This is a genomic window from Paenibacillus sp. MAHUQ-63 (assembly GCF_028765165.1).
GTDB lineage: Bacteria > Bacillota > Bacilli > Paenibacillales > NBRC-103111 > Paenibacillus_E.
Window position 1 is genome coordinate 940,582 of sequence record NZ_JARADB010000003.1, and the last position, 57,671, is coordinate 998,252.

At 48.9% G+C, this 57,671-nt stretch carries 46 protein-coding genes (2 of these 46 only partly in view); 7 read left to right on the plus strand and 39 right to left on the minus strand.

Going from position 1 to position 57,671, the window contains the following annotated elements:
- Together PUT07_RS20190 and PUT07_RS20195 are read right to left on the minus strand one after the other, a co-directional pair.
- Nucleotides 1-561, minus strand: the 5' portion of a protein-coding gene (locus PUT07_RS20190) for a sensor histidine kinase (protein ID WP_274470189.1). 519 nt of this gene lie to the left of the window's left edge; 561 of the gene's 1,080 nt are visible here — the first part of the coding sequence; it begins with the start codon at nt 559-561; the stop codon falls past the left edge of the window.
- A gap of 225 nt (nt 562-786) precedes the next feature.
- The gene (locus PUT07_RS20195; protein WP_274470190.1) at nt 787-1,332 is read right to left on the minus strand and encodes a pyridoxamine 5'-phosphate oxidase family protein; all 546 of its coding nucleotides are present in this window, start codon (nt 1,330-1,332) and stop codon (nt 787-789) included.
- A gap of 108 nt (nt 1,333-1,440) precedes the next feature.
- Between PUT07_RS20195 and pdxR the strand changes: the two genes are divergently transcribed.
- Nucleotides 1,441-2,850, plus strand: a complete 1,410-nt coding sequence (pdxR, locus tag PUT07_RS20200) for a MocR-like pyridoxine biosynthesis transcription factor PdxR (RefSeq protein ID WP_274470191.1) — start codon at nt 1,441-1,443, stop codon at nt 2,848-2,850.
- Here pdxR and PUT07_RS20205 read toward each other — a convergent pair.
- The 10 genes from PUT07_RS20205 to PUT07_RS20250 form a co-directional block, all read right to left on the minus strand.
- The gene (locus tag PUT07_RS20205) at nt 2,819-3,016 is read right to left on the minus strand and encodes a hypothetical protein (protein WP_274470192.1); all 198 of its coding nucleotides are present in this window, start codon (nt 3,014-3,016) and stop codon (nt 2,819-2,821) included. The genes pdxR and PUT07_RS20205 overlap by 32 nt on opposite strands.
- A gap of 286 nt (nt 3,017-3,302) precedes the next feature.
- A complete protein-coding gene (locus PUT07_RS20210) occupies nt 3,303-4,214 on the minus strand; it encodes an acetamidase/formamidase family protein (protein ID WP_274470193.1) in 912 nt (303 codons plus the stop codon).
- A gap of 142 nt (nt 4,215-4,356) precedes the next feature.
- A complete protein-coding gene (locus PUT07_RS20215) occupies nt 4,357-5,403 on the minus strand; it encodes an LLM class flavin-dependent oxidoreductase (RefSeq protein ID WP_274470194.1) in 1,047 nt (348 codons plus the stop codon).
- Nucleotides 5,404-5,591: 188 nt separating this feature from the next.
- Complete coding sequence (locus PUT07_RS20220) at nt 5,592-6,056, minus strand: hypothetical protein (RefSeq protein WP_274470195.1); 465 nt, start codon at nt 6,054-6,056, stop codon at nt 5,592-5,594.
- A gap of 23 nt (nt 6,057-6,079) precedes the next feature.
- Nucleotides 6,080-7,087, minus strand: coding sequence for a DUF3231 family protein (locus tag PUT07_RS20225; protein WP_274470196.1), 1,008 nt, complete (start codon nt 7,085-7,087; stop codon nt 6,080-6,082).
- Nucleotides 7,088-7,258: 171 nt separating this feature from the next.
- Entirely contained in the window at nt 7,259-8,713 is a 1,455-nt protein-coding gene (locus PUT07_RS20230; protein WP_274470197.1) for an NAD-dependent malic enzyme, read from the minus strand.
- 56 nt (nt 8,714-8,769) lie between these two features.
- Nucleotides 8,770-9,693, minus strand: a complete 924-nt coding sequence (locus tag PUT07_RS20235; RefSeq protein WP_274470198.1) for an AEC family transporter — start codon at nt 9,691-9,693, stop codon at nt 8,770-8,772.
- Between the two features lie 73 nt (nt 9,694-9,766).
- Nucleotides 9,767-11,293, minus strand: coding sequence for a tripartite tricarboxylate transporter permease (locus tag PUT07_RS20240; protein WP_274470200.1), 1,527 nt, complete (start codon nt 11,291-11,293; stop codon nt 9,767-9,769).
- Between the two features lies 1 nt (nt 11,294).
- On the minus strand, nt 11,295-11,756 hold the full coding sequence (locus PUT07_RS20245; RefSeq protein WP_274470201.1) for a tripartite tricarboxylate transporter TctB family protein: 462 nt from the start codon (nt 11,754-11,756) through the stop codon (nt 11,295-11,297).
- A gap of 56 nt (nt 11,757-11,812) precedes the next feature.
- Nucleotides 11,813-12,886 (minus strand): Bug family tripartite tricarboxylate transporter substrate binding protein, encoded by a 1,074-nt coding sequence (locus PUT07_RS20250; RefSeq protein WP_274470202.1) that lies wholly within the window; start codon nt 12,884-12,886, stop codon nt 11,813-11,815.
- Nucleotides 12,887-13,105: 219 nt separating this feature from the next.
- On the opposite strand from PUT07_RS20250, the gene PUT07_RS20255 reads away from it, so the two are divergent.
- A complete protein-coding gene (locus tag PUT07_RS20255) occupies nt 13,106-14,743 on the plus strand; it encodes an ATP-binding protein (protein WP_274470203.1) in 1,638 nt (545 codons plus the stop codon).
- Nucleotides 14,712-15,431 (plus strand): response regulator, encoded by a 720-nt coding sequence (locus PUT07_RS20260; RefSeq protein ID WP_274470204.1) that lies wholly within the window; start codon nt 14,712-14,714, stop codon nt 15,429-15,431. Before PUT07_RS20255 ends, PUT07_RS20260 begins: the two co-directional genes overlap by 32 nt.
- Before the next feature lie 49 nt (nt 15,432-15,480).
- Here the strand turns inward: PUT07_RS20260 and PUT07_RS20265 are convergent, their stop codons facing one another.
- From PUT07_RS20265 to PUT07_RS20315, 11 genes are all read right to left on the minus strand, one after another.
- Nucleotides 15,481-16,488 (minus strand): ABC transporter substrate-binding protein, encoded by a 1,008-nt coding sequence (locus PUT07_RS20265; RefSeq protein ID WP_274470205.1) that lies wholly within the window; start codon nt 16,486-16,488, stop codon nt 15,481-15,483.
- A gap of 227 nt (nt 16,489-16,715) precedes the next feature.
- Nucleotides 16,716-16,922, minus strand: a complete 207-nt coding sequence (locus PUT07_RS20270) for a hypothetical protein (protein WP_274470206.1) — start codon at nt 16,920-16,922, stop codon at nt 16,716-16,718.
- A gap of 117 nt (nt 16,923-17,039) precedes the next feature.
- A complete protein-coding gene (locus PUT07_RS20275; RefSeq protein ID WP_274470207.1) occupies nt 17,040-18,719 on the minus strand; it encodes a ribulokinase in 1,680 nt (559 codons plus the stop codon).
- Between the two features lie 20 nt (nt 18,720-18,739).
- Nucleotides 18,740-20,329 carry an extracellular solute-binding protein gene (locus PUT07_RS20280; RefSeq protein ID WP_274470209.1) on the minus strand — a complete coding sequence of 530 codons (1,590 nt, stop codon included), beginning with the start codon at nt 20,327-20,329 and terminating at the stop codon, nt 18,740-18,742.
- A 60-nt stretch (nt 20,330-20,389) separates the two neighbouring features.
- The gene (locus PUT07_RS20285) at nt 20,390-22,729 is read right to left on the minus strand and encodes a helix-turn-helix transcriptional regulator (RefSeq protein ID WP_274470210.1); all 2,340 of its coding nucleotides are present in this window, start codon (nt 22,727-22,729) and stop codon (nt 20,390-20,392) included.
- A 236-nt stretch (nt 22,730-22,965) separates the two neighbouring features.
- Entirely contained in the window at nt 22,966-23,913 is a 948-nt protein-coding gene (locus PUT07_RS20290) for a dihydrodipicolinate synthase family protein (RefSeq protein WP_274470211.1), read from the minus strand.
- Nucleotides 23,914-23,977: 64 nt separating this feature from the next.
- A complete protein-coding gene (locus tag PUT07_RS20295) occupies nt 23,978-24,853 on the minus strand; it encodes a carbohydrate ABC transporter permease (RefSeq protein ID WP_274470213.1) in 876 nt (291 codons plus the stop codon).
- A gap of 14 nt (nt 24,854-24,867) precedes the next feature.
- A complete protein-coding gene (locus PUT07_RS20300) occupies nt 24,868-25,779 on the minus strand; it encodes an ABC transporter permease (protein WP_274470215.1) in 912 nt (303 codons plus the stop codon).
- 92 nt (nt 25,780-25,871) lie between these two features.
- Complete coding sequence (locus PUT07_RS20305; protein WP_274470216.1) at nt 25,872-27,494, minus strand: extracellular solute-binding protein; 1,623 nt, start codon at nt 27,492-27,494, stop codon at nt 25,872-25,874.
- A 365-nt stretch (nt 27,495-27,859) separates the two neighbouring features.
- Entirely contained in the window at nt 27,860-30,970 is a 3,111-nt protein-coding gene (locus PUT07_RS20310; protein WP_274470217.1) for an exo-alpha-sialidase, read from the minus strand.
- A gap of 14 nt (nt 30,971-30,984) precedes the next feature.
- On the minus strand, nt 30,985-32,841 hold the full coding sequence (locus PUT07_RS20315) for an exo-alpha-sialidase (protein WP_274470902.1): 1,857 nt from the start codon (nt 32,839-32,841) through the stop codon (nt 30,985-30,987).
- Nucleotides 32,842-33,235: 394 nt separating this feature from the next.
- Between PUT07_RS20315 and PUT07_RS20320 the strand changes: the two genes are divergently transcribed.
- Nucleotides 33,236-34,588 (plus strand): S-layer homology domain-containing protein, encoded by a 1,353-nt coding sequence (locus tag PUT07_RS20320; RefSeq protein WP_274470218.1) that lies wholly within the window; start codon nt 33,236-33,238, stop codon nt 34,586-34,588.
- A 72-nt stretch (nt 34,589-34,660) separates the two neighbouring features.
- Here PUT07_RS20320 and PUT07_RS20325 read toward each other — a convergent pair whose 3' ends face one another.
- The 12 genes from PUT07_RS20325 to PUT07_RS20380 all read right to left on the minus strand — a co-directional run bounded on the left by PUT07_RS20325 (nt 34,661) and on the right by PUT07_RS20380 (nt 51,456).
- Nucleotides 34,661-36,157, minus strand: a complete 1,497-nt coding sequence (locus PUT07_RS20325) for a sulfatase family protein (protein WP_274470219.1) — start codon at nt 36,155-36,157, stop codon at nt 34,661-34,663.
- A complete protein-coding gene (locus PUT07_RS20330) occupies nt 36,154-37,599 on the minus strand; it encodes an ABC transporter substrate-binding protein (protein ID WP_274470221.1) in 1,446 nt (481 codons plus the stop codon). The genes PUT07_RS20325 and PUT07_RS20330 overlap by 4 nt, the downstream gene beginning before the upstream one ends.
- A 77-nt stretch (nt 37,600-37,676) precedes the next feature.
- On the minus strand, nt 37,677-38,489 hold the full coding sequence (locus tag PUT07_RS20335; protein ID WP_274470222.1) for a carbohydrate ABC transporter permease: 813 nt from the start codon (nt 38,487-38,489) through the stop codon (nt 37,677-37,679).
- Nucleotides 38,490-38,499: 10 nt separating this feature from the next.
- Entirely contained in the window at nt 38,500-39,432 is a 933-nt protein-coding gene (locus tag PUT07_RS20340) for a carbohydrate ABC transporter permease (RefSeq protein WP_274470223.1), read from the minus strand.
- 102 nt (nt 39,433-39,534) lie between these two features.
- Nucleotides 39,535-41,349, minus strand: coding sequence for a cache domain-containing sensor histidine kinase (locus PUT07_RS20345; protein ID WP_274470224.1), 1,815 nt, complete (start codon nt 41,347-41,349; stop codon nt 39,535-39,537).
- Nucleotides 41,346-42,923 (minus strand): response regulator transcription factor, encoded by a 1,578-nt coding sequence (locus PUT07_RS20350; RefSeq protein WP_274470226.1) that lies wholly within the window; start codon nt 42,921-42,923, stop codon nt 41,346-41,348. The genes PUT07_RS20345 and PUT07_RS20350 overlap by 4 nt, the downstream gene beginning before the upstream one ends.
- Nucleotides 42,924-43,069: 146 nt before the next feature.
- Nucleotides 43,070-43,867: a polysaccharide deacetylase family protein gene (locus PUT07_RS20355; protein ID WP_274470227.1), complete on the minus strand. Its 798-nt coding sequence runs from the start codon at nt 43,865-43,867 to the stop codon at nt 43,070-43,072.
- A gap of 1,666 nt (nt 43,868-45,533) precedes the next feature.
- Nucleotides 45,534-46,319, minus strand: a complete 786-nt coding sequence (locus PUT07_RS20360; RefSeq protein WP_274470228.1) for a copper amine oxidase N-terminal domain-containing protein — start codon at nt 46,317-46,319, stop codon at nt 45,534-45,536.
- Nucleotides 46,320-46,473: 154 nt separating this feature from the next.
- Nucleotides 46,474-47,709 (minus strand): serine hydrolase domain-containing protein, encoded by a 1,236-nt coding sequence (locus PUT07_RS20365; protein WP_379240376.1) that lies wholly within the window; start codon nt 47,707-47,709, stop codon nt 46,474-46,476.
- Between the two features lie 272 nt (nt 47,710-47,981).
- Nucleotides 47,982-48,329 (minus strand): VOC family protein, encoded by a 348-nt coding sequence (locus PUT07_RS20370; RefSeq protein WP_274470230.1) that lies wholly within the window; start codon nt 48,327-48,329, stop codon nt 47,982-47,984.
- A 42-nt stretch (nt 48,330-48,371) separates the two neighbouring features.
- Complete coding sequence (locus tag PUT07_RS20375; protein ID WP_274470231.1) at nt 48,372-50,609, minus strand: rhamnogalacturonan lyase; 2,238 nt, start codon at nt 50,607-50,609, stop codon at nt 48,372-48,374.
- Between the two features lie 4 nt (nt 50,610-50,613).
- Nucleotides 50,614-51,456 carry a helix-turn-helix transcriptional regulator gene (locus PUT07_RS20380; protein WP_274470232.1) on the minus strand — a complete coding sequence of 281 codons (843 nt, stop codon included), beginning with the start codon at nt 51,454-51,456 and terminating at the stop codon, nt 50,614-50,616.
- Nucleotides 51,457-51,900: 444 nt separating this feature from the next.
- Here PUT07_RS20380 and PUT07_RS20385 point away from each other — a divergent pair, with 444 nt between their 5' ends.
- Nucleotides 51,901-53,070 (plus strand): murein hydrolase activator EnvC family protein, encoded by a 1,170-nt coding sequence (locus tag PUT07_RS20385; protein ID WP_274470234.1) that lies wholly within the window; start codon nt 51,901-51,903, stop codon nt 53,068-53,070.
- 84 nt (nt 53,071-53,154) lie between these two features.
- On the opposite strand, the gene PUT07_RS20390 is transcribed toward PUT07_RS20385, so the two are convergent.
- Nucleotides 53,155-54,249 carry a GGDEF domain-containing protein gene (locus tag PUT07_RS20390; RefSeq protein ID WP_274470235.1) on the minus strand — a complete coding sequence of 365 codons (1,095 nt, stop codon included), beginning with the start codon at nt 54,247-54,249 and terminating at the stop codon, nt 53,155-53,157.
- Nucleotides 54,250-54,483: 234 nt separating this feature from the next.
- Here PUT07_RS20390 and PUT07_RS20395 point away from each other — a divergent pair, with 234 nt between their 5' ends.
- The gene (locus PUT07_RS20395; RefSeq protein WP_274470236.1) at nt 54,484-54,951 is read left to right on the plus strand and encodes a CBO0543 family protein; all 468 of its coding nucleotides are present in this window, start codon (nt 54,484-54,486) and stop codon (nt 54,949-54,951) included.
- A 286-nt stretch (nt 54,952-55,237) separates the two neighbouring features.
- On the opposite strand, the gene PUT07_RS20400 is transcribed toward PUT07_RS20395, so the two are convergent.
- From PUT07_RS20400 to PUT07_RS20410, 3 genes are all read right to left on the minus strand, one after another.
- Nucleotides 55,238-55,954: a PIG-L family deacetylase gene (locus PUT07_RS20400; RefSeq protein WP_274470237.1), complete on the minus strand. Its 717-nt coding sequence runs from the start codon at nt 55,952-55,954 to the stop codon at nt 55,238-55,240.
- The gene (locus PUT07_RS20405) at nt 55,951-56,262 is read right to left on the minus strand and encodes a DUF1806 family protein (RefSeq protein ID WP_274470238.1); all 312 of its coding nucleotides are present in this window, start codon (nt 56,260-56,262) and stop codon (nt 55,951-55,953) included. Before PUT07_RS20405 ends, PUT07_RS20400 begins: the two co-directional genes overlap by 4 nt.
- A gap of 100 nt (nt 56,263-56,362) precedes the next feature.
- Nucleotides 56,363-56,869 (minus strand): DUF421 domain-containing protein, encoded by a 507-nt coding sequence (locus tag PUT07_RS20410; RefSeq protein WP_274470239.1) that lies wholly within the window; start codon nt 56,867-56,869, stop codon nt 56,363-56,365.
- A 177-nt stretch (nt 56,870-57,046) separates the two neighbouring features.
- On the opposite strand from PUT07_RS20410, the gene PUT07_RS20415 reads away from it, so the two are divergent.
- Nucleotides 57,047-57,671: the 5' portion of a CBO0543 family protein gene (locus PUT07_RS20415; RefSeq protein ID WP_274470240.1), read on the plus strand. 2 nt of this gene lie beyond the right edge of the window; the window shows 625 of its 627 coding nt (coding positions 1-625); its start codon is at nt 57,047-57,049; the stop codon is cut by the window's right edge — 1 of its three bases falls inside, at nt 57,671.

Sequence of the window (57,671 nt, forward strand, 5' to 3'; positions counted from 1 at the left end):
GCTGCGCGGAGGGTCCGCTTGGTTGAGCTTGCGAGCCACTTGCATTTGAACCAGCAATGCCGTTAATTTATGCCCCACCGTATCGTGAATATCGCGTGCAATTCTTACTCTTTCTCTCGCCGCCGCCAACTCTTCCGCCTTGAGGGCGTATATCTGCAGCCGCTCATGGGATTGCTTCAATTGTTCATACAACTGCACCGTTTCCTTGCGCGCACCTTGATAGAAATTAATCAAAGAGCTCACGATCCCGGCGAAAACAATAAAGGAACACGTAATAAAATAGCTGTTTTTATCCAGATGCTGATACAAGTACCAATCAATACTGCCCATTGTAACAAGATAGACGATAAGCAACAAGATACACGCTGCGATGAGGATGCGGATCTTCTTCAGAAACATCAGAATGGCCAGTGCCGTAATGCCGACAAACAAGTGATTGGGGAGATCTCCGCTCACATAGACATAGCCATAAGAAGCTGATACTAAGAAATCGATGATGAGCAGGTGAAAAAGCCAATTTCTCCGCTTGTTCATTTTGGTGTAGAACAAACTAACTGCCAAGAATACCCCCAAAGAAAAGACTAAAAAACTGAATCGCCAAAAAATCGCAATCGAATTCTCATAATAATAAACACTTGTCAGGACCAATTCGAAGACAAGCTTTAATCCAAAAAACAATCGCAATGAGAGCGGCGCCTTTTGCATAAGATCCGTTCCTTGGAGCATGATCGCCTCTCCTCTCGTCTGGTGGATACATACGTTATCAAAGCACGGTCATTTATAAGATTAGATATCCATCTCTACCTTCCTGCCTGGGTAGTAAGACAAATTCGGATCCATTTGATTTTCTTTGGCGGTTCGTGCGCTGGGAATAAGCTTGTATACTGCGGTATAGCTTCCCAGCGATGAGCGGTACCTCTCGACATGGGACTGTGCAAGGTTTTGCTCGTAATACCCCGGAACGTACTTATCCAACATGCCTTGCATGGCCGCGGTAGCTTCTTGGAGATCCGTCACCTTCTCGAGTGCCCCGAATAGCATCACGCTCATGTAAGCTGTATCCGTTTTGGCGGGGATAGGACTTACCATGGTTCCGTAATCTTCAGATACGGTGAAACAGCAGTTGGGATTGGCATGAATCATCTCCACTTTTCTTCCTTGCGCTGCTCCATGAATATATACGGCTCCATTCATCCAGACATAATTTAAAGGCACCACATAGGGCGTAACCCCATCCGTTAATCCAAGATACCCTGTCCGTGCGCTGCTTAGGAATTGCTCAATGCGCATTTCATCTGTACACACCAATTTTTCTAGGCGAACTTTCTGCATGTTTCCATCCCATCCTTCTAAATAAATGATAAAATCATTGTAGAAAAGTTCTGTACATGAGAAAAGATCCAGAATCAGAAAAATGAATAGGGACAGATGGAGGTTACCGTGGAATTCACCCCGTTCTTGCATAAAGAATTGCCAGAGCCGCTATACAGCCAATTATATCATTGGATTAAGAAAGAAATCGAAGAAAGCCGATTCGTGCCAGGTATGAAAATGCCGTCCATTCGCCAGCTCACCGTCCATCTCAAGGTTAGCCGGAACACCATTGAAGCGGCTTATCAACAATTGCAATCAGAGGGATACCTCGAAAGTATCCCCAAAAGCGGCATCTGGGTTGCAAGCATCGAGCAACCCCTCCTGCATCCGAGTGCGGCCGAACGCCCCGCGATCGCGGCATGTCAGCCGCCCAGCGGCACCATGGTGGATTTCGAATACGGGAATGTCGATGTTGAGAAATTCCCCATGAAGCAGTGGAAGAAATGTTTGTCGGATGTGCTCGATCAAGAGAATGACTGGATGTTTCAGTATACGGAGAATCAAGGCGAGTTGGTTTTGCGGAGGGAAATTGCCAACTATTTGCTGCAATCCCGAGGTGTCCGCTCTACGCCGGAACAGATCATTATAACGGCCGGAACACAGGCCTCTATCGCGTTGATCTGTCAGCTTCTAGCGCTAAGGGAACTAACCGTGGCCATGGAGGAACCGGGATACAGCGGGGTTCGATCCGTCTTTGAGGATCAGGGATGCCATATTGAGCCAATTGCGCTCGAGAAGGATGGATTGTCCGTGGAGCAGCTGCAATCGAGTGTGGCGCAAGCCGTATATGTAACGCCTTCCCACCAGTTTCCGGTCGGTATGGTTCTGAGCATTTCGAAAAGGTTGAAATTGCTAAAGTGGGCCTATCAAACGGGGGGATACATCATCGAGGATGATTATGACGGCGAATTTCGTTACCAGGGTCAACCCATTCCTTCGTTAAAATCCCTGGACGAAGAGGAGCGTGTTATTTATTTGGGTACGTTCTCCAAATCATTCCTGCCTTCATGCCGGTTAAGTTATATCGTGCTTCCCCCTTCGCTCTTGGTCGAATATTCAAGCAAGTTCGCGGCGTATTCCCAATCTGCCTCTCCTATCATTCAGCGGGCTATGGCCCGCTTCATGCAGACCGGTGAATTCGAGAGACACATTCGGCGAATGCGCAAGATGTATCAAAGAAAGCATCAAGCTCTGCTTAGATGTATTCAACACGTTATGGGTACCGGCGTCACTATTGTGGGGGAGCGATCGGGTTTGCATATCCTATTGCGACTTAGTGGCATAACAGCTTCCGAACTCATCGAGAAAGCCGGGCAGAAGGGGGTCAAAGTTTATGCTCCGGTCAGGTTTTGGCATAGTCCCCCGCCCGAGAGCAACTCCTATATCATGCTAGGATTCGGTGGATTAACGGTTGAAGCCATTGAGACAGGCATCCGGATGCTCGCTAGCTGCCTTCCTTCCCCCTATCGGCAATGAGCTGCTTGATCTCATTCAGTTGTCGTGTAAATTTCCGGTAAGTCAGGTAGCCAAGCAGCGATTTGCAAGCAAAGAAAATAATGGCCGCAACAATAATTAAAATATAATTATGGCTAATGACGCCGATCCATTGGTTGAGCTCGTTCAAGTGATCTGTTTTATCCATGCCGCGCTCCTTGTCATATAAACTTCGAACCGTTTACTGGATTGATCGACACATCTACTTCTCATTCCTATATGACTAATAATTAATATGTAAAATTCGCCCAATATGTATGCATGAATTTCCCAGATCCCGATAGCGACATACATGATATAGGCCAATGACAGCAGTAAGAGCAAATACAATAGAGCATCTCTTTTAACGCGCTGTACGAAATAATTTGGTATATAAAAAAACGGAGTCCGCTTCATTGGCGGAGCTCCGTTTGCATAAAAAGTTAACGTATGACTTAGTTCGGTACGGGTATGACGGATTTCGGCACCTTGCAGACGACGCTGTAAGCGGGGTTGAACATATTGGCGATTTCATATTCAACGGCCTGGCCCAGCAGCAGACTGGCTTCCGAAGGCGTTAAGCCGCAATCTGCCTGCAGCAGCCGGAACATCTCGGTCGTCGCATGTTGAAGCGCCTGGTCGAGCGGCCGGGCATTGCCGATACAGAACCAATGCGTGTCGGTTTCCCCCCGCGGCCAACTGATCGGCGTACCTTTCCGTACGCTGAGTGTGAACTGGACATTCATGGAGATTTCGAGACCTGTCCCGATGATCTCGCCGTCACCTTGCAAGGCATGTCCGTCACCCAAATAAAACAAGCCGCCTTCAACCGATACCGGTAAATAGACTGTCGTGCCTGCCACCAGGCCTTTGTAGTCCATGTTCCCCCCGTACATACCGCTCGTCGCCGTTGTGATGAACTGCCCGTTGGCAGGCGCCACACCGAAGCAACCTAGAAAAGGCCGCAAAGGCAGCTTCCATTCAGCCAGTCCCGGCGTCGGATCCTCCAGATAAGCAACGCCCTGCTGCACATCCACCGTCCAGCGTACGATATCCGATGCCGGCAGCGCAGCGGCAAACGAGGGGTCGACGACTCCGGGAGCAAGCATGTTCGTTGTCCAAGCCCAATCGCGGTTCGGTGTGATGGAATCGAATCGAACCGCCAGCGTATCGCCGGGCATCGCTCCTTCTACATAGAAAGGCCCGGTCATCGGATTTCCGCGGGCTGCCGCACTTTCCCCCTTGTCGTCCCAGCCTCTCGCATCGACGGTCGTCGTAATGACCGTATCCCCGTCGCGAATTGTCATGATTGGCGGATGACTGCCTAACGTGTTGAAATAATGCTGAGGTATGAACGAATGAATCACGGTTACTCCTCCTCATGTGCATGATTTAACAGTTCCTGCATGCCACCCCATATATTCCATAACGCCCCCGGATTATCCTGCCCGTTGGACAGCAGCACACAACGGCCGTCGATCGTGTTTATCCTTATCCTCTCGGCATACCTTACTCAGCTTTCAATCTTGCCACCTCTTCGCGGACTCGCGGGGCGACTTCCGTTCCCAGCAGCTCAATGGCCCTCATCACTTCCTCATGCGGCATCGTGCCGACGGGAAGATGCAGGAAGAATCGCGAGAACCCTAACTGTTCGCGCATATAGAGGATTTTGTTGGCGACGGTTTCCGGGTCGCCTACATAGAGCGCGCCGTCTAAACTGCGCGAGGCGTCGAAGCCTGACCGGGTATAGGGTCTCCAACCGCGTTCTTTGCCAAAATAATTAAACGATGCCTGCGTCGGAGGGAAATACTTGTCCACCGCAAGCGAAGTGCTCTCTGCAACGAAGCCCAGGGAGTGTACGGCTATTGGTAATTTGGATACATCATGACCTGCTTGAGCAGCCGCCTTCTTGTAAAGCGGCACTAATGGGGCGAATTGCAGGGGACTCCCGCCAATGATCGCCAGAACAAGAGGCAGTCCAAGTAAACCAGCTCGTATGACGGATTCCGCATTCCCTCCGCTGCCAAGCCAAATCGGTAATGAGGGCTGTACCGGACGCGGATACACACCGAGGTTGGTAAAAGCCGGCCGATGTCCCCCTCTCCAAGTCACTTTCTCCGAATCCCTTAATTGCAATAATAATTCCAGCTTCTCCTCGAACAGTTCTTCATAATCTTGGAGATCGTAGCCAAACAAAGGGAACGCATCGACCATAGAGCCTCTACCCGCGATAATTTCCGCACGTCCGTTGGAAATGCCGTCTAGTGTGGCGAATTGCTGGAATAAACGTACGGGATCGACAGCAGAGAGCACCGTTACCGAGCTCGTTAAACGTATCCTTTGGGTCATGGCCGCCCCAGCCGCTAGAATAACCGCAGTCGCCGAATCCCCAAATTCCTTGCGGTGATGCTCGCCGACACCGAATACATCCAACCCCACCTGATCGGCGAGGACCATCTCCTCAACGACCTCACGAATTCGCTGCGCATGACTGATCGTCTCACCCGTATGAACATCGGGCGTTGTTTCGACAAATGTATCGACTCCAATTTCCATGGTTATATCCCCCTATCATATACGCTAATATTATTTATTCTAAAATTATTTAATTCAATAATTTAAACTATATGACGATGATTTATTTCTGTCAACAGGATAAAAAATCAAAAAAATAAAATGACAAAAAAGCCAGGTCAATGGGATCTGAACCTGGCTTTCAGCTATAATCGTCTGGTCTGGCGTAGTTATCCATTCTTGATCAAACGCTCAAATACTTTCATAAGAATAAGTCCCGAGCATATCCCCAGCGGAACGCAAAGTATCGGGAGCCATATTGGACCAAGCAGCACATTCTTGATACGAAACGTTGAAGAGTACATCAATCCGACCGTAACAAAGTATGCGCAGAAAGCGAACGGCAAAAATATGAACGGTCTTTTTTCGCCTAGAGCCTCTCTGTAAGCATCCCACATAGCAAAAAAGTACAGACAAGGATAAAACATTAACCATTGATAATTAGTTTGCTGGGTTGCTTGCTCCATCTTCCCTTGAAAACTTAACATGATAGCGGTATTGAAATTGGATTGAACATTGATTAATATTTCTAATCCAATGAATAGAACCCCTTTTGCAAATTTGCCATCCAAAAGTTGAGGGAAACCCGGCAAAGCGATACTCCACAACATCTTCTCAAGTTCGTCTTTTGTCATAGTGATCTCTTCTTTGCTTAATATTACTGCTTAATCAACTGTCTGCGGTCCTCCATTTGCGGCGGTTCCTCCAGCCAACCGTGTTTAATCATCAACTTAATTCCTTCACGGGTATATACATAGACATCTTTGGTGATTAATCCTGATTTCAAGCTCAAGTCATTTCGTAATGTAAAAATGGTTCCGAAGCTGCAGCTCACCATCCCGAACGTATTCAGCAGGTGAATACAAAACATCATGAGCTTCTCTGAAAAGGGGGCCAAGGTTGAAGTTGTTACCGTGCTCCCGGAAGTGGCCGAGAACTGAATGTCGCTCTCAAGGAGAATATCTTCAAAGGTTTTTATTTGCTTCTTGGCAAGTTCCATTCCTTTTGCGAAATATTCCCTTATTTCGGCGGTATTCGCACATTGGGCAAAGCCTGAAATGAGCTGTAAGCCAATATTGTTTGTCTCGATCCCATGATGAAGAATGCCTACTTCAATGGTATTCAAGGCTCTTTTGCTGCCAAAGAGATGAAAGCCGCTCAGATAGTCTTCACTCTCAACAAACCCATTGGCATGAGGCAGCGTTACTTTGGGCGGCGTAGTGAGAATCCCCTTTTTAAGCAAATACTCCGTTGATCGTTTATAGACATTCTGAGTAACAGCAGTTAATCCCTCATAAATATCCATCACGACCCCCTGATAAGCCATATTTAAATTCAGTGTGTACATCCCCATGCTTATTTCTTTTAAGACCCGAAGAAGCATAATATCGAATCCATTATCAAACAGTTTCGGTGCTTCTAAATTGACATCCCCCTTGGAAAAGCCTACGGGCACGACGATCCCTTGCGTGTCAAATAAATCAACAATTTTGTCCACATAATGACTCAGATCCTGCCATAAGCCTCCCATAATATTTCTTGCTTCGGGATCATCTGTTTTCTCCATGAAATATTCCAGGATCCTAAGAATGAGCGTTTTTTGCTGATAAGTCAGCCAAAGTGTCCCTAACTCTGATGCGCTGATTGATTCCGCTTTCGATGCCATTGTTATGAGTACCTCCAAGAGCCTTTACCTTAGTATTATCAGAATTGTCAGCCCTATACTAACCCGCTTGGTGAATTGTAATGAAATGCAACCTGAGCAAAATCGGACGGTCCGAATGGTACAATAAAAAAGCTGCCACAGAAAACCTGTGACAGCAGCGCTTTAGGATGTTTAGCGGAAAGCCATGTTCGTACCCGACGGTTCCGTCTGCCGGAACTCTCGCGGGATACGCCGTGCCACCCCCGTCTGAATGGCGGCTTGAATGACAGCTTCTCGAATTCGTCTCACAACCTCCTGATTAAATACGCTCGGGATAATATAAAGCTTGTTCAATTCCTGCTGCGTGACGACGGAAGCGATCGCTGCGGAAGCCGCAAGCTTCATCTCCTCGTTGATCGCGGCAGCCTGACAGTCCAGTGCCGCACGGAAAATGCCCGGAAAACAAAGTACGTTATTAATTTGGTTAGGGAAGTCCGAACGGCCCGTAGCAATAACGCCGGCTATATCTTCGATTTCGTCCGGTTGAATCTCAGGCGTAGGGTTCGCCATCACGAATACGATCGGGTTCTCCGACATCCGCTCCACATCCCGCCGCTTCAGCACGCCCCCGGCAGATAAGCCGATGAACACATCAGCCCCATCGATCACTTCATGCAGGGAACCTTCGCGCAAGTTTGGGTTTGTCCGTTCCGCGTACCCATTCCACATCGGATTCGTGTAATCCGCAGTACGAACCAATGCACCTTCCCGGTCAACCCCGATCAGCTCTTTCACGCCTGCAGCAAGCAAAATGTTGGAGCAGGCAATACCTGCTGCACCGATCCCGCAGATGACGACCTTGGCGTCCTGAATCCGTTTGCCGACAACCTTCAAGGCGTTGATAAGCCCGGCGTATAAGACAACGGCCGTACCGTGCTGGTCGTCGTGAAACACAGGGATGTCCAATTCATTGCGCAGCCGCTCTTCAATCTCAAAGCACCGCGGTGAGGAAATATCCTCCAGGTTGATGCCGCCGAAGCCCGGCGACAGATGCTTGATTGTCGCGACGATTTCATCGGTGCTCTGAGTGCTCAAGCAAATAGGGATCGCGTCAACGTCCGCAAACTGCTTGAACAGCATGGCTTTGCCCTCCATAACCGGCATCGCGGCGTAAGGCCCGATATTGCCGAGCCCGAGGACGGCGCTGCCGTCGGAAACGACGGCGACCGTATTGCGTTTAATCGTAAGCTTATAGGCATTATCGGCATTTTCATGGATGGCCATGCAAACTCTGGCAACATCCGGTGTGTACACCCGGGAGAGATCGTCCCTGTTCTGAATGGGCGCCTTGGGCTTCATCTCGATTTTACCGCCGAGGTGGAGCAGAAAGGTGCGATCCGACACATGAACGAGCCGCACGCCGGCCAGATCTTTCATCCTGGCTGTTATTTTGTCCAGCTGGGCTTGCTCCGTTGCGGATACCGTAATGTCGCGAACCGTCCAATTCGGACCGGTTTGGATGACGTCAATCGCGATAACGTCCCCGCCGTTTTCCGTAATGACCGTAATCAATTGCCCGAAGTGGATCTGCTCCGTCTGCAGTTCCACGCGTAAAATAATGTTTTTACCACCCATTGTCCGATTCATAGCAAGCCTCCAGTGTTTCGTACGATTACGCAGCAGTCCGCTGCACGTTGTTGATGTTAGAATAAGATTTTAGCCATAAAGACAACTCCGGTTACCGTCACGCTGCTCAGCAAGGTGGATAGCAAGACGGCTTGCGCCGCGTACTCCGGATGATTCCCGTACTCCAAGGCGAATGCGGCGCTATTCCTGGACGTTGGAAAGCTGCTGGCAATGAACAAGGCTTGCGCCGCCGGACCTTCCAATTGGAGAAGCCATATAAATCCTAGTGCAATTACCGGTGAAACGATGAGTCTGCCCAGCAAGCTGAAGAGAAGTGCCGGACTGAAGTGCTTGAATTGCATGTATGCGGATTGTGCCCCCAATGTCACCAGTGCAATCGCAAGAAACGCATTAGCGACGTTCTGCAAGGGATTCCAGATAAATCCGGGTATGGGAACCGCGAGAGCATGCATAACCATGCCCAGAATGAATGCATAGATCATCGGATTTCTCATCAGCTCTTTGAGCAGCTTCTGCCCCTGGCTTTGCGCCGATGCCGCGTTCATTAGACCGTACGTATTCGTCAGCATGTTCTGATAAATCGATACGACAATTTGCACGGATAGCCCAAGAGGACTATTGTGAAAAACAAGCTGCGAGACGGGAAGTCCAAAATTGCCGGAATTGCTAAGGACAACGCTGTTGGCAAAGCTCGAAGACAGCCCTTTATCAAAATTGGCTAATTTGGCCGTCATCTTGCTCATCAAGATAAGCATCGCGCTTTGCAGCAACAGGAAGCCCACGATCTGAAATAGAAGAGCCGCTTCAAATTTACTTTCATAAATGTTGGTAAAGCTAACAGCCGGCAGCAGGAAATAAGCATTGAGCTTGGAGAGCGTGTTCATCTCAAAGTGAAAGACACGGTGCATCAGCACGCCGGCACCAATAAGTAAAAAAACGGGGACGATTACATTCAGTAAGATTAAGAACAGAATATCCATGGCCGTTTACTCTCCAATGCCAACCCCTGATCGTTGGAGCGTAACTGACTTGATCAGAGGCTGACGGGAGCTTTTATCCTTCCTCGTTCACAAGAACATTTTTGCCTCTCCATTTCATGATCAGCGGAATGCAGATCCACAGAAGTCCGATGATCAGGAAAACGAGCGAAACCGGCTTTTGCAGGAAGATCATGAAATCGCCGTTGGAGATGGTCAGCGCTCTTCGCATATTGTTTTCCATCATTGGACCGAGAATAAGACCGAGGACTAGCGGCGCCAGCGGGTAATCATTCTTAGCCAGGAAGTAACCGACAAGACCGCAGCCCATGATGAGCATCAGATCGAACGTCGAATACTGAACGGCGTATACGCCAAATACGGAGAAAACGATAATCAACGGAATTAAATATTTCGTTGGAGTTTCAATAACCTTGGCAAACACTTTGACCAAAGGCATATTAAGAATCAACAGCATCAGATTGCCGACGAACATGCTGGCGATGACGCCCCACGCAAGCTGCGGGTGATCCTGGAATAATAAAGGACCTGGCTGTACATTGTACATAATGAAAGCCCCCATCAGAATCGCCGTGGTGCCGGAGGATGGAATGCCCAGCGTTAACAGCGGAATCATCGCGCCACCGGAGGCGGCATTGTTCGCAGATTCCGGCGAGGCTACGCCTTCGATGGCTCCTTTGCCGAATTTCTCAGGATTTTTACTAATCTTCTTCTCCACAATATAGGCGAAGAACGAAGCCAGAATAGCGCCTGCGCCAGGAAGCAAACCGATGAAGAAGCCGAGCACGGAACCGCGTGCGATCGGTGCCGCGCTATCTTTCAAATCCTGCTTCGTCGGCAGAATGCGATTGATTTTGGCCAACTCGCCGTCATTGCCTTCGCGCTGGAGAATCGTCTTGAATACTTCTCCGACGGCGAAGGTACCCACGGCCACGGTTAGGAACTCCAGGCCCTGATACAGCTCGGGAACGCCGAAGGTGAATCGTTCCACGCCCGAAACGCTGTCGATGCCGATCGTCGCCAGCAATAGCCCGAAAGCCGTCATCATGAGCGCTTTCACCATGGATTTGCCGGCTAGTCCGCTAATGGCAAGCAGGCCGAGCACCATGAGGGAGAAATATTCGGCCGGTCCGAATTTGATGGCTACTGCCGATAAGGGACGCGCCAAGAAGATCAACCCGATTAACGAAATAATCCCGGCTGCGAAGGAACCGATTGCCGATATCGCAAGCGCTGCTCCGGCTCTGCCTTGCTTCGCCATTTGGTAACCGTCCAGCGTTGTGACGACAGACGATGACTCCCCCGGCGTGTTCAGAAGGATCGAAGTCGTCGAACCCCCGTACATCGCTCCGTAATACACGCCTGCCAACAAAATGATGGAACTCGTGGCCGCTTCCTCCGGGCTTAAGCCCGCCGTCATCGTTGCCGTGATCGGGATCAACAGGGCAACGCCGCTCATCGGACCGATGCCGGGAAGCACCCCGACGACGGTGCCAATCAAAACACCAAGGAAGACGAACATGACATTATGCCACTGCATGGCCGTACTTAGTCCGTGTAATACATAATCAACCGTACTCATATTAAGCGCCCCCTAACCATGTCGGAAACCCGGGGAGCGATCCATCGAGCACATGGACGTATAAATAATAAACGCCATAAGAGAAACAGGCGGCAATGACGAAGGAAATTCCAACTCTCCCCTTTTGCATCGTTTGGAACCCGATCATCAGGAACAGGAATGTGGAAATGACGAAGCCGATATCTTCAAGGAATAAGGCATATAAGACAGCCGCGATAAAAATGATACCGAATCTTTTGTAATCCAAACTTTCTTCACGTTTCTCAGCACGCTGCTTGCGGAAAGTCTCATAAATGAGACGAATGCTCATCAATGACAAGAATGATCCTAGAATCATAGGAAAAATATTGGCCCCTACATGACTGCCGTAAGCGCTAGTGGAAATGCCTAAAGATCCAATAACAAATGCCAAGCCGATGGCGAAAAAAGCAATGCCGGCATAACGGTCAAACGTCGTACTCATCTCGCTGCCTCCAATCCTAAGGGCAAGGGAGAAGAGGCCTCTTCTCCCTTGTCTTTTTATTTCTGCATGCCGAGCGCTGTCAGCATGTCTTTAAGCTGGGCTTCTTGCTGGCTCAAATAAGCTTTGAAATCATCCGCTTTCTTATAATCCGTTTCCCAGTTGTTCGCCTGCACTTCTTTTTTCCAAGCATCGGACTCTACCATTTTCGCAATCGTCGCTTCCCAGTAGCCTTTGGCATCCGCACTCATGTTCTTCGGTCCGAAGAAACCGCGCCAGATCATGAACTCCGCATCGACGCCCTGTTCTTTCATCGTTGGAACGTCCTTCAGGCTGCCGCCGAGCCTGGACGGCGCGGCTACTGCAAGGATGCGGATCTTCCCTGCTTTCACATATTGATCCAGGGAGGAAGCATCCGTTCCCAATACATCGGCGTTGCCGCCGAGCAGCGCGGTAACGGCTTCTCCGCCGCCGTCATAGGACACGTATTTGACCTTCTTCGGGTCAATGCCATATTTGAACGCCGGCAGAATCGAAACGAGATGATCCATCGATCCGGGCGCCGAACCGCCGGCTACCGTAAGCTTCGTTGGATCCGCCTTCATGTCGTCGAGCAGCGATTTCAAATCTTTATATTTGGAATTTGCCGCTACGGCAACCGCACCATAGTCTTTCGTGAGCTGGGCCAAAGGCGTCGTATCGTTGTAGCCGTACGGCGTATTGCCTTCTTTCTTCAGATGATTAATCAGGATCGGAGGTGAACTGACGAACAGCTTGTAATTGTCTTTCACGTCTTTCGTCGCGTATTCCGCCATGAATACGGCGCCGCCGCCGCCCGGTTTGTTCTCGACGGTAACCGGCTTATCGATGGCTTTCGTTTCCGTTAATACTTTGGCGATGGTCCGAGCCGTCATGTCCCAACCGCCGCCTGCACCGGAAGGAGCGATGATGCTTACCGCTTTCTCCGGATAATTGGATTTCGCCGCTGCCGGCGCCGTAGATTCCTTGCTTTTATCCGCCGCTGCGGTCGATGCCGCCGGTTTGGCCATGTTGCTGCCGCAAGCGGCCAGACTGACGGCAAGAAGACTCACAGCCGTTACTTTCCACGAAGCTAACACCAATTGTTTTATCAAAATGAACCCCTCCGGTTTTCGTTTTTTGTATGCGCTTTCTTTGAAGCGTTTTCAGAATACCATTCGTTAGCGCTTCTTGGGAAGTTTCTGACGATTAGTTGTATTAAAGCTAATTTGAGCATTTTGTTCATATTGTTCACGGATTCGGACACCCTATAACCATCAAAATGATAGCGCTTTATGATACAATACAAGCAAAAAAGGAGGGCCTACTCGGCAATGAAACTGCAAACGAAGCTAATTTTAGTCATTTGCTCACTCCTGTTCTTGGTCATTGTCAGTTTAGGCAGCATCTTTTATTACATCATGACAAGTGCCCTTGAAGACCAGATCGGAACACGGGCGCTCAAGGTCGCAGAAACCGTTGCCAGTATGCCCGACATTCGTCATGCCTTTCAAACGGCCGATCCTCCCCGGATCATCCAGCCTATCGCCGAGAGTGTCCGTGAGAAAATCGATGCTGAGTACATCGTTGTAGGGAATCGCGAAGGCATTCGCTATTCACATCCGCTTCCCGAGCGAATCGGCCATGAAATGGTCGGCGGCGACAACGGTCCTGTGCTGGAGGGACACTCGATTATTTCCAAAGCCGTTGGTTCCCTAGGTCCCTCCCTCCGCGGGAAAGCTCCCGTTCTCGATGACCGCGGCGCCGTAATCGGTATCGTATCCGTTGGCTTCCTGACCAAGGACATTGCCACCATTACCACCGCATACCAATCGCGAATTGAACTAATCTCTCTCATCGTACTGGTTGTTGGACTTATTGGCTCCGTCCTTATTGCGCGCAACGTCAGAAGCTCTATTCATGGCCTGGAGCCCAAGGAAATTGGCGAACTCTACACGGAGAAGCAGGCTATTCTGCAAACCATCCGCGAAGGCATTATCGCCATCAATCGCGACGGCATCATTACGATGGCGAACCGCTATGCCTTGCAGCTTCTGGAACTGCCCGCCACCGCCAAAATTACAGGCAGACACATTGAAGACGTCATCCCCAACACTCGTCTGTATGAGGTGGTACGAACGGGGGAAGCCGAATTCGACCATGAAATGCTGATCGGAGACCATGACGTCATCGTGAACCGGGTGCCGATCGTGAGCAAGAAGCATGGCGTCACAGGTGCCGTCTCCAGCTTTCGAAGCAAGTCCGATCTCTATCGTCTCGCCGAGGAGCTCTCGCAGGTGAAACGCTTCGCCGAAGCGCTGCGTGCTCAGACGCATGAATTTTCCAATAAACTTTATGTCATTTCCGGGCTTATCCAGCTGGAATCGTACCAAGAGGCCGTCGACCTCATCTCCAAGGAATCGGATTTACATCAGAATTGGGTACAATTCATTATGCAGGAAATTCCTGATCCAATGATTGGGGGACTACTGATCGGCAAATTCAATCATGCGCAAGAGCTTAAGCTGAAGTTCGAGCTCGACCACGAAAGTTCGTTCGCGGATATTCCTCCGGCTATCGATCGAAACCTGCTCGTCACGATTATCGGGAATTTGGTGGACAATGCCATGGAAGCCGTACTTGCAGGCGGGGAACCTGCTAGCCCGCAGGTCAAATTATTTTTAACCGATCTCGGCGATGATTTGATTATTGAATGCGAGGACCGCGGTGTCGGCATTTCTGACGACGTAGGCGGGTTCGTGTTCACCAAAGGATTCTCGACCAAGGCTGGTGAACATCGGGGCATAGGTCTGGCATTAGTCCAGCACGCCGTACACAAGCTGAACGGCTATATCACTTATCATAGAAATCCCGCAGGGGGCACCATCTTCACCGTCGCCATACCGAAACATCCCAATCCCTCAGTAAGGAGTCATATCGATGATCCCGGACCGCCAACAACCAGCCATTGAAGTTTTAATAATCGAGGACGATGTGAAAATCGCCGAAATTAATCGCCGATTCATTGAGAAGGTGGAAGGCTTTCGCGTAGTCGGAATCGCTACGGACGACGTCCAGGCCAAAGAGCAGCTGGACATCTTGCGGCCAGACCTCGTCCTCCTTGATGTTTATTTCCCAGGTGCCAGCGGATTGGATATGCTCTCATATATCCGCCAGCATTACCGGGATAGCGACGTCATTATGATCACCGCGGCCAAGGAAGTCGAGACCATCAAGGAAGCCGTTCGCGGCGGAGCGTTCGACTATATTATGAAACCGCTCATTTTCAACCGGCTGCAGGAGACGCTGCTGCGTTATCTGGATTTTCACCGCGAGCTGAATCGATTGAATAGCAGCAGCACCATCAATCAAGGGGATGTCGATCGCCTATTGGCCGGTTCGGGCAAAAAGGAGCCCCGCTCCGAGGCTTCATTCCTCCCCAAAGGGATCGACAAATTGACGCTGGTCAAAATCGTTCAAGCGATTTCCACGGCAGCCGACGGCATGACCGCCGAGCAAATTGCCAAAGAAATTGGCGTCAGCCGCTCGACAGGACGCCGTTATTTGGAGCATCTGGTTTCCTCGGGCGAAGTGTTCGCGGATCTTTCCTACGGCCTCGTCGGACGTCCGGAAAGAGTGTACCGCAAAAAGGGATCATGAAATCCGAACAACAAAGGCTCGGACATTAATGTCCGAGCCTTGATTTTTCTTATTTCTGGAGGAAATAGCCTTCCAGGTCGTCCAGCAGCAGGTTAGCCGCGCGGATTCCGCCGGCTGTATTCCAGACCGCGTCACTCACTTTGTGAACATTGCCTTTTTGGACAACCTCGAGATTTTTCCAAAGCGGATCCTTCAACCATTCTTCCTCAATTTTGTTGCCTTCTCCTTTATCGTTATCATAGGTGAAGTAGAACAGGATGTCGCCGTTCATATCCGGGATGCGCTCTTTCTGCACATCGTCCGCGAACTTCTCCTGATCTTGTGGAGCCGGACGCTGTAAACCGAGCTTCTTCAATACGACGCCGGAGAAGGTGTCCTTCATATAGATCCGGACCTTGCCCGGCATGAATCGCACGATCGATACCTTCGTGTTCAGCTTATCGCCGGCTTTTTGTTTGAACGCCGTGATGCGGTTCTCGAAGTCGCCGATTATTTTATCGCCTTCGGCTTTCTTGTTCATCGCTTCTGCATACAATCGGTAGTTCACTTGCCAGTCGCCCATAAGCTTCTCGGAGAAGACCGTTGGCGCGATAGCCGATAATTGCTGATATACCTTTTCTTGCCGCAATTTGTTACCCAGAATGAGGTCCGGCTTCAAGGACGCGATAAGCTCCAGGTTCGGCTGATTCTCATCCCCGACGATTTGCACGCCTTCCATGTCTTTTTTAATATGGTCGTACCATTCCCCTGTACTCGTAAAAGATTTCACGGCCCCAACCGGTTTGACGCCCAAGCTTAAGACAGCTTCCGTACCCTCGTTGGTGAGGACGACGATTCTCTTCGGCGTACCGGAGATTTTGGCCTCTCCCATCGCGTGCTTGACCGTATATTCAGCGGGCGCGTTAGACGCTGCTGCGGTTGTTGGCGCAGGCGCAGCGGCCTTGTTGTCCGTCGCGGCCGATTGTCCGCAACCGGCAACAAGGAGGACGCACGCTGTGACGAGTCCGAGCAGCGAACTTCTCCAAGTGCGGAGTCGGTAAACTTGTGATGCATGCATGATGTGTTAAAGCCCCCTCGATAAAATGAGAATAATTATCATTGTCATTAATACTATCTAAGTAGTCTAGGCGTGTCAAGGTATACGGCATGTATCTTCATAAGTTGTTCACATTTCAGGAGGCTTTTGTTTCCAACCGTTGAAGATTCTATGGTCTGGTAACGCAACAAAAGCTGCCGGGTCCAACGTCCGGCAGCTCCCAAAAATAGATTCAACACCTCTTAAGCTTATGATTTCTTCCCGTCGTGATAATCTTCCCATAGGGGGGCGATGTATTTTTCTAAAGTTTCTACGACTTCAACTCTGCGGCCCTCTTCAACATTGACAATGTCATTAGAAATCTCATTTCTAATTCGTATAAGCACGTATAATGGAGGCAGTGCAGCTTCACGGAGAGCCTTAATCATGATTTCTTCTTGAAGGGTAATATCCATAACCCATCTCTCGCCCTTTCTAATAGCGAATTTTCACTGGCGCTTCTCTTTCTGCCTGAGAATAATTCCATTATAAACCCTGCCCTCAGTGTTAGGGTCAAGCGAAGATAAGCTTATTTAACCATCGCTGCGAGAACGAACCTTCAATTGTTTCAATCTCTTCATCACATCATTAACGCCGCTGCCAAAGTAATCGTGCAGCAGGCAATACTCTTCATACAGCTGGTTATATATCCGGACGTTTGCCGGTATTGGTTTGAAAGTCTCTTCTCGAACGCGCGCCATATGTTCTGCAGCTTCGACAATCGTGCGATAGCCGCCTCTTGCTTCCCCGGCTGCCACGGCGCCGAACATCGCTGCACCAAGTGCCGGTGTATGTTTCGAGGCCGCCACCTTGATTTCACGATTGGTAACGTCGGCATAAATCTGCATGAGCAATCGATTTCGCTGGGGTAAACCGCCACATGCGTAAAGCTCCTCGATTTGGACACCGCTCTTCTGGAAGGCATCGATAATCTTCCTTGTCCCGAATGCGGTTGCTTCCAGTAAAGCTCGATAAATCTCCTCAGGCTTCGTCAACAAATGAAGTCCCAGAATCACGCCTGTCAGATCCGTGTCAACCAATACGGAACGGTTCCCGTTCCACCAGTCAAGCGCCATAAGCCCTGTCTCAGCCGGTTGGTATTGGGCGGCCTGCTCCTCCAGCCATTGATGAACGCTCACTCCCCGGTGATGTGCCGCTTCATGCACGTAAGCGGGTACCCCCTGCTCCACATACCAAGCGAAAATATCGCCAACGGCCGCTTGTCCTGCTTCATAACCAAAATACCCCGGTATGATTCCGTCTTCTACGACACCGCACATGCCTTCAACCTGCTTCTCTTCAGCATGAAGAACCAAATGGCAGACCGAAGTTCCCATTGCCATGACGAGTTTGCCAGGCGTTACAACACCTACTGCAGGCACGGCTGCGTGGGCATCTATATTACCGACCGCAACGGCAGTCCCTGGCTTGAGACCGAGAGCTGCCGCCATCTCGGCGGTCAGTTCGCCGGCCTTGGTTCCGAGCGGAAACACATGTCCGCGCAGCTTCGTCGTATAGAGCGTTTCCAGCCGCGGATCCAGTTGTTGAAGAAATGCCGGACTCGGATAACCGTCTTGCTTGTGCCACAACGACTTATACCCGGCTGTGCAGCTGTTTCTTGCAATAGTCCCGGTCATTATTGCAGTAACCCAATCGGCTGCTTCCAGGAATTGGTCCGTTCGCTCATACAGCTCTGGCGCTTCATTCAAAATTTGCCATACCTTAGCCAGCATCCACTCCGACGAAATTTTCCCGCCATATCTGGGAAGGAAATCTTCACCGTTAGCCAGAGCTGCAGCATTAATCCGATCGGCCTCTTGCTGGGCCGCATGATGTTTCCATAGCTTGACCCAGCTGTGAGGCATGTCCTTAAACTCCGGGTAGAAACATAACGGATGGCACTTCTCATCTACAGGCAGTATCGTACAGGCCGTGAAATCAATGCCGATTCCCACTACATCGGAAGAATCGACGTTCGACTGGTTCAGTACCGCAGGTATGGATTGCTTCAGAACCTCGAGGTAATCACCAGGATGCTGCAAGGCCCAATCGTGTCCCAATCTGACACCCGATCCCGGCAATGCTACATCAATAACATTGTGTGCATACGGTGTAACATGATCAGCAACCTCTTCTCCATTGCTCAGATCAACTAAAACTGCGCGTCCTGACCCCGTACCATAGTCAACGCCGATTGCATACTTTTTCCCCATTGCGTTTATCCCTCCGCCTGTTATTGATTAACTCTCGCTAGCGCACGATTATAAATAGTCTCAAGCTCTACGGCCCCTTTGTCCTTGCACGCTTGGATGAAAGTATCCCATTCCGTCAAGGCCCCCTCACTCACAATAAATCTGTCCATATGCTGAGTGACATAGGCATCTAATTGGGTGCGGATCCGCCTGAGCAGTTCTCTTTCTTCTTGATTAAATGGCGGATCATTAACTTCCTTATAGTTAATACCGTCAGCAAGATCCTGCAGAGCCTTGTCAGACCACTTCATTAATTCAGGGGCAGAAGAATGAAGGAGAGGATGATCGTCAGAATGAAGCGCTAAACCTAGATAGCCGGTCCCGAGTGCAGACTGCATCGCACGAAACGGATCTTGTTTATTCATAAACTTCACTTTCGTCGCTTCAGACATCGTATACTCGCCGTTCACCAGTGTGTAGTCCACATTCTCGACTCCAAAGCTTGTAAGATTCGTCCCCTCTTCTCCATACATCCAGTCTATCAGCCTTATAACTTCCTCGGGATTCTTCACTTTTGAGCTAACGGCATACATCTCACCCAGATGATCTTGTTGATAAATGTTATTCCGTTTAACCCCTTTATCACTGGCCAATACCGGCAGCATATCGAACTTGGCATTCGCATCCTTAGACTGAAGAACTTTATTAAAGTTGGCTCCGAATCCATTGTTATCTTGGAAAAAGAACGACTTGCCCGCGCTTAACTTCTCCTGCCAGATCTGTGAAGTGGCTACCGCATAATCCGGATCCAGCAGTTTTTCTTTGTAGAGCTTATGCAGATAAGTAATAGCCTCTTTAAACTCCGGCGCGAATGGGCCGAATTTATATTGATTGGCAGACGGCTCGAAATAAATTTTCGTTCCCGTAATATTGGTAAAACCACTGCCAAATCCAAAGGCAATCGGATTGATCAAATTTTCCGTTCCGGTTTTGCCGTTCGCTGCCCGGCTAGTGAAAGGATAGGAATCCGGATAGGCTTCCTTAAGCTTTTTGAGCACCTGATAGAGCTCCTCATAGGTGGTGGGGGTTTTTAAGTTCAGCTTGCTGAGCAGATCTGTACGCATCATAGGAAGCAGACCGGATTGGGCGCTCCACTTGGTTACAAGAGGAAAGCCATACAGCTTGCCATCGACTTTGGTCTTGTTGATTTCAGGCTTCTCATTCACGATCTTTTGGAAATTAGGCATTTTATCCAGATAAGGTGTCAGGTCTAGAAAAATACCGGAATCTGCGTAATTCGAAAGATCATTCTGATTCACCATGATGACATCCGGGATCGAGTTCGTCGCGATTAATGTTTTCTTCTTATCCTCATAATTACTCTGGGGGACACTTTGCAAATCAATCTTTACATGTTTTCTTTTTTGAATTTCTTGAACAACGAGCGAATTCGCTTCTAACGCTTGTGATGAATGCTCATATCTCATCCAAGAAAGCGTTCTCAGTTTAGCTGCTGCCGATGAAGTGTCCGCCGCAGCCATAGACTTAACTAAGCTGCTGCAGCCTGCCAGTAAGCTTCCGGCTACCGCCAGTGAGCAGCAAACGGTTAGTAAGTTTATCTTTTTAACCATGTTGTCCCCCTCACGAACCTGCATTTGCTCAGCCATTTCATTCTACAGGCTATCCGCCACCTATTTCTGCTTCAATCCATGTGCACTACGGTATTCGTTCGGTGAAATCCCTTCGTATTTCTTGAATAAGCGCAGAAAGGTCGTACGGCTAAAGATACCGATCTGTGTGGAAATATCGCTAATTTTCATATCGCTGTTCGCTAATAATTCCTTGGCTTTTTCAATTCGAATCAGGCTGATGTAGTCGGAAATATTCGTCCCTGTCGCCTCTTTAAACATTCTCGATACATACTTGGCGGATAAGCCTATCTCGTTAGCAATCACCTCTAGGTATAAATCTTTTTCATAATGCTTCTCGATATAAGTCGTAATCAACGAAACGACAACACCTGATTTGCTTTCAGGCTTATCTAATGTCGCTGCAATAATTTTCTCGTAGAATTCAAAAATCATTTGCAGTCTGCCATCAAACTCATTGGGTAAAAGCTCCTTATGATCCAAGGAAGCATATTCATCTGCATCAAGGAGATCGTAGACATTAAGTCTCTTTTCCTTCATGTAACGGTTACCTGTTTGAAATAACTCCACTAGCAGAGCACCAAGATAATGATAAGAGACGCCTCTCGTTTTATTCAAAGCAATAATTTCTTCCACTTCTACTTTCAAGGCATCCATATCGCCTGATTTCAGTCCGTTTACAATTTTGTTCTGCTCGAGAAATGAATAGTAATAGTTCTGATCAATAACAAGATCGGTCGCATCCAGAATAGCCATTGTAGACGCATCAGTCCGTTTATCAATAGCAGTAACCGCATCGCTATACGACTTCGACAAGTCATCAATCTTCTCGTATTTTTTGCCTAAACCAATCACTAATTCACAATACATCATGTCGTAAGCGAAGGTCCGTTGTATCATCTCCAAAGACTGGTACAATTTTTTGCGGTCTTCCTCATCTTTCAGATTGACCATACTGACATATAAGTAAGGCTCATATTCCAGCAAATAACAGTTCACATACTTTCTCATCGTGCCCGACAGAACATTTTTCATTTTCTCCAATATTAGCAATCGGTCTGCTTCCAAGATATCATGATAAAATTTATCCCTGAACATAAACATAAAACAGCAGCATAGATAACTACCTGAATGAAAATCCAGTTCATTTAACACTTGGTGCACCGTATTGGCCTGCCCCACGCGAAACCCTTTAATTAAGTTTTTGAAAAACTGCTCAAGGATTTCGTCCGAATAGGTGCTTATCTTCACACTCGCATTCATATTCTGCTGAACCAAATGATTGATACTGTCTCCGATCCGCTGAAGCTCACCGCTGCGGTCCGTTACATGGCCCCATTCCTCAGGGGTTTCCGTTTTTTGTAAAATATCTTTAATATTTTTGATCGGATTATATAGGCGAACACTAAATAGGAAAGAGAACACGATGCTGATGATGATTAAACTTAGGCAAATCCAGATAATCAAACTGAAAATATTAGAGGATTCCTGATTAAAAGAGCTCACAGGAGTTATGGACAGATATCTCCAACCATACTCCGAGACGGCTTGAGCGATCCAATGCTGCTCGTCGCCTATTTGAATCGCCCATTTGTTACCGCGCTGATCCGCTGAGGAACTAGCTGTGATTTGATCGAGAACCTTTTTATCCAGCCCGCTGCTTTGCAGAATCGTTTGGTTATTTTTATCCAACACGACATATTGGGTGGCCGAGTAGATCGAATTGTTCTGTAAGGTTGTCATAATGGTCGGGATCGAAATTGTCGTTACCATCGTGGCCAAATGCCCATTCAAATATTGGGTCGTAATGCTCGGGATCACATCGCGGTTCGAATTCATATTGGCATTGATGACTGTCGTAGGCGTCAGCAGCTCGAATAGGCTGCTCTGAGATAAACGTTTGCGCCAAAAATCTTTATTGTACCCATTAAATTTATAAAATTTATCAAAGAAGACATCAAAGTCAACAATACCGTCACTCAAATAAACGCGCTGGTCGTCAATGAACAAGAAGATATTATCTACAAAATGGCTGATTGTATTCCGATTGCCGGCGATTGATTTTACAATTGACGGCATCTTAATTTTCTCTTCATCTGTCAGTAACGGATAAGGCCGTAAATTTTGCTGAAGCGTATCGCTGAGCAGCAAATTATTATTGGTGGCCTGCGCCATACCTAAATAAATATCCACTGTTTTGGAGGAGGCGATCAAATTATCCGTTAACTTCTCTGAAACATCCTTCTTAATTAATTGGTCCGCGTTATAGTAAGCGATAACTCCAATAATCACAATTGGAATCAACAAGGAGAAGAAATACAGCAGAATCTTAAAGAATAGTCTGTTTTTATTCAAAGATTGCTTAAGATTCTTCCAGCTCAAGATTAATCCCCCATTTACCATGCGACTCAATTGGAAACGCATTCACTCTGATTTATGTTAATTTCGCCAAGGGAACTTAAAATCCTGTTCATTCATTTGTTGCCGAGCAGGAAAAAATTTGAAATTGTAAAACAAAAGAAACGCAGGGCTCTTGCACGCCTACGTTTCCTATCTGCGAACTAGACCGAAAATGCGGAACGTTTACAGCTCAAACATGCTCCTCGTTTGACTATTGCTCAATCCCCTGCATACGGCGCCGATGCAGCCGGAAATTGTTGGGACAACTGTTTGGATAAACGGTAAAGATGCTCGACCTCCAGCCGGTTCGTGGCTGTAAATTCCTCGTGATTTCTTGCCCGTGAATAGTAACTCTTGGCGATCCCATCCATCATTTGAGCATATTTGGCGTTAACGGGATATAGCTGGCGCTCAATGAATGACGCTACAGCCAGTATGCTCAATAAGTATTCAGCTTCCTCAGGCTTCGTCTCCCAATTGTGCAAAAACCATACATACAGATCCGGATGGAAGTTCGCCATAACTCCACTATAACCGTTGACTCCTAATTTCAATGATTCGAGAAGCGTAGCTGTGTTCGCATTGTAAAGCTTCAAAGGAGTTCCTTGAATGACTGCCAGCTTTTCTTTGATCAACTCTACGTCACACGAAGTATCCTTCAAAAAGAAAAATCGGCCGGTATCCGCGCACCATTTCAATTCAGAGGGGGATAGCAGTCTTTTATATGGAAAAGGACACTCATAGATGCCAAGCGCGACATGCTCCGGCAGTTGATCCAGCAGCCGCTGGGCGTTAGACTTCCACACGTCATCGGACTCCTCCTGCGCCGCCATCCGGTTCGAGATTAAGATGACGGCTTCGACGCCTGTCTCCGATATCGCCGTCAATTCCCGGACCTGGTCTTCCAGCGAATCCGAGATGTGCCCCGAAGCAATGACCGGGACGCGCCCTGCCGCCTTCTCGACAACGAATGCAGCAAGCTTCACACGCTCTTCCAAACTCAGAAAGAACATTTCGCTTGACTGGCATACAGCGAATAATCCATCAACCTTATTTTGAATAAACCAATCAATCATTCGTTCCATCGCATCAAAGTCAATGTCTCCCGACTCCTTATATAAGGTAATCATGGTTGGCCATACGCCATCTGGGTTATTAATTTTCATTCGACATCTCTCTTTCCCGGATCGATTTCATCTCGATAAAATCACACTGTGCTATGAGCAAACCTTAACCTTTGACGGAGCCCAGCATTGCTCCTTGTACGAAGTATTTTTGCACGAACGGGTATATGGCAAGCACGGGCAGGATGGCAACGAATACGCAGGCGTACTTGATATTTTCCGTCATGACGGCCAACCCTGCCTCCGCTGCGCCAAGCTGCGCCGATTGCGTAGCCATATCTCCCGAGATGACGATATTCCGCAGGATGATTTGCATCGGATATAGATTCTTCTCGTTTAAGTAAATAAGTGCAGGGAAGAAGCTGTTCCAGTGCGCCACTGCGTAGAACAGAAACATAGTCGCCATGACCGGCAAAGAAAGCGGCAGCACAATTTTGGTGAAAACTCGAAATTCTCCGGCGCCGTCCATAATCGCAGACTCGTGCAGCGCTTCTGGAATATCTTCAAAAAATGTTCTCATCAGAATCATATTGAAAACATTGATCGCAGTCGGAATTAATATGGCCCAGATCGTATTGACCATCCCTAACGCATGAACCACCATATACCGCGGGATCAGACCACCGTCGAAGAACATGGTGAAGACGACAAACAGAGCAAGCATGGAACGTCCATACATATGCTTACGCGACAAAGGGTACGCGCAGAGAGCCGTCATCACCAAATTGATCAGCACTCCGGAGGCCGTATAGAAAATGGTATTGAGGTAGGAGCGCACAATAGCAGGATCATTAAAAATAACGCTGTAGGCTTTAAAATTAATATCGATAGGCCGCCAAAACACTTCACCGCTGCTAGCCGACGATCCGGAACTGATGGATATAATTCCCATATAATAAAGCGGGTATAGCGTAATAAAGATCATAACCAGCATAAAAATGAGGTTCACCGTATCGAATATAGAAAAGTTACGAGCTCGCATTTCAATCCCTCCTGCTAGAACAACCTGGATCCGTTGATTTTTTTGGATATTTGGTTCGCTGAAATGACAAGCGCAAACGCCAATACCGATTGGAAAATGCCCACAGCCGCAGCGAAGCTGAAGTCACTGTCAATCAGCCCTCTGCGATAAACAAAGGTTTGGATCACATCCGCGGTTTCATAGGTGGGACCGCTGTACAGCAATAAAATTTTCTCAAATCCGACCGAGAGCATTTTGCCCAAAGTTAAAAGCAGCATAATCGTAACAACGGTTGAAATCCCGGGCAGTGTAATGTGCAGCAGTTTACGCCAGCGGTTAGCCCCGTCCATCGTTGCCGCCTCATAGAGCTGCGGGTCGATCGTGGTCAATGCCGCCAAATAAATGATCGAGTTCCAGCCAATTCCCTGCCAGATTTCAGAGCCGACATATATGGTCCGGAACCACTGAGGCATGGACATGAAGGTCTTGGCTTCCCCGCCAAAAAGCTTCACGACTTCGTTAATGAGCCCATCGATGGAGAGAAAGTTAACCAGCATGCCTACGACGACAACGGTGGACAAGAAATGCGGAATATAAGTGATGCTTTGAATAAACTTTTTGAACACTTTTTGCTGCAGCTCGTTTAACAATAAAGCGAATATGAGAGAGGAAGGGAAATAGAAAATGAGAGAATACAAGTTGATCAGCACGGTATTGCGAACCACTTGCCAAAAATACGGATCCGTCAGAAATTGGCGGAAATACTTCGTCCCTGCCCACGGGCTATGGAAGAAACCTTTGACGATCGAATAATCTTCAAATGCCATCAAATTCCCAACCATGGGTGCATAATGGAAAATAACAAAATAAGCAAAAGGCAATGAAAACATGAGATACAGCGGCATGCTCTTGCGAATATTTTTTTTAATCTCAACAGCTGGTGTCAAATATCTCCACTCCTTTCCGGATCATCAAGGGGCAGACTGCCGGGTATGCCTTAGCAGCCTGCCCTCTTCTAGCTTAGACTGAACATTGAGCCTTATTTCACACGGGCCAAAGCATCGTTATAGATTTTGACGATATCCTCGGCACCTTTAGCTTTGAGTTGTTTGACGAAGTTATCCCAATCATTGAGCGCACCGTCTGTCACGATGAATTTATCCATGTTTTGAGCCAGGTAAGCGTCAAGCTGGGTACGGATTTGTTTCAGCTTCTCACGCTCTTCCTTTGTAAATGGCGGGTCGTTAACGAATTGAACATTTTCGCCGGCAGCCAAACCTTTGGAGGCTTTCGTATTCCATTCCACCCATTCCTTGGTGTTGAACGGTAATCCCGCATGATCGTCGTTATTCAGAGCAAGTCCGAGGTAGCCTGTGCCATACTCCGATTGCAGCGCATAGAACGCGCTCGGCTGTCTGTCCTTATACTTATTCACGACAGCGTCAGTCAATTTGTAATCGCCGTTTTCGCCTGTGAAGTCCTCCCCTTTGATCCCGAAGTTGGTCACCTCGATTCCCTCTTGGGAATAGAACCAATCCATGAATTGTACGACTTGCTCCGGATTCTTGACTTTGGCATTAATCACATACGATTCCGACAAATGGCCAAGTGCGTAGATCAGGTTACGCTTTGTGCCGCTCGGCGTTGTCATGGTATCCAACATATCGAACTTAGCGTTCGGATCCTTCTTCTGCAGATTAATGTTAAACGTGCTGGCGAAACCATTATTATCTTGGAAATAGAACGACTTGCCCGAGTTGAGCTTTTCTTGCCAAATTTGCGAAGTCGCCGTCGCATAATCCGGATCCAGCAGCTTTTCCTTGTACAATTTATTCAACCATGTAATTGCTTCTTTAAATTCTGGCATCAGCGGCCCGAATTTGTATTTTTTTTCTTTCGGCTCATAGTAAACCTTCGTACCATTGAACGTTGTGTATCCGCTTCCAAATGCGAATGAAATGGGATTGATCAAATTCTCTGTGCCTGTCAGTCCATTGGCCGCACGGGCAGTGAACGGATAGGAATCCGGATTCGCTTCTTTCATTTTCTTCATCACTTGGTATAATTCATCATACGTTGTCGGCTTCTTCAAACCTAACTTGTCAAGCACATCCGTACGGATCATCGATAGCTGGCCGCCTACGCCCTGCCAATTGGCTACAAGAGGGAATCCATAGAGCTTCCCGTCAATTTTGTTTTTATTGATCTCCGGCTGCTGGGAGATGACTTTCTTCAGATTGGGCATTTTGTCCAAATAAGGCGTCAAATCAAGGAAGGTTCCCGTATCGGCGAAGTTCTGAATATCGTCCTGTTTGACCAGCATCACATCCGGCAAGGTGTTCGTTGCGATCAACGTTTTCTTTTTATCATCGTAGTTGCTTTGAGGGACACTTTGGAGATTCAGTTTTACATTTTTACGCTTGGCAATTTCTTGAACGGCTTTGGAATTCGCCACAATAGCTTGCGAAGGATGTTCGTACCTCATCCAAGTCAACGATAGCGGTTGTTGGGCGGATCCTGCTGGGCTTGCCGCACCGGCCGCAGCTGCCGGAGTCGAAGAATTGTCCGTTGAAGTCGTTGAACTGCTTCCGCAGCCGCTAAGCACACTTGATAGCAGCAGCATTGTACCCGTTACTGCCATAATCCCCTTTTTTGATTTCATCGAATGAATCCTCCCATATAATTGGATTGCCTTACACGAGGATCATAGCACACCATTTTCGCACATATGAACGTCCAAATAGGCGTTTAACGTGCCGTTTTTCCACTTATGGAGCAATGATTCATTTCTCCGCCATGATGCAAATAGCCATCATGCACGGTATCGAAGGCAGGCTGCTTCGTCGGTTCTTAGAAAAAACCGCCAGGAAACGGTTCCTCCCGACGGTCTACTAGCAATCGTGCCGATAGCGGAACTGAAGTTCACTATTTGAAGAAAAACGTAAATTGCGGCTATTCAAGGAAATAGCAAACCATAGTTCATAGCAAACCATAGTTCCCTGAATAGCCCCTGACATGTAAGTCATATTATTTCAGCCATTTCAAAACCCTGTAAACGATGGTCGCCACTTCTGCTCTTGTTGCTTTGCCTTCCGGATGAATCCTGTTGTCACTCCCCTCGACGATTCCCGCTTTCACAAGGGCAGCGACGCTTTCTTGGGCATATTCTGCAATGCCAGATGCATCCTTAAAGGCCTTTAAATCGTCACGGTTACCTTGCAGCGATAACTTTCCTGCCTTTTCAAGAGCTCTGGAAATAAGCACCATCAAATCCTGTCTGCTAATTTCCTCAAGCGGGTTAAACTTGTTACCGCCAACCCCTTCTGTAATTCCTAGAGCTTTCGCTATTCCCAGAGCTTCATAATAATAATCGTCTTGATTCACATCATCGAAGTTGCTGCCGAATTCCGCTTTCAGTCCTAAAGCTCTTACAACCATCAATAAAATATCAGCCCTTGCTATATTTTTCTCAGGTGAGAAGGACTGCTCCGAGGTTCCGTTGACGATGCCTTTGCTTGCCAACGCTTCGATGGCTTCTTGAGCCCATAAATAGTTATCCTTTACATCTGTAAATACAGGCTTTGGAGTTGTGTCAGGCTGCTTCGTCGGTGGATCGACAGGAGGTTGCTGAGTTACAGGCGGCACTACGGGTGGCGTTGTTGAACTGCCGCTGCCGCTGCTGCTGCCTCCACCTCCACCGTTGCTGCCGCCGCTGCTTCCCAGCACTTTGACGATTGCCGTTCCGGAGGCTATGTTGCTTCCGTCAATCACTTTTGCCGTCATGATGGCGGTACCGACACTTTTGGCTGTAACCTCGCCCTTCTCGCTCACCGAAGCCACATTCTCATCGCTTGAGCTCCAATGGATGGATTGAATATTGGAATCTTCCGGCGCAATTGCTGCAGCCAACGTGCTGGACTGACCTCTTTGCAGCGTCATCTCAGCCGGTGTGACAATAACGCTTGCAGCAGGAATTCTGACCTCTACATTCGCTGTCTTGGTAAAGCTGCCGTCAAGTGTTTGCGCTGTGATGACAGCAGTGCCTTTATGAACGGCCGTAACAATACCATCCGGGTCTACAGTAGCAATATTGGGGTCGCTTGAACTCCATAGGACCGTCTTATTCGTTGTATCGCTTGGGGATACCGTCGCAATCAGTTCTTCAGATTGTCCCTTGAACAGAGCAAGCTGGGTCAGATTTAACGCTATGCTTTGAGCCGCAACCGCGTTGGGATCCTGATAGAGATATACGCTCAACGGTGCTTTGAAGAACGGCAGCATATCGCTTGTTACACCCTGCGGAAGCTTGGTTTCATCCACGACGCCGGTAAAGTTGCTAATGAGAGAATTAAGTTTATAATTCGCTTTAATAGCCGCAACATCCCAATTCACCGGCAAATCCACGGAAGGAAGATCAGCATTCGCTGCCCCCGGCTTATAGGAGGTATAAGCTTTAATTGTAGATGGGAACAGGGCTTTAATCGCGTGATCGGATGCCGTCTGGATGTTGAAAGATGCAGGAACCGCAATTTCACGGTCGATGCTTTCATATTCCCTGATAACGTTTACATCATCGCCCTGCTTAATCCAATCCTCGGTAATTCGGGCGAAGGTAATATTTTTAAAGCTGCCTAAGGATTGATTGGCAGAGTCCTTATCAAGCGGAGAGAAGAACCGGCTGAAGCTGATCAGGATATCCCCGTTATCTCCTTGCGTGATCGCCGGATAATGGTAGCTTCCCGTACTGCTTCTAGTATCCAGGGCAAGATGCCTTCGGTATGTCCACGTTTTCCCTTCATCGTCCGAGAGGGCGACGGCCAACGTGTTCCGGTTCGATTCCGTATCTACGTGAACGAAGGCCCAATTGCCGCTCTTCAGCTGCAGCAGATCGTGCCCTACACCCGGATCCTGCAGTTCAGGAACATCCTTGACCGTTGACCATGTCAAGCCCTTGTCTTTGGACTCGGAAGCCACGACACGATAAGGTCTTGGACCGTTGTCACGCATATAAGCCACAATCGTGCCGTCTGTTCTTTGAGCCATCGTGGCCTGGATATTGGCGATACCTACGATCGGTTCGCTCATCTCCCAGCGAATCGAGTTATCCGCAAGAGGTTGGGATGGATCGTACTCCGTGAAAGCCATTATGCTCATTTCCAGCATGTCTGAATACAGGGGCAGCAGCAAACGAACTTTGCCGTTGCCTAAATCTACCGCGAACGGCTTATCCTTGGTTTGCCAACCGAGTCGGCGGGCGTACGGATAACCTGAACGAGGCTCCGTCATGGTGTCCGCTACTGTCGGCGCATACAGATATTTCGTTGGGTCGCCGCCGATCAATTGCATCGTCTGTGTGACTAAACCGTCAAATTCGGCTCCATTTACTCGACGGCTCATACCTGCTCCGCCATCTGCAACCGGTTTGAACAAATACTCCTTTTGCTCATCAAGCTTGGCTTTCACCGTATTCACGAAGCCTTTGGCCAACTCTTGGCGCGCTACAACCGGTGCTGTGGCCCAAGACGGTCTGGATGCTGCTCCGGCTCTGTCATCGAGCGACAGACTTATATGATCATCCGCACTGTTCGGATTGACGACGACGCCTATATTTTTACCAAGCTTAATGCCAACATTCTCAGAAAATGTCCAATTCGGCGCTTTGTTGCCAACCTCTTCAAGCTCATAGCTGCCCTTCTCGGCATAAGCATATCGAGGCTGCGAAGTTTGCCATCTGCCCGCCAATACGGGGTACCAGAAAAACCAGAGCCGGTCCCCGGAATCCACATAAACGACAGGATTAATATCCGCAATATCTTGCGCGTCGGTTACGGTGAACGGCTTCATCCACGTTTTTCCGCCATCCGTGGAACGTGCTCCCATAATCCGTGTTGTCGTCGCATCCCGTTCGCCATTCCCCTGAAACCAGACGCACAGCAATTCTCCGCTTGGCAATTCAGCAATGCTGCTGCCGTGTACGTGGTCGCCTGTAGCGCCGTTATCCTTGATGGGATTGAAAATACTTACAGCTCGATCGGATAAGTTGAATGTTCCCGCAGCAGCAAAGGCTGGAACTATACTGGTTGCAGAGATCGCTATACAAACAGACAGTGAAGTTAGTAACTTGAATTTCCTGTTCATCTGCATGACTCCTTTCATTGGGTGACCTTAACGATGAATTTGCAAATAGTTCCATACCGGTTGCTTACTGCGGTAATCATTGCAGTTCCCGGCGCCATGGCTTGGACAATCCCGGTCGCGGGGTTCGTCACAGCTACAGCAGGCATGTCTGAAGTCAATGTTAGCGTATCGACCGACGCATAAGACGATTGTCCGCCTACCGTTAGATTGTAGGTCAGCTGAGAAGTGTCTCCTACTTTCAGTTCCATTGACGGCAACATGGTAACACTATCCATAGACAGTGAACTTCCAGCGCCGTAAGTTGCAGTCAGCACAGAATCGAACAGCATCCCAATCTCGCTGCTGGCGATTCTGGAGAAGCCAATCGTTCTGTCCTCACCGCCGGATGCAGGCATTTTGTATGTATAGTTCATCAAAGCGTTCCCGGCCCGGTCAACGACAACCGACGGATATTCATAGCTCTCGCCATTATTCATGCCATCCTTCACCATGATTGGCTTCCAAGTCAATCCTTCATCGGAAGAAAGCAATAAACTGAAAGAATTTCTATTTCCGTCTTGTTTAGGCTTAACTGCGCTGCGTGAGGTTTCTTGATTGGAGGCTAACAACCAGTCGCCATTCGGAAGCTTGGAAAGTTCAAATCCGCCATCGTTTTTCAAATAAGGATCGACTTTCGGAACACTCCACGTAGCTCCGTAATCGGCAGATTCCGAATATGTCGTGTGCCAAGCCATGCGCCCGTTGCGGCCGTCTAACTTACCGCTTCGGAAATAACCGCGAATCGTGCCGTCCTGCTTTTGAATCAGCGACCCTTGAATCGTACCGGATCCGACTATAGGATCGCTGAATTTCCAGGTGATGCCGTGATCGTCGGTATAGGCGCAAACGGAGTTTGCCAATGAGTCTGAATATAACGGCAAAATTAATCGTTTGGTTACGCCATCTGCAAGTGTGACTTCAATCGGTTTATTTTTCGTTTGCCAGCCCAATCTGCGGTATATAGGTCCCCATGTATTCACATCGTTGTCTGCACCGGAAGAACGCTCAATCGAATTTTTCATAATTGAAGGTTCTTTAACGGAGACTCCCGTGGTCAGCATGGTGATGATTTCATCTGTTCTCCCCGCATAGACATCGTCGTAAGGCTTGGCGGATTTCAAATACGCAACGTACGCCTCATATTTATTTCTCATCTGAACAACAAAAGAGTCTGTAATATAACGAGTAGCGCCGCCAAACCGCGTCGTTACCGGGACATATTGTGACGGGTCCAGATACGTTGCGGCAGTCACGGAATTGGGATTAACAAACTTAATTTCAGCGCCCTTGATGCCATAGGTCCACTGGCCATTCACGTATTTGCCTTCGCCAAACATGCCCTCACCGACATTGGTGTATAAGGGCTGCGGATAGTGCCACTTCGCATTACCGCCATTGCGGGCGGCGTACTCATAGTTGCCCATGTCGGCATACATAAATTTTGTTTGCGTAGATACCCACTGGCCATTGTAGATGACGCCGTAGAACAACCATAGCCGCTGTTGGCTATCGACGAAAAGAACCGGATTGTTATCCGGGAAATCCCATGTATCATAAACAACAAATGGTTCTGTCCAAGTTGTCCCGCCATCTTTCGAACGGGAACCGATCAGTTTGGTCAAATTCCCATCTCTTTCTCCGTTTCCGTTAAACCAGACAGAGAAAAGCGTGCCATCCGGCAGTTCTACCATCGTGGAACCATGATTAGCAATTTTGTCGACAGGCATCATGTTAGAATGGCTAATGCCCTGCGGTGCCGCCGCATCTGCAGCTACAGAACTAAACATGCTGACGATTAACATAATAGACAATAAGAGGGTTAATTCTTTCATCTTCTTCAAACGGGGTCACGTCCTTTCATATTGTTCAAAAACTACCCTTTAATGCCTGTCTCATTGCGTGTGAATACGTTTCGCCGATATATCGTCCCCAGTTTTTATTTCATCGAAAAAAGCCTCCCATGCCATTGGTTTGTCTTACACGAGGAGCATAGCATACCATTTTTGCGCATTTGAATATCCAAATTGGCGTTGAAAGCACCGTTTATCCGCTATTTGGGCTTGATTCATTTGTCCGCTATGATGCAAAAAGTCATATTGCACGATAAAAAAATCACACCTTGACCCGATCCAACATTAATTTATTGACGACTATACGCTTAACTGATATATTTCAATAAAACATACTATTCCTATATGAATTAGTACACGGAGGTGTTTCATTCTTATGAAATCATTGAAATCATTGAAATCCCGCAAGCCCTTGCAGATCGCCATTCTAACAGCTGTCCTCTTATCCGCAGTAAACCCAATAAGCAGTGCGGTGGCAGCGAGCGATTCGGCCGTCTCTTACAAGCAGTTTTTGAATGACCAGTATGCCATCACCTTGTCCAACGCCTTGTCCAAAGGTGATTTCATTATCGCAGTGAATCGCATCTTAAAAGCGGAAGCGAAAGCGAAGGATCAAACCCCTGTATTCACAGACGTGCCAAAGGAAAGTCCTTATTACGAAGCAGCGCTTGCTTTGCACGAGAAAGGGATTTTATCCGCAGGCAAGCTCCAGGGGGATCTGCCGCTTACCCAACTGCAGGCGACCTTCATCGCCTTAAAAGCCTCCGGCTTGAAGGAACTTGCTTATACTTATCCCAAGGATAAAATCAAAGAGGCTCTGGCTAAAGTACATATCGACTACGAACAAAACAATCAGCTAACGCTGCAAGCCGCACAAGAGCTGGCTGCCGCAATTGATACCGGTCTTGTCTCTTCCGGCTTTGAAGCTGATGCGGCGGCTAGCGAAAGCTTCGCAAACGAACTGCTTGGTAAGATTCTTACGTTCAAGGGACAATACAAGCATTATCTTGGAACGACTTCCGATGATGATATTTTCCGTAAAATAAACGATGCCTGGCATACGGAGGATCTAATTTCATCAACCGAGCTGCGGTCTGTCTTCGATGAAGCTTTGAAGAAGAATCTTGTTACCGGCTATAACTTGAAGGATTCTCGTTTCGATGCAAACTTTGAGCCGAAGCTTTCACTCACCTACGGACATTCTGACATTACGCACGCGATTCAGTTAATCGGATTGCTGCGCAGCGAGAACATCCAGGCCAAAGTACAGCTGGAGCCCAAAACGTCAGCATTCATCTATTTGAAAGAATGGGGCGAGCCGACACAATCCGATGATTATCAAGTCGTCCAAATCGAGAACGGCAATTTCATAGCCTATGCCAAGGAATACGACATTGAATTCGAATTCGATAATGCGGAGCAAAAGAACAAGTTCCAACAGATCATTTTCCAATATGCCAAAAAGAACAGCGATGATCAGACAGGACTCCTATATTCATCTTGGTGGCAGCCGCTCTACTATTCCTTGACCGATGTGAAAGACTATAAAGTGATTGCTAACAATAAAGTCACGAAAGGCCATTATTATGCACAGTCCTTCTCCCTTAGCGATAAATCTGAGGAAGTTGTTACGGGCCTCAAGAAAATCAACGCCGGCTTGAACGTCGACTCTTATAAGTTCTGGGTGGACGAACCCTTCTACAATTATTTGCTGGGCGATTTTAAATAAAAATAATGTAAATAGAGGCAGCCTTGGACCGGAAAATATAGTCCTGGGCTGCCTCTGTTTTATGTCTATGCTTCAGTTCACATCAAAGTCAGACACGCCCCGCGCCAGGTTGAACTGCCTGATCCGAGTAAGCGGCCTCTCGGCGAACGGGTAGCTCCGCAGGCTGCTGCCCGACATCGCCGGAGCGAGCGCCGGATGCCGGGCTGCCTCCTCGGCTGCAACTCTCCGCAGATCGGCAGCGATATCAGGATGGCGGCCGCTTAGCTCTACTAGCTCCTGCGGATCTTCTCCAAGGTGAAACAATTGCTCGCGTCCCCCGTTGGACATGTAGATATACTTCCAATCAGCATGGCGCACCATCAATTTAAAAGTCGGCTTCCCTGGCTGACCGTACCAGCCGAACAGGTACTCCCTAGGTGATGACACCCCTTTCAATATCCCCAGCACGTCGACTCCATCCCGGGTTTCCGTCCTGCCGGCGGCATGGGTGGCGATCGCGAAAAGATCCGTCAAACATACGAGGTCATCCCGTTTTCCGTGGCTGGTGATCCGCTCGGGCCAACTGAGGAAGAACGGTACCCGTGCCGAAGCTTCGAAGAAGCTTTCCTTCTGCCAGGCATGGTGATCCCCCATATGATCGCCATGATCGCTGAAGAAGACGATCAGCGTATTGTCGGCATCCCCCCGGCTTTCAACCGCATCGAGAATGCGGCCGACACATTGGTCGATATACGTGATCTCCCCATAATATCGGGCCTTCAGGGCACGTGCACGGGGATCGTCAATGTCCTCAGCCCAGATCAAATGATTCATCCACGGCAGCTGTTCATCCATGAAGTCTACATCCCGGTCTCCGCGAACAGGGTTCGGCATCGCATCGGGGTTATACATCCTGTTGAAGGGTACCGGCGGGGCAAGCGGGGGATGCGGTCCGATGAAGGAGACGAATCCGAAATACGGACGATGATCCGTATGGTTGTTAATGAGCTCCACGGCTTGGTCCGCAACCCACGCCTCCACCGTCAGCCTGGCGGGCAGCGGGCTGACTTGCGGCATGTAATACATGTCCGTGCGCTCCCCATGCAGCTGGTCAATGTGAGCATATTCGGGATGACGCTCCCGAATATAGCGGGCATAGTCGTCACCGGCTTCCTGCTCCGGCGTATCGAACAGCTCCTCGCTGCGCAACTGCACCTCGTAGCCGAGCTCTTCGTCCCACGGATCCGTGTGGAACTTGCCTACGCCGAAGGTGCGATAGCCCAATTGGGCCATGGTGCGAGGCAAATAAGCCCCGCACCGTTCCTCATGGTTGGCAGGTTGACCTGTCGGCGGCTGGAAACCGCCATTGTCGTAGTAACCGGTGTTATAAGGCTCCCTGCCGGTCCGGATCGTATAACGGGCAGGCACACATACAGGACAAGACGAATACGCCCTTTGGTAAACCAGCCCGCGCTGTGCTAGACGGTCGAGATGGGGTGTACGGACGATCCCGTTGCCGTAGGCGCCGATCGAATCGGCTCGCAGCTGGTCGCACATCATCAATAGAATGTTCGGTTGTTTCATCCTCATGGTTTCTTCATCCCATAGTTATTGTCTTTGGTCCAATCGTTCGTCTTCTTAGCCGTATCCATGCCTTTGCGCCATTCGGCGTTGAGCTCTTGCGTCAATTTGTCTGTGCTGACCGAACCGCCTAAGTATAATTGCATCGATTTGATCAAAAAGTCGGAGAATTCCTTAATGGTTGCCGGACCTGTGTAATTGGCGCGCCGAATGTCCTCATTCTGCATCACGAAGCCTTTCAGCTTCTCCGGCAGGTTGGCGTTGGTGATCGTTGGCAGATAGCTGAGTTTATCGGCCAAGTAGCCTTGGACTTCCGGCGATGTGAGGTACTGGATCAGGTCGATAGAGGCAGCCAGCTTGTCGTCTTTGGCAGAGGTGGATACCGCCCATGATTCGTTCGCAGCACCGCCGAGCATGACGGACTTCTCCATGGCTTCAGGGAATTGCTTCTTCGTGATGTAAGGGATCGGAAAGCCGCCATATTCGAATTTCCGCCCCTGCATTTCTTCCACAACCGAAAGCTGCGAGGAGTTGAAGATGAGCATCGCCGTCTTCCCGGTCAACCACATCTGCTCGGCGGTCTTCTCGTCGATCCCATTGAAGTCGGAGTTCCAGTATTGGGAGAAATCTTTGAACAGCTCGATGCCGTCCCGGAACGGATATTTCGTGTAATCGATCAAGCCTGCGTCCGTCGCGCGGGCAAGTTCGTTCTTAATGACCATATTATCGCCATCCGTGTCCATCTTAAGGCGGAGCTGTTCGTCCAGCTGCCCGAAGATCGACGTCAGGAACCAGCTGATATGGCTGTTGGATTGTCCGGACATCGCGATCGGTGTAATGCCCGCTTGCTTCAATTTCTTGGATACTTCAATAAATTCCGGCCACGTCTGCGGTGCTTTATCGATTCCGGCTTTGGCGAACAAGTCTTTGTTGTACAGAATACGAATCATCGCGGTGAAGGCGGGGGCTGAGTTCAGAATGCCGTTCGCCGGATTAATACTGTCTTTGTAGAACGAAGGCAGGAACGTTTGTTTCCACGGCTTACCCGGATTGTATGCTGATTCCTTCTCCATGTACGGGGATAAATCGATGACTTGTTTCTTCGCATAGTCCTCCCATACCCAAGCCATCCGGGTCGCAACGACCTCCGGCATGCTGCCTGCGGCTTGCTGGGTGACCATCCATGTGCGGTAGTTATTATCCGGGATGAAGACGAACTCGACTTCGTGGCCTGTTTTCGCTTTGTAATCGTCAAAGATCTTCTTATAGGTCTGTTCCACCTTCTGCGCTTGAGCGAATTCCGCGCCCCAGTAAGCCAAACGAAGTTTGACCCCTTTTTTTGATCCTCCGGATTGGTCTCCCGCTCCCTCATTCCCGCAGGCCGACATCACAATTGAAAGCATCAACAGCAAGCAGAGCAGCAGCAGCCCCTGTTTTCTCGATTTCTTCATCGCATTGTAACCTCCCGTTTTTGTACCTCTTTATATAGACCTTTTCGAAGGACGTCACTCCGAATCGGAATCTATCATTACCCTTTCACAGCACCTTGCGTAAGACCGGAGATGAACGGTTTGGTAGCCGCAAAGAACAGTAACAGAAGCGGTAGCGAGGCAATGATATAACCCGCCAGTTTGACGCCGTCTCCTTCATTAACACCGCTCTGGACGGTCGTAATCGCAAGAATAACCGGCATGACGCTGTCACCGGTGGTTACAACCAGAGACCAGACGAAGTTGTTCCAGATCTGAAGGCCTGACATAATGGCCACGGTGGCGAGAATCGGCTTGGAGAGCGGCAGGACAATCTGGGTAAATATCCGCGAATCCTTCGCTCCCTCAATCTCCGCCGCTTCATATAGACTCTTAGACAGCCCTTCAAAGAAAGTACGCATCAGCAGGATTCCCATCGCCGTATAGCTCGCGGCCGGCGGCAGAGCCTGACCGAGAATGGTGTTATACAGGCCCATATTCTTTATATTGATGAACTGAGGGACTAGAATGACGAAACCGGGGATCATGAGCAGCATGAGAATCATGCTATAGATAAACCCCTTCATCGGAAATTCATGTCTCGCGAACGCATAAGCTGCTGTCGAAGAGGCGAAAACCGTCACCGTGATGCCAATCGCCGTCACTTGGATCGAATGCCAGATCGGCCGGGAAATCTGCTCAAATGCAATTGTGTAGTTGGTAAAATGAAACGGAGCCGAGAAAAACCAAGGGTTTTCGTAAATTTGCATCTGGTACTTCAAGGAGGATACCAGCATGATGAGAAATGGGTACATGGATACAGCGAAGATCGTGAAGGCTGCTATATTGACGCCAATACTTCGTCGATTCATCCTACACCTCCTAGTCGAGTTTGTCCGGGGTCTTGAAGTAGGTCTGGATGATCAACGTCAACACGATGAGAACAGCAAACATCGCAACCCCGATCGTCGATGCATAGCCGAAACGCCCGTAATTAAAAGCTTGATCATAGATGTGCAGGGCCGGCGTTATGGTCGTAATGCCCGGGCCTCCGTTCGTAAGTACGTAAGGTGCCTCAAAAACCTGGAACGCATGGATCAAGCCGTACAAGAGAACAAGTTTGATCTGACTGCCCAGCAAGGGAAGCTCGATGGCGAAGAACCGGCGAAACGGTCCGACACCTTCCATCTGTGACACCTCGAACAGCTCTTCCGAGATGCTCTGCAATCCGGCGAGGTACAGCAGGAAGGGCAAACCCGCCACCCACGGAAACCCGACGAACAGAATCGCCCACAGAGCCGTCGCGGGATCGCCGAGCCAGGAATGCTTAAGCGATCCCAAACCGGCAACGTCCAGCAATTGATTGATTAATCCGAAGTCTCCTGCATACAGCCAACGCCACAGCAGAATCAACACCATCATCGGGACGACCAACGGAACGATGAATCCGACCTTAAGGAAGTTCTGCAGCTTGACGTTCCGGATTCGGAATACAAGCACGGCCACCAGCATCGGCAGCGTCAAATTGACGGCAACCGTGAAGAAGGAAATTTTGAATACGTTTGCAAAGGCGACCGCAATTTTCGGATCCGTTAGCAGCTCGCGGTAATTCGCCAAGCCGACAAACTCATTCACGTTCACGCCGTTCCAATCGAACATGGATTCGACGATCGCCGTGAAGAAAGGCATATATTTAATGGATCCGAGCAGTAACAGGGTAGGCACCAAGAACAAATAAGCCATTCTGAATTTCCAAATGCGGTACCATAACCCCCGGGCACTACCGGAGCTTCGGATGTGAGCGCGTTCTGCCATGAAAAAAAGTCCCCTTTCCACACTGAAGCTTCATTGGCTTCATTATAGAAAAAGGACGGATGAGCAACAAGGAGACAGATTTACGCGATGTTGTGTATTTTCTTACGCTTGAACGACCGGGATGCGTACAGTTACCTGTGTCCCGCTCCCTTGCTCGCTCTCAATCGAAATGCCGTACGCATCGCCGTAATAAAATCGGATACGGTCATGCACATTCTTAAGCCCGACCTTCCCCGCATCAGCGGGTTCTTGCGGTGACAAATCCTTGAGCCGTCTGCGCAGCTCCGTAAGCTGGGCGTCGGACATGCCTCCCCCGTTGTCACGGATGACAAAGACGAGATCGTTGTTGTCTTGCCTGGCTTTGATGTGGACTTCTCCTCGTCCTCGCTTCGTCTCGACTCCGTGAAATACGGCGTTCTCCACGATGGGTTGAAACACAAGTTTAATCATCTGGAACGACTGCAGCGCCTCTGGAATATCCACCGAGAATGACAGCTTATCCTCGAAGCGGATTGACACGATACGCAAATAATTGCGTATGTGCCTGATTTCTTCGGCGACGGACACCTTCAACCCGCCCGTCTTGGTACTGTACCGGAACATGTCGGACAGTGCTCTTGCGATCTCGCTCACTTTGGGGACACCTTCGACAGCGGCGATGCTATTGATAGTCTCCAAGGTGTTGTATAGGAAATGAGGATTAATTTGCGCTTGAAGCGCGGTAAGCTTAGCTTCCCTCTCGTGCAGCTCAGCTTGGTACACTTGCTCGATCAAGTACTTGATTTGGGCAATCATCTCATTGAAATACCGGCCTAATTCACCGATCTCGTCGTGAGAGAGTTTGCCTGCCTGCACACCCAGATACCCTTGGCTCACCTTAACCATGGCGTTCTTTAACCGTTTAATTGGGGTTACCAAACTGATCGAGAGGACATGCGCTGCGATCAATGCGAGACCGAAGCTGGCGGCCACGAATATGAACGTAATTGTGCGCATATCCCGGCTGTCAGAAAGCAGCACTTCCAGATTATTTTTCATGTAGATATCCCACTCCACAGAACGCAGCGGCGTGGACGTTACAAGAAACCTCCCCCCGTCTTCACGAATGATTTTGTAGCTTTCTCCGCCTTCCTTCAGCCTCATGCTGGCCGCGATCTCTTCACCGATCCGTTCGGGGTTGGAGTCGTAAACAATGCTGCCGCTTCGGTCGGCAATGACCATCTCGCCGGCATCGTTAAGCACGAGCGGGTCGAGATATTTGCGAACCTCCTTAAGGCTGAAATGAACCATAATATAGCCCAGTACGTTCTGCGGCTGCTCAAGATCAAGCACTTTGCGTACATATGTTAATTTGTAGTCCTCAACATCGGCCGTTTCCGGCTGCATGAGGTCTTCCGGAAGCCACGGCTGGCTTTGATACGGCCCGACTAGACGGCTGCTGGTACCTCCGTTTCGCAATGCGGCGAACCAAGGCTCCTCGCTGAATCGATACCCCGACTTGACCGTCAATTTGTTCTCGTAAAACACGGCTCCCTGCGAATCCAGCAGCGTCACAGACCGAATGATGCCCCGAAAGTTGTAGAATTCCTCCTGCCTGAGGAAGAGCTCGTTCATCTCTATTTCATTGCGTATTTTGCCAAAAGCTTTCGCTTCCAACGAGTCCTTCCATAGCCTCTGGAAGTTGTCTTGATACGCGGTATATGAGAACTGATCCACCTGCTGCAAAAACTGATCGATATCGTTCGTGAATGCCCGGACCAGCTTCGTGTTGAAATCCGACATCCGTTGCTCGACAAGCCCGGCGTACCAGGTATACGACACCCACCCGAGCAGTGCGAGCGGCACGAGACTGACAGCCATAAAGCTGAGCAGCATTTTCGACTGAATGCTCCTGCGAAAGAACAACGTCCGCTTCATCTTCCGTCTCCATCATCGGGACGCAGCTGCCGGAATTCGGTTGGCATTCGTCCTGTATGCTTCTTAAACAGCTTGCTAAAGTAACGGCTGTCGGCATAGCCTACCTTTTCGCCGATCTGGCCGATTTTGAGCTCGGATGCCGTAAGCAGCGCCTTGGCCTCCTCCATTCGGATGCGGGTCAGGAATTCCAGAAAGTTCTCGCCGATCACTTCCTTGAAGACTGTGCTGAAGTAATTCGAAGTAACGAAATATCTGGTTGAAACAGAGTTGAGACTAAGCTCTTCGGCATAATGCTCACGGATATAATCGGCTGCCGCCAGCACGCTTCGGTGCACGTCCCGTTGGTTCGCGCTCGCCATTGCGGCGGCAACCTCTTCCAAGTACCGGCTGAGCCAGCCCATCATGCGGCCCAGATCCTCATAGGTGTCAATGTTCAGACAGAAATCAAATCCACGGTCGATTAAGCCGCCATGGAAGGCGGTTTGTTCGGCAAGTAGATTCCGAACCGTATCGGAGACAACGGATAGGAGGAACCGGCGCGCGTGTTTTAGCGTCGCCCCTTCCGTCAACCGGTAATAATCTTCTATCTCGCGGACCGTGGCAGCGGAACCAGACTTATCAAGCCGGAGTATGGCTTCGTGCAGCTTTCTCTGGAGTTGAAAGGGATAGGAATGCTGGATAGGCTCCTCTTCTTCTTGCGTGTACGTAATCAAAGTTTCCTTCCGTTGAAGGCCATACCTCTCCGACATCGCAAGTGCTTCTTGATACGACCGTCTGAACCCTAGCGGCTCATTCAATGCTGCCGGATTCCCCACCGTCGCCCACACGCCGCTAATGTTCGACCTCTGCAACCCCATCAGTGTGTTGCGAACAAAGTCATGCAGCCTCCATCGATCGTTCGCCAGCACCGCAGCAGCAAGCCGCGAATAGCCACGCTCCCAAATGAAGCATTGCTTACTGCCCGAAGGGAGCGACAGCAGCGTCTGCTCGAGGAGCGCCGACATCGTACTGGCGTCGTACTGCGCATCATCATAATGAAACAGCACAGACGCTATGCACTTGCCGTGCATCCCCCGGAGCTGCAGTGCATCCAGGAACGAGGCTGCCGTCGCCGAACCTGCCGTTCCATGGCACAGGTCGGCGGTATGCTTCTCCAGCGAGCCTGTCAGGTGTTGGGCTAGCCGCTTCTCAACCGCTTCCGCGTTAAGTTTATCGACAGCCTTCCCAAGCATCTCATTGAGCTCCACCGGGTCGATCGGCTTTAGGATGTAGCTGACGGCCTCAAGCTGAAGCGCCGCCTTCGCGTACTCAAAATCACTGTAACCGCTTACAATTAAGACTTTCAAGCCCGGGTTCCCTGCGAGCATGCTCTCGGCCAGCATCAATCCGCTCATCTCGGGCATCCTGACGTCCGTGATGAGAATGTCCGGCATCCGGTCCTGCGCGATCTGAAGCGCTTCTAAGCCGTCAGACGCCTCCGAATCCGGGACGAGCAGGAGCCTCTCCCATTCGATTTGCGCTTTCAGACCTTTGCGAATCCATGTCTCGTCATCGACGATCATCACTTTGTACATATAGATTTCTCCCTCTTGCGATAAGTCATCATAGCATTGACCTGCGTTTATTGTCCGATACCCTCAATGAATCTGTCAAGATTGCCAAGGGCAGCAAAAAAAGACGGGTTCGCTCCCCGTCTCTTCCTCCGCTTCAGCAAGATTCATCAGAGCTGAATCTGCTCCCCGCTTTTCACTTGAACGATCTCTCCATCCACGCTAAGCCATACGCTTAACGCTGTAGGATTGTAGACGAAGTCCAAGCCCGCTGCAAACTTCAGCCCTTCGAAAGCTTTGACATAATCAACAAGCTCCATATTCGTACAGTACCAGATATCCGGGTTGCCTCCTATATAAGCGCCAAACTCCTCCATAAGCTCCCAGTTATTATCGTTATCGAATTCATAGCTGTGTCCCCACACATACATCAGGTACAAATATTGCTTTTTATGCAAGCCGGCGAATGATTCCGCGACCTTCATCAGATCATGGTTATGATGGCATGTCGGCTGCCACTCCAGGAAGTCGTCCGGCATACCGAACTGCCTTGTAGAGGCAACGACTCTCGCATATTCAATGCCTAGTCCCGGCAGCATTTCTTTGATTCTACGGTTATAAGAGCCGTTCGGATACGACATCCCTCTCACCGTATAGCCGACAATTCGCTCCAGATTGCGTCTGTCTTCTACGATCTCATGGATGATCTGCTCATTCGGACAGCGAGCGATCGTCGGATGCGACAGTGTATGCGCCGACACTTCATGACCTGCATAGAGCGATTGGATCTCATCGGCACCTAATCGGTCCGGCGTTCCGAATAGTCCGGAATTGATATGGAAAGTCCCCTTGAGTCCATAACGGTTAAATAAGTCTACTAATCGCCGATCCGCGATTCGTCCGTCATCATAACTGAGCGTCAGCGCTTTGTGCCTCCCTCCGGGAAAACACATCAAAATTTTCGGCATACGATTTCCTCCTAATGATAGTTACCAATCCTTTATGTATACTATCATCTCACAAACGGGTTCGGAATGGCGAGTTCCACTTGTCATATGTTCGAGAGGTACCAAGTGCCATACTCGTCCGAAATCGAAGGTCTCATACATCGTTTCACGCCTATCCTGATGTATCTACAAATGTCAAACTAGCTGCCCCCGCACATTCAACTAAAGGAGGGGAGGAGGTGCTGAGGGAAGTCGAAAGGTCTCATGCACCGTTTCAAGCCTATTCTGAGGTATCTACACATTTCAAACTAGCTGCCTCCGCACATTCATCTAAAGGAGGGAGGAGGTGCAGGGGGAAATCGAAGGTCCCATACATCGTTTCAAGCCTATTCTGAGGTATCTACACACAGTAAACGGGCTCGTAACCGGCTGCAGCGGGGAGATCTCAGTTGAAAGGGAAATCTAATCCCCTATTCGGACAGAATGGGCATATTCCGACGATCAAGCGGAAATACGGTGTCTTATTCGCCTCTGGATAGGCTGAAAATGGAGTAGAACTGTATAATAGCGAACCGTATTTCCTCTTAGCCCGCTAAAATACCGTTTCCGCCGGAAATAGAGGATTCAATTTCCCTAGCGTGACTCATCTCGCCCTAGCCAAAACTTCCACAACGGGTTCGGAATGGCGAGCTCCACTTGTCATATGTTCGATCCTATTTCACTTTGGGATTACCAGGTATCCCCTATCGCGGAGATTCGGTGAGAGGTACCAATTGCCATACTCGTCCGAAATCGAAGGTCCCATACATCGTTTCAAGCCTATTCTGAGGTATGTACACACAGTAAACGGGCTCGTAAGCGGCTGCAGCGAGATCTCAGTTGAAAGGGAAATCAAATCCCCTATTCGGACAAAATGGGCATATTCCGACGATCAAGCGGAAATACGGTGTCTTATTCGCCTCCGGATAGGCTGAAAATGCAGTAGAACTGTATAATAGCGAACCGTATTTCCGCTTAGCCCGCTAAAATACCGTTTCCGCCGGAAATAGAGGATTCAATTTCCCTTGCGTGACTCATCTCGCCCTAGCTAAAACTTCCACAACGGGTTCGAAATGGCGAGCTCCACTTGTCATATGTTCGATCTTATTTCACTTTGGAATTACCAGGTATCCCCTATGGCGGAGATTCGGTGAGAGGTACCAATTGCCATACACGTCCGAAATCGAAGGTCTCATACATCGTTTCAAACCTATTCTGAGGTATCTATAAATGTCAAACTAGCTGCCTCCGCACATTCATCTAAAGGAGGGAGGAGGTGTAGAGGGAAGTCGAAGGTCCCTTACATCGTTTCAAGCCTATTCTGAGGTATCTACACACAGTAAACGGGCTCGTAACCGGCTGCAGCGGGGAGATCTCAGTTGAAAGGGAAATCTAATCCCCTATTCGGACAAAATGGGCATATTCCGACGATCAAGCGGAAATACGGTGTCTTATTCGCCTCTGCATATGCTGAAAATGCAGTAGAATTGTATAATAGCGAACCGTATTTCCGCTTAGCCCGCTAAAATACCGTTTCCACCGGAAATAGAGGATTCAATTTCCCTTGCGTGACTCATCTCGCCCAAGTTAAAACTTCCACAACGGGTTCGGAACGGAGAGTTCCACTAGTCATATGTTCGATCCTATTTCACTTTGGGATTACCAGGTATTCCCTATCGCGGAGATTCGGTGAGAGGTACCAATGGCCATACTCGTCCGAAATTAATTTTTGTTTGATTTTAACGATGATATCCATAGATTCACTATTGACGTCTTTGTCATTTAACAGTTTGGGATGACTAATCCAAAAGTCCAGCGTGTACTGAACGACGGCTTCCTTTCTCTTCTCATCCCAAGTCATCGTGTCCACTTGATATCCATTGTTCTTTGTACCGTCACTTCTTGTGATCGCCTCAATGAAATCGTGGGCGCTTTTTGAATATGCATAACTTTCTACGGCTCGTTTGATTTTCAACTCGGCAGTTTCGGTTTGGTCAATGAATAGCTTCACTTGATAGGTTGCTTGATCCCAAGTCACGGCGGCGCCTGATGCCTCAGCAACAAACCTGAGAGGTACGAGTGAATTGCCGTTCACAATCATTGGCGCTTGTTCCAGATAAAAAGCCATATGGTTGGCCGCAGCGAGAGAGCTGCCAATCACTAAGCTGATCTGGCTGCCGCCGCGCTCTGCCGATATGGTTTGAGTGGCTGCGTTCCAGTTCACCGTATACCCGAGCTTTTCAAAGATCGTTCGAAATGGAACTAAGGTTACTCCCTCTTCTAAGACAGGTTCTTGCTCAAAAGTTAGCCTCTCATCCCCTAAATAAACAGAAATGATACGAACGTCGCTCTCCGCGTAAACCCGAGGGGCGCTCAAGCATAAAGCTGTAAATAAAAATAAAATGCTTCTCCGAAGACGCGATCTCCGTGACATCTGTCATCCTCCAATTTAGCTGAAATCCGTAATTGTAATCACTCCCAGTATTTCGAGCGAACTTAATAAATTCAGGGTGTATGCAAAGCTGCCAAAAAGGCCGATGACAGTCATCGGCCTTGAAACGAACGGCGAAGCGAAGCGGAGCTCGGGATCAATCTTCGATGGCCTGATAGACCGTGGTCCAGAAGTCGTGGATCAACCGCGCGGAATCCGGGGTTGACATCCCGACCTGGGTGAGCAGCATGCCGGTGAGCTGGTTGACCGGGTCGGCATAGGTCGTGGTGCCGCTTCCGCCGTCCCAGCCGAACTGGCCGACGGGCGCGTAGTCGCCACGGTAGGTGCGGACGGCCATCCCGAATCCCCAGCCGCCGTGCTGCCCTTGGCCGAATGACACATGGACGTTGTTGCTGGCCATGGCGGTTCGGGCGGCTTGCTGCTCGGGCGTAAGGCGGTTGGTGGTCATCAGCTGGACGGCGGGCCGGGACAGAATCCGTTCATTCCCGTGCATCCCGTGATTCAGCAGCATCCGGAAGTAGGCATTGTAGTCGTCGACGGTGGAGGAAAGTCCGCCGCCGCCGCCCTGGAACGCCGGACTCTGGCTGTGGCGTCCCCCCTCGGCTTCGTCCCATACGATGAATTCTCCGGTCTGGGGGCTAGGGGCGTAGAGCGGCGGCAGCCGGTCGATCTTGTCGGCGGGCACGTGGAACCCGGTGTCCTTCATGCCCAGCGGCTCCAAGATGCGTTCGTGCAGGAACGACTCAAATGACTGGCCCGTGACCCTGGCGACAAGCACGCCCAGCAGATCGCTGCTGATATGGTACTGCCAGCGCTCCCCGGGCTGGTGCATCAGCGGAAGGGTGCCTAGGCGGCGCATCCACTCATCCGGCTCGGGCATCGGTTCCGGCAGATCGGGCGTGAGCCCCTGCTCGAAGATCGCCCCCATGATCGGAGTGCCGAGCGACGTCATATCCATACCGAGCCCGAACGTGGAGGTCAACAGGTCCCGTACGGTGATCGGCCGCCGCGCCGGCACGGTGTCGTCCAGCGGACCGTCGGCCCGTTTCAGCACCCGCCTGTCGGCGAGTTCGGGCAGCCACGTCTGTACCAGATCATCCAGCCGCAGCCTGCACTCGTCGAGCAGGATCATGACCGGCGCGACCGAGACCGGCTTGGAGGTGGACGCCATTCGGAAGATCGTGTCCCGGCGCATCGGCGCACCCCCTTCATGGCGCATCGTACCGATCGCTTCGACGTGCGTCTCGCCGTACCGGCTGACCAAGGCGACGAGCCCAGGAATTTTCCCGGACTCGACATGCCGTGCCAGCACGTCGCGCATTTTGCGCAGCCCTGCTGCGGAGAAGCCGCTGCTTCTGTGTCCCGTTGTCATCTTTCTCATTTCATTTCCCTCCTTAACAATCTCGTAACCGTAACAGTCCGCTTCGGACGAAAGCCCTAAATCATCGTATCGCGTATCCGTATGTCCACGCTGCAGGTCAGATGTGATCTTGTTCTCGCTCTTCCAATCACTTCCATATCTGAATGATAAGATAAATTACTGTGACTGTCAAGGTACTATTTTCGCCATATTACAACACCTATAACATTTGGGCGCAAAAAAAAGGAAACCGGGCTGAGCGCAGTTTCCTTTTTCCTTATTTCTTATTTCTCCCAAAGCTCAACCAGTCGACCTTCAGGGTCTTTAATCCAAATAAACGAACCAAAATCACTGCTTTCTTTGTCCTTTGCTAGCGGTACCCCCATATGGGCAAGATGCTTCATCGTCTCGTCCAGACTATGTACTTGGAAATTTAGCATCACTTGTTGTTCCGTTGGAAAATAATTGTCATCCTCGGTGAAGAAAGAAAAGATCGTCTCATTGCCTGCTTGGGGTTTTATTACAGTCCCATTCCAATTATCTATTTCAATCTTTAGCACTTCGCTGTACCATTTTTTCACAACTTCAAGATTCTTCGTTCTCCAAAATACGCCGCCAAAACCTTTTATCATTGCATCTAACTCCTGTCTGTCATCAAATTTATTATTATTCGATTACTGACTAGCTTTCGGCAAGTGCAGATTCGGAATCGGCATCTTCGCCCAATCCATGTCTGAGGCAAAATAGAAGCTGGTGTAGCAAGGCTGATTGTACACAACATTCTGCCATGCGATACCGGTTCTGTATTGCGCGTCGTGCATCAATGTATACATTTTGCGGTCTGTTATCTCCGTGCTCAGGTAGATCCGAATAGCCGAGCTATCCGAGGTGCGTACCAGCAGCTCTTCTCTCCAATCTCCGAAGACATCCGCGACGAGGCACGGATTCCCCTTGGTTCCATTGTTGGAAGACGTTCCTTCTGCTGTCAGGAGCTTGCCCCGTCTCCAGTCTTCAATAGCAACAGGCTCAGCGAATCTGCCGCTGACGACCTGGGTTGTCATATCGGCCGACCACCTGATGTTCATGTTCGTGCCCGGCACCTGCTTGGATATCTGCTCCCCCCGGCACGTCATCAAGCCGAAAGCTTCATCCCCTTCATAGCCCTCGCTGCACCATACTTGAAGGCCGCGCTGCGCCGGATCCACCTGGCCGACCATCCCGCGCCCCACATCATCGGCAGCGAAGCCGCCGAACAAGATCTCGCCTGTCGCGGCATCGCGCAGCGTGTACCCGTAGGGCCCCCATTCGCCGCTTTCGTGGACCATGAAGATCTCCAGCCCCTCCCGGTCCGGATCAATATTCGCTACGTGCAGGGCATCGCCATGGCCGAGCTTGACGATGCGGCCGGGCGCTTTGCTCTCAGGAGGCATCACGGCGCGGGAGCTGTACAGGATCGTGCCATCATGGTCGATAGTAGCGGCGCCATAAATAATTTCGTGACAGCCATCCCCGTCAACATCGGCAATGCTAAGCGAATGCGCCCCCTGCTTGGCCAGACTGCCGAAGTGCTCGTCTCTTCCATCTTCCAGACGAAGTGTGTTATGGAATGGATTATTCATCGTCATCCAGCCGCTGTCGACGACCCAGTGCTCCTTCAGATGCGCACCATCCCACGAGTAAGATACGACGGCAGCACGTGTATAGTATCCGCGGGCGAAGATTGCATACGGCTTCCTACCGTCCAGATAGGCCACACCGGCGAGGAAACGGTCGACACGATTGCCAGGCTCAATGCGGTTCCACGCATAATCTCCCCACATCAGACCGTCATCATGCCGCCCAGGCTTATAGGGAATCGTCTCGAGTTCCTCACCTGTCTCTCCGTGAAACACGGTTATATATTCAGGCCCCTCAAGAATAAAGCCCTCAAAAGACCGCAAGCTATTGCGTCCGCTCCGGCTGGGGGCGTACACGTCGATGAAGTGATCGGCAAGCCGCTCCGCGTCCTCCCTGGACAGCGGGTAACGGTAGCGGTTATCGATTCCGAAGCAGGCTTCCAGTGTGGACGGCCAGTGCCCGGCAACGACCTCTTCATGTTTGTCCCAGCGCATAAACATCCGGACGATATGCTCGTAGTAGTCCCTGCTGCTCATTCGGTAGTCGTCCTGATGGCTGTACCCTGCAGCTATATCCTCCGAGGGCATAGTGATATACGCTTCGGAGGACGGCCTTCCCTCCCGATCGTACCGGATGATCTTCGTACCCGGTGCGGTCTTGAACATCAGCTCCGCTTTCCCGTCCCCGTCAAAATCATAGACCAGAAACTGCGTATAATGCGCGCCTGCACGGATGTTCACACCGAGGTCGATCCGGTAGAGCAGCGTTCCGTCTAACTTATAGCAGTCGATATATACGGGACCCGTGTAGCCGGAGTGCGATACATCCTTAGAATTGGATGGGTCCCATTTGACGAAATACTCATACTCGCCGTCACCGTCTACATCGCCAACACTCATATCATTGGCCGCGTACGTATAGGTCTGGCCGGTTGGCGTCATGCCGTCAGCAGGTTTACGTAGTGGCAATTCATAGTAGGGGCTCTCCCATGGAACGACATCTTCACTCCGGTCGACTTCCTGTCCGTTTACGACGGCACAAACAACATATACGGAAGCAAGCGTCCCGCTTCGATCCAAATAATTCGTGCTGTCACGAACAGCCGTGAGGAGGATACCATCCCGGTACAGATTAAAATCAGTACCGGTCAGTCCCTTATCGCTATGACCTGTCACTTCATTCCCAAGCAATCTCCAGCTGAGAAATACACCTTCCGATGTCGCTGCTGCAACCAACCCTCTACCGAGGTATTCCAGTTGAACTGCGGCATTCTTATTATCGTTAGCTTCGATCATACAGCTATTCTCCACTCCTTTGACTGGTTCTGTAACTACTTGGCGAGACACCGTTCAGCAATTTGAACATTTTGCTGAAATGGTACTCCTCATAATACCCGCACAGCTTGGCAATTTCCTTAATCGGGTAATCCGTAAATATGAGATAGCGGCACGCCTGTTGGTTGCGCAAATGGTTATGATACTCCTTGGGGCCCATGCCCGTATACTTGATAAACAGTTTGCGCAGATAGGATGCCGAAATCTTGTAGGCATCGGCTAGACGCTCAATGCGCTGATTTTCCGTATAGCCATTCTCCAGATGCTTTTTGATTTGCTCAAAAGCGGCGATGGCTCCCGTTTCAGCCAAGCTCCAGTCCGGCTGCTCGATCTGATGAAGCTTATGAAGCAGGATCTGCAGTTTGGCCTGAGAAACGAGCGCTCCGGCCGCAACACCAGGAGACCATTCCTGGTGAATCTCGCGAAACAACGGTCCTAATTCCTCACTTTGCGATGGACTGAATTGACTTAGGAAGGGAAGCCCAAGTCTCTCAACCGGCGTCACATTCTTCCAGACCGCATCGTACCCGATTTCCGCGCAGTCGAAAAGCACCATCGTCATCCGAAGCGGAGCATGGGGCTCCGATCGCATGGACATTTCGAGACCGGGCTTTAAGTAAGCCAGCATTCCGGCTTGCACACTGTGTTCCGTATTCGTGAGGAAAGTCCCTTCTCCCTCATGAATCCAATACAAGCTGTGCACGTTCACCAGATTGCGCATATCTTCCCACCCGGGATAGGTTACTTTATCAAGAACAACATGAATCTGCAGCGCCAGGCGATTCAAGTTATATGTGAGTGGCTCCATACTCGTTTCACCCCCTGGTCCACCAACCCGTTAAAAGATCGTTTTTTACAAGTGTTCTTCGTTTTTTTACATCCAGAACTTTCCTGCCGCATGATACTATCCATATTAGCAGAGCGTCGGCGAGATGGCTAGATTGATCTTCATATCTAGGAATAGAGCGCTTGTTGAGGACGGTTCAAGAGCATCACAGCCATATCCCTTCCATGGGGTATTCAGGAGAAATGGTTAGATCGTTTTCCACATGCTCATTACACTGTCGCTTGCTCCCCAATAAAAAAGACTCCCGAATTGGGAGTCTTTACTTTCGTATCCGTTCCATGTACTTGTAAGGAACAACATACCAATGACATCTTAATCTATAAGTCTTAAAATTTTATATGTGTTGTCATTTCAACTATTTCATCTAAACCGACTTCATAGATTTATGCTGGAAGGGATGATAGGATGAGATCCAAGCAACTTGTTCTTATAGCAGCCATGCTGATCTTATTCTCAAATGTCAATTGGGTTCATGCAGCAGATAGGACGGAACAGAGTGCCCAAAACCAAGATATAATCGCAGCTTATAATCAACGTTTACAAGTTATCCACGACCTTAATGATCAACAGTCTGAGATTGAAGGTCAGCTTACAACGATTAACCGGCAAGTCTTTGAATATGATAAATTGTCAAATGAACTGCAGCCTGAGATCGACAAATTGAACAGCCAAAACATTGCGCTGCAGAAGGAAATGGCTGACGTTCAGAAGGATATTGATGCCCGCGACAAGTTGTTGAAAAATCGGCTGACTTATTTGTATACGAGTGGAAACCTTTCGATTTCTTATATGGATGTACTTTTAGGTTCTTCAAGTTTTAGCGATTTTATGAATCGGATGCAGATGTTAATGTTGCTGCTTAGTCAAGATAAGCAAATTATCGAAACAAAAATGGATGATAAAACAAATTTGAAGAAGATGGAGGAAGAACTGGAGCAGAAGCAATCCTTACTAGCCGCCCAGCAACATACGCTAAACGCCGCGAAAGCCGAACAAGAAAAAAAGCTCGCTGAACGTCTTGCTTTATTAAAGCAACTGCAGCAGCAAAGCCTGAGTGAGGTGGACAGTGCCAAAAAGGATGTAGAAGATTTGTCGAGCGTCGATTCCCAGATTGCTCCAGATGTTCAAGAGCAACTGAAGGCTGCTCTGGAGAAAGAAATTCAGAGCGACGGTAATTGGGAGTGGCCGGTCCCTGATTCTCATACCATAACCTCGGATTTTGGCTCCCGCGGCGGGGAGTTCCATGCCGGAATTGATATCGGAGCCCCTATCGGGACTTCCATTGCCGCAGTTGATCATGGAATTGTACTCTACGCCGGCAAAGCCAACGGATTCGGTAACTGGGTTGTCATTCAGCATCCCAATGGTTTGATGAGTGTTTACGGCCATATGTATGGAGATGGGATCTACGTGTCCGTAGGTCAAGAAGTACGCCGGGGGCAAGTTATTGCCGTTGTAGGGAATGACGGCCAGTCCACGGGGCCTCATCTGCATTTTGCCGTCGCAGCAGGCATTACCGGCAATCAAATGAACTACATTGATCCTCGCCCCTATTTGAATAACCAGCCTAAGTAAACCGAAGTCCCTGCTTCTCCAAGCAGGGACTTCTCGTTTTTGTAGGAGGATTCCCCACCTCAATCTTCATCATCATCATGGTTATCATGATTCAGCCTGATTGGAGCAAACGAGGTTCCTGCCGTTCCTTTTGGCATGATAAAGGGCCCTATCCGCTTGTTCGATCAACTCCTCCCGTTTCGTATCCGGGAAGGTCGCAGCGCCAATGGATACAGTGATTGATATTTCACTCCCATCATTCAGCATGAACTTATGTTTATTAACAGACATCCGGATTCTTTCGGCAATGATAAGGGCATGTTTGTGGGGGGTATCATATAGTAACAAGGAGAATTCTTCACCGCCAATCCGGGAGATCGTGTCAAAAGTACGTGATGACCGTGTTAAGACGTCCCCTAATTGCTGTAATACGGCATCGCCGTTCGCATGCCCGTAGGTATCGTTAATCTTCTTGAAATAGTCAATATCGACCAATAAGATGGACAGGCATTCACTTTTATCTTCTGCAGATTGCAAGAGGTCATTAAATTTTTCATCAAAACTTCTATGATTGTTTAGTCCTGTGAGGAAATCGGTGGTGGCTTCCTGTTCAAATCTTTGAAACTGTGCTTTGGCTTTTACTAAGAAATTCGTCAAATAGCCTGCAAGTAGGCCGCCGACAGTCATCATAAAGGTAAAAGTTAGCATTGGAACAATGCCATTGGCTCCTAAGTTCAGGATGAACACGATTCCCGTGAACAAAATACTTATAAATAACGAATAGATCCACTTTCTCCAGAAGGAACGCTGTTTCATACATATAAGCCCTACACCCACAGCAATAACAATCGAATTAAGCGAAGCAATGACCGTAGAAGTGCTTACATCTCCATAGGCGAACATACGCATTAGAAAAATAATCATTCCTGTGATCACGGAAGAATAGATACCGCCATGGATGGCCGAAATGATAATCGCTAAGTGTCGAAAGTCTAAGATCGTGCCATTCATATGTACAGTGAAAATCATGAGTATGATACCCAATATTCCTGCCACGACTCCCATTTTAAGCTTTATATAAGGAGCAGCGCGTGAATCCAAATTTGTATACTTGAAAATCACTTGATTCGCAAGAAACAAATAGGCCGTCACGATGGCAAAATTGCTGATCAAGTCTTGTATTGTACTTAGGGCCGTCAATTTGAAACCTCCTCAACGCAAATCCTTCCTTATACAATTTTACAAAAATTGTCGCAATTTGTCGAACGATTTATTGATCCCCCTGTAGAGCTTCCTGATGATTTCCCCTTATCCGACTAAGAGTGATGCGGGAAAGGGCACGGAAGAAAATGAATCTCTAAGCATAATTCCTGGTTTTATGAAGAACCTAACATATTAACAAAAACAATTTTTCCTTTATTTGGGGAGGCTGCAATGGAATATTTCATACTGTGGACGGTTACCATCCTATGCTTTGGCTCCATGTTCTTCTGGATGTTAAGAAGCCCTCTTAAAGACTGGCTTATTATTTTTTTATTGAAGTCGGTGATTACAGCTATTGCCGATTGTTTTATCATTGCAGCAGGTTTATTAGATTATCCCGTTCGCTTCTTTCCTAAGGCTTTCCATACGAACATCGTATTTGACTTTCTCGTTTTTCCTACCCTCTGTGTCTTTTATAATATAACTACACAATACTCGAATTTAAAAAGCATCTTTGTCCAATCCCTTTTGTACAGTATTCCTGTAACATTGCTGGAAATTTGGGCGGAGAAACATACGGAATTGATTGAGTACAAACACTGGAACGCCTTTATAACGCTTATCACCTTAATTACCACTTTTTTAATTGTTCGTGGTGCCATAGGCTTGGTCCGTAAAGCTGACTCCAGCCATTACTAATGAAAATAAAAAAATCCCCGCCGGCCGTAAGAGCCAGTGGGGTACGCTCATCATTCATCTTCTCTTAAGCGCGAAGTACATTGGAAAAGAAAAAGCTGTCGCTATACTCAAACAAACAAAGGAACTCGGGGTCATTAATTTCTTCATCATTGGCTAGGCTCCTTACTTCTTTCAAATCCCATTAGATAGCTCTAAGGTGTACCCTTATTGTGGATAATGAAGAATAGGTTTATTCCTCCAATGAACACGAATGCGCCGCGGTGACGTCTGTTCGATGAGACATGATTTAACGCATAAACAAATCATCGCGAAGTAGGGACGAAGACGCCACATCCGCTTTCAGGAAATATTCGTATTTACCGAATCTTGCTTTTGCCTCTTGGTCGGGCAGCCATACCCATTCGTCGATTTCGGTTTGGCACCGGTGGGCACGAAACGCGGCAAGCTTGGCATCCAGGTGAGCATGCACATCGATTTTGACAACATCCTGACGGGAATACCCGAACCGTTCCGGACGCTCCATCGCGTCACCGAACGTAATGTAATATAAGGCTCCCCGCTGTCCTGTTCTTTGAAAAGCCGCCGTCGTCGCCTTCCCAATGGCACAATGATCCGGATGTCCGCCAAGCTTTTCGTGAAACGTAAGCACGACATCGGGATCAATTTCGTCAATGAGAGCCGCAATGCGTGCTGTCAAACTATTTTCATCGGCGAACTCAACCGTCTTGTCGCGGATATCCAAAAAAAGGAGCTGTCTGATTCCTAAGCAGTCGCAGGCATTCCGCAGTTCCGTTTCACGGGCAGCCGCCATGGATTCACGGTTGAGATAAGGCGGGTTGCCCATGCGCCGGCCCATTTCTCCCCGTGTTGCACTTACGAGCGTTATGTCAACCTCTCTGCCCGCATATTTAGCGAGGGTACCTCCACAAATAAACGACTCATCGTCGGGATGAGCAAACACCGCGAGCAGCTTTTTCGATGGTGCTTGATGGGTAGGGTTCATTCTGGGAACGGCTCCTTTCCTACGTGCAGGGCAACATTCATCCGGCCTCTGTCATCGTAACCGGCTAACAAAAGACGACCGTTCGCATCAATCTCATAATGCGTGAGCGCCTCCATTCGAAGCCAGCCATGCCCATCAAATCGGAGTCCGGTACGAAATGGCCCTTCGCCCGCTATAAAGGCATGGGTCACCTGAACCTTAAAATTGCGCACGAATACGAATGAAGTGGCTTCGCTGTGAATATAAACATCAGTCCCAATGAAGGCCTGAAGTTCGGCTTCAACTTTCGACCTGTTAATTTTGTCCATCGCTTAGGTTCTCTTTTCTGAAAGAATTTAAATGATATCATAACATAATGGTATCACAGCTCCTTAATCCAAAGAAATAGCCGGCTTGCTCTTCCGCCTGTTACTTGTTTCCGAGCTGTTTCAGCAATACCTCCAGATCACGCTTAGTGACAGGCTTTGCCGCCTCTTGAAGCTCATAGCCTAGCTCGCCGTTCGTCTCAATAGCTCCATGCTTGATATCTGCTATGCTGGAGATCCCCAGTTGGCGAAGCCGCATCTCCAGTTGGTTGACTGTAATGCGGAGCTTCTTCAGCGCTTGCATATCCAATTGGCCTTCACGAATGATGACAACCGCCTCTCCCGTGATTAGATTTTGAAATTTGCCGAATCGAATCTCCAAAAATTCCAGTATGACCAGGGTGGCTAGAAACAAAGCGACCGCGGCGATAGCCCGCCAAACGGTATTCTCGATAATCCCTTGAGCAATCAACTCCCCAATGGAAATCATAATGACGGTCGTCGCAACGTTCATTTGCGCGATTGATTTGCGACCTGATAAACGCAGCAGCAGAATGCCTGTTAAGACAAGAAGTATACACTTCCAGACCAAATGCCAGGATAAGTCCATGCCCAGCCTGCCTCCTTTAAGGATTTCATTTGGCCTATCTTTCCCTTAACAACTACGATGTACCCAAATAACGTTAAGGCCGCATCCTTCACTTATTCTGCTCGTCGCGTGGAAGCTCCATAGCATACATCCAAAACCTTTTGGTTAAATTAAGTAAAACGAAAGGAGGAAATGAAATTGCCTACTGATCAAGCCAATAAATTTGAGCAAATCCACAAACTTCACGAGAAGCTTGCACAGGCTACAACAGCATATTGGGGCACATACTCGAATTTAAATACGTGGCAATTTTGGCTTCTTTTGTTCTTTATCATCTTTCCGTTAGTTGTCCTATATTTCTTCATTGATAGAAAAAAGGTATTTCTTATCGGATTCTTTGGACTCAACATTCATGTATGGGTTCATTATTCGGATGCCGTTACGGCAACGAATGGATTTATCGATTATCCGTACAAAGCAGTTCCCTTTTTATCTTCAAGCGTAGCCTTAGATGCCGCCTTAATTCCCGTTTCAGCAATGCTGCTTTACCAATGGACTTTAAACAGAAACAAGAATTATTACTTGTACGCTACAGCTTATTCTTTTCTCGCCTCCTTCCTATTCAAACCAGCTTTGGTGACTTTTAACCTTATGAAACTTTATAATGGGATGAATTTTTTCTATATCTTCCTTAATTATTTGTTGGTATTCGCTATTTCAAAGTGGATCACAAACTTATTCATGTATCTTCAAAGAAAAGAAGATTACCCGCTTGAAAATTTAAAAATAAATAGAATCTTTAGTATTAGGAAAAAAGCGAGAT

Excerpts from the sequence above, each read along its gene's own strand:
- PUT07_RS20320 (WP_274470218.1), top strand. The coding sequence starts at position 33,236 with ATGAAATCATTGAAATCATTGAAATCCCGCAAGCCCTTGCAGATCGCC.
- PUT07_RS20205 (WP_274470192.1), bottom strand. The coding sequence starts at position 3,016 with ATGGATAAAACAGATCACTTGAACGAGCTCAACCAATGGATCGGCGTC.
- PUT07_RS20255 (WP_274470203.1), top strand. The coding sequence starts at position 13,106 with ATGAAACTGCAAACGAAGCTAATTTTAGTCATTTGCTCACTCCTGTTC.
- PUT07_RS20220 (WP_274470195.1), bottom strand. The coding sequence starts at position 6,056 with ATGACAAAAGACGAACTTGAGAAGATGTTGTGGAGTATCGCTTTGCCG.
- PUT07_RS20380 (WP_274470232.1), bottom strand. The coding sequence starts at position 51,456 with ATGGAGCCACTCACATATAACTTGAATCGCCTGGCGCTGCAGATTCAT.
- PUT07_RS20235 (WP_274470198.1), bottom strand. The coding sequence starts at position 9,693 with ATGGATATTCTGTTCTTAATCTTACTGAATGTAATCGTCCCCGTTTTT.
- PUT07_RS20315 (WP_274470902.1), bottom strand. The coding sequence starts at position 32,841 with ATGAAAGAATTAACCCTCTTATTGTCTATTATGTTAATCGTCAGCATG.
- PUT07_RS20280 (WP_274470209.1), bottom strand. The coding sequence starts at position 20,329 with ATGGTTAAAAAGATAAACTTACTAACCGTTTGCTGCTCACTGGCGGTA.
- PUT07_RS20370 (WP_274470230.1), bottom strand. The coding sequence starts at position 48,329 with ATGATAAAAGGTTTTGGCGGCGTATTTTGGAGAACGAAGAATCTTGAA.
- PUT07_RS20330 (WP_274470221.1), bottom strand. The coding sequence starts at position 37,599 with ATGAAGAAATCGAGAAAACAGGGGCTGCTGCTGCTCTGCTTGCTGTTG.
- PUT07_RS20295 (WP_274470213.1), bottom strand. The coding sequence starts at position 24,853 with ATGCGAGCTCGTAACTTTTCTATATTCGATACGGTGAACCTCATTTTT.
- PUT07_RS20335 (WP_274470222.1), bottom strand. The coding sequence starts at position 38,489 with ATGAATCGACGAAGTATTGGCGTCAATATAGCAGCCTTCACGATCTTC.
- PUT07_RS20365 (WP_379240376.1), bottom strand. The coding sequence starts at position 47,709 with ATGACAACGGGACACAGAAGCAGCGGCTTCTCCGCAGCAGGGCTGCGC.
- PUT07_RS20310 (WP_274470217.1), bottom strand. The coding sequence starts at position 30,970 with ATGAACAGGAAATTCAAGTTACTAACTTCACTGTCTGTTTGTATAGCG.
- PUT07_RS20410 (WP_274470239.1), bottom strand. The coding sequence starts at position 56,869 with ATGGACTTATCCTGGCATTTGGTCTGGAAGTGTATACTTCTTGTCTTA.
- PUT07_RS20360 (WP_274470228.1), bottom strand. The coding sequence starts at position 46,319 with ATGTCACGGAGATCGCGTCTTCGGAGAAGCATTTTATTTTTATTTACA.
- PUT07_RS20275 (WP_274470207.1), bottom strand. The coding sequence starts at position 18,719 with ATGGGGAAAAAGTATGCAATCGGCGTTGACTATGGTACGGGGTCAGGA.
- PUT07_RS20400 (WP_274470237.1), bottom strand. The coding sequence starts at position 55,954 with ATGAACCCTACCCATCAAGCACCATCGAAAAAGCTGCTCGCGGTGTTT.
- PUT07_RS20265 (WP_274470205.1), bottom strand. The coding sequence starts at position 16,488 with ATGCATGCATCACAAGTTTACCGACTCCGCACTTGGAGAAGTTCGCTG.
- PUT07_RS20375 (WP_274470231.1), bottom strand. The coding sequence starts at position 50,609 with ATGATCGAAGCTAACGATAATAAGAATGCCGCAGTTCAACTGGAATAC.
- PUT07_RS20195 (WP_274470190.1), bottom strand. The coding sequence starts at position 1,332 with ATGCAGAAAGTTCGCCTAGAAAAATTGGTGTGTACAGATGAAATGCGC.
- PUT07_RS20270 (WP_274470206.1), bottom strand. The coding sequence starts at position 16,922 with ATGGATATTACCCTTCAAGAAGAAATCATGATTAAGGCTCTCCGTGAA.
- PUT07_RS20245 (WP_274470201.1), bottom strand. The coding sequence starts at position 11,756 with ATGAGTACGACGTTTGACCGTTATGCCGGCATTGCTTTTTTCGCCATC.
- PUT07_RS20340 (WP_274470223.1), bottom strand. The coding sequence starts at position 39,432 with ATGGCAGAACGCGCTCACATCCGAAGCTCCGGTAGTGCCCGGGGGTTA.
- PUT07_RS20260 (WP_274470204.1), top strand. The coding sequence starts at position 14,712 with ATGATCCCGGACCGCCAACAACCAGCCATTGAAGTTTTAATAATCGAG.
- PUT07_RS20405 (WP_274470238.1), bottom strand. The coding sequence starts at position 56,262 with ATGGACAAAATTAACAGGTCGAAAGTTGAAGCCGAACTTCAGGCCTTC.
- PUT07_RS20240 (WP_274470200.1), bottom strand. The coding sequence starts at position 11,293 with ATGAGTACGGTTGATTATGTATTACACGGACTAAGTACGGCCATGCAG.
- PUT07_RS20395 (WP_274470236.1), top strand. The coding sequence starts at position 54,484 with ATGGAATATTTCATACTGTGGACGGTTACCATCCTATGCTTTGGCTCC.
- PUT07_RS20230 (WP_274470197.1), bottom strand. The coding sequence starts at position 8,713 with ATGAATCGGACAATGGGTGGTAAAAACATTATTTTACGCGTGGAACTG.
- PUT07_RS20350 (WP_274470226.1), bottom strand. The coding sequence starts at position 42,923 with ATGTACAAAGTGATGATCGTCGATGACGAGACATGGATTCGCAAAGGT.
- PUT07_RS20325 (WP_274470219.1), bottom strand. The coding sequence starts at position 36,157 with ATGAGGATGAAACAACCGAACATTCTATTGATGATGTGCGACCAGCTG.
- PUT07_RS20215 (WP_274470194.1), bottom strand. The coding sequence starts at position 5,403 with ATGGAAATTGGAGTCGATACATTTGTCGAAACAACGCCCGATGTTCAT.
- PUT07_RS20385 (WP_274470234.1), top strand. The coding sequence starts at position 51,901 with ATGAGATCCAAGCAACTTGTTCTTATAGCAGCCATGCTGATCTTATTC.
- PUT07_RS20290 (WP_274470211.1), bottom strand. The coding sequence starts at position 23,913 with ATGAAAATTAATAACCCAGATGGCGTATGGCCAACCATGATTACCTTA.
- PUT07_RS20355 (WP_274470227.1), bottom strand. The coding sequence starts at position 43,867 with ATGCCGAAAATTTTGATGTGTTTTCCCGGAGGGAGGCACAAAGCGCTG.
- PUT07_RS20225 (WP_274470196.1), bottom strand. The coding sequence starts at position 7,087 with ATGGCATCGAAAGCGGAATCAATCAGCGCATCAGAGTTAGGGACACTT.
- PUT07_RS20345 (WP_274470224.1), bottom strand. The coding sequence starts at position 41,349 with ATGAAGCGGACGTTGTTCTTTCGCAGGAGCATTCAGTCGAAAATGCTG.
- PUT07_RS20305 (WP_274470216.1), bottom strand. The coding sequence starts at position 27,494 with ATGAAATCAAAAAAGGGGATTATGGCAGTAACGGGTACAATGCTGCTG.